This window comes from Thermomonas sp. (genome assembly GCF_025993755.1).
Classification (GTDB): Bacteria; Pseudomonadota; Gammaproteobacteria; order Xanthomonadales; family Xanthomonadaceae; genus Thermomonas.
In genome coordinates, this window is sequence record NZ_JAMQHN010000087.1 from 1 (window position 1) to 44,976 (window position 44,976).

38 protein-coding genes and 2 pseudogenes are annotated in these 44,976 nt (G+C 67.1%); 21 read left to right on the top strand and 19 right to left on the bottom strand.

Going from position 1 to position 44,976, the window contains the following annotated elements:
- A pseudogene (locus Q0X16_RS05680) lies at positions 1-431 on the bottom strand (heat-inducible transcriptional repressor HrcA); the annotation flags it as partial.
- 77 nt (positions 432-508) lie between these two features.
- Between Q0X16_RS05680 and recN the strand changes: the two are divergent.
- From recN to Q0X16_RS05705, 5 genes are all read left to right on the top strand, one after another.
- Positions 509-2,167: a DNA repair protein RecN gene (gene recN, locus Q0X16_RS05685; RefSeq protein ID WP_297831766.1), complete on the top strand. Its 1,659-nt coding sequence runs from the start codon at positions 509-511 to the stop codon at positions 2,165-2,167.
- 26 nt (positions 2,168-2,193) lie between these two features.
- A complete protein-coding gene (sbcB, locus tag Q0X16_RS05690) occupies positions 2,194-3,645 on the top strand; it encodes an exodeoxyribonuclease I (RefSeq protein ID WP_297831769.1) in 1,452 nt (483 codons plus the stop codon).
- A 306-nt stretch (positions 3,646-3,951) separates the two neighbouring features.
- Entirely contained in the window at positions 3,952-4,824 is an 873-nt protein-coding gene (locus Q0X16_RS05695; RefSeq protein WP_297831772.1) for a hypothetical protein, read from the top strand.
- A 10-nt stretch (positions 4,825-4,834) separates the two neighbouring features.
- Positions 4,835-6,013, top strand: coding sequence for a DUF4785 domain-containing protein (locus Q0X16_RS05700; RefSeq protein WP_297831774.1), 1,179 nt, complete (start codon positions 4,835-4,837; stop codon positions 6,011-6,013).
- Between the two features lie 96 nt (positions 6,014-6,109).
- Positions 6,110-6,667 carry a DUF2939 domain-containing protein gene (locus Q0X16_RS05705; RefSeq protein WP_297831778.1) on the top strand — a complete coding sequence of 186 codons (558 nt, stop codon included), beginning with the start codon at positions 6,110-6,112 and terminating at the stop codon, positions 6,665-6,667.
- Positions 6,668-6,695: 28 nt separating this feature from the next.
- On the opposite strand, the gene Q0X16_RS05710 is transcribed toward Q0X16_RS05705, so the two are convergent.
- Both Q0X16_RS05710 and Q0X16_RS05715 read right to left on the bottom strand, forming a co-directional pair.
- Entirely contained in the window at positions 6,696-7,598 is a 903-nt protein-coding gene (locus Q0X16_RS05710) for a 5'-nucleotidase (RefSeq protein WP_297831780.1), read from the bottom strand.
- Positions 7,599-7,650: 52 nt separating this feature from the next.
- Positions 7,651-8,421 (bottom strand): NAD kinase, encoded by a 771-nt coding sequence (locus Q0X16_RS05715; protein ID WP_297831783.1) that lies wholly within the window; start codon positions 8,419-8,421, stop codon positions 7,651-7,653.
- A 63-nt stretch (positions 8,422-8,484) separates the two neighbouring features.
- On the opposite strand from Q0X16_RS05715, the gene Q0X16_RS05720 reads away from it, so the two are divergent.
- On the top strand, positions 8,485-9,558 hold the full coding sequence (locus Q0X16_RS05720) for a hypothetical protein (protein WP_297831786.1): 1,074 nt from the start codon (positions 8,485-8,487) through the stop codon (positions 9,556-9,558).
- Between the two features lie 82 nt (positions 9,559-9,640).
- Here the strand turns inward: Q0X16_RS05720 and Q0X16_RS05725 are convergent, their stop codons facing one another.
- The 3 genes from Q0X16_RS05725 to Q0X16_RS05735 all read right to left on the bottom strand — a co-directional run bounded on the left by Q0X16_RS05725 (position 9,641) and on the right by Q0X16_RS05735 (position 16,247).
- On the bottom strand, positions 9,641-14,596 hold the full coding sequence (locus Q0X16_RS05725; protein ID WP_297831789.1) for an NAD-glutamate dehydrogenase domain-containing protein: 4,956 nt from the start codon (positions 14,594-14,596) through the stop codon (positions 9,641-9,643).
- Between the two features lie 66 nt (positions 14,597-14,662).
- Complete coding sequence (locus Q0X16_RS05730) at positions 14,663-15,811, bottom strand: acyl-CoA dehydrogenase family protein (protein ID WP_297831793.1); 1,149 nt, start codon at positions 15,809-15,811, stop codon at positions 14,663-14,665.
- A 151-nt stretch (positions 15,812-15,962) separates the two neighbouring features.
- On the bottom strand, positions 15,963-16,247 hold the full coding sequence (locus Q0X16_RS05735) for a hypothetical protein (RefSeq protein WP_297831796.1): 285 nt from the start codon (positions 16,245-16,247) through the stop codon (positions 15,963-15,965).
- A gap of 184 nt (positions 16,248-16,431) precedes the next feature.
- Between Q0X16_RS05735 and Q0X16_RS05740 the strand changes: the two genes are divergently transcribed.
- The 4 genes from Q0X16_RS05740 (at position 16,432) to Q0X16_RS05755 (ending at position 23,069) form a co-directional block, all read left to right on the top strand.
- Complete coding sequence (locus tag Q0X16_RS05740) at positions 16,432-17,361, top strand: metalloregulator ArsR/SmtB family transcription factor (protein WP_297831799.1); 930 nt, start codon at positions 16,432-16,434, stop codon at positions 17,359-17,361.
- 55 nt (positions 17,362-17,416) lie between these two features.
- Positions 17,417-18,517, top strand: coding sequence for a homocysteine S-methyltransferase family protein (locus Q0X16_RS05745; protein ID WP_297831801.1), 1,101 nt, complete (start codon positions 17,417-17,419; stop codon positions 18,515-18,517).
- Between the two features lie 166 nt (positions 18,518-18,683).
- Entirely contained in the window at positions 18,684-21,449 is a 2,766-nt protein-coding gene (metH, locus tag Q0X16_RS05750) for a methionine synthase (RefSeq protein WP_297831804.1), read from the top strand.
- A 243-nt stretch (positions 21,450-21,692) separates the two neighbouring features.
- Positions 21,693-23,069: a phospholipase D-like domain-containing protein gene (locus Q0X16_RS05755; protein WP_297831807.1), complete on the top strand. Its 1,377-nt coding sequence runs from the start codon at positions 21,693-21,695 to the stop codon at positions 23,067-23,069.
- 30 nt (positions 23,070-23,099) lie between these two features.
- On the opposite strand, the gene Q0X16_RS05760 is transcribed toward Q0X16_RS05755, so the two are convergent.
- The 5 genes from Q0X16_RS05760 to Q0X16_RS05780 all read right to left on the bottom strand — a co-directional run bounded on the left by Q0X16_RS05760 (position 23,100) and on the right by Q0X16_RS05780 (position 27,201).
- A complete protein-coding gene (locus tag Q0X16_RS05760; protein ID WP_297831810.1) occupies positions 23,100-23,699 on the bottom strand; it encodes a DUF2058 family protein in 600 nt (199 codons plus the stop codon).
- 13 nt (positions 23,700-23,712) lie between these two features.
- Positions 23,713-23,940: a SlyX family protein gene (locus tag Q0X16_RS05765; protein ID WP_297831813.1), complete on the bottom strand. Its 228-nt coding sequence runs from the start codon at positions 23,938-23,940 to the stop codon at positions 23,713-23,715.
- 3 nt (positions 23,941-23,943) lie between these two features.
- Positions 23,944-25,290 carry a UDP-glucose/GDP-mannose dehydrogenase family protein gene (locus tag Q0X16_RS05770; RefSeq protein WP_297831816.1) on the bottom strand — a complete coding sequence of 449 codons (1,347 nt, stop codon included), beginning with the start codon at positions 25,288-25,290 and terminating at the stop codon, positions 23,944-23,946.
- A gap of 104 nt (positions 25,291-25,394) precedes the next feature.
- Complete coding sequence (locus tag Q0X16_RS05775; protein ID WP_297831819.1) at positions 25,395-26,213, bottom strand: FKBP-type peptidyl-prolyl cis-trans isomerase; 819 nt, start codon at positions 26,211-26,213, stop codon at positions 25,395-25,397.
- 73 nt (positions 26,214-26,286) lie between these two features.
- Complete coding sequence (locus Q0X16_RS05780; protein ID WP_297831822.1) at positions 26,287-27,201, bottom strand: FKBP-type peptidyl-prolyl cis-trans isomerase; 915 nt, start codon at positions 27,199-27,201, stop codon at positions 26,287-26,289.
- 234 nt (positions 27,202-27,435) lie between these two features.
- Here Q0X16_RS05780 and Q0X16_RS05785 point away from each other — a divergent pair, with 234 nt between their 5' ends.
- Genes Q0X16_RS05785 through Q0X16_RS05805 form a run of 5 tightly spaced genes read left to right on the top strand, consistent with a single transcriptional unit; the run spans position 27,436 to position 30,675 of the window.
- The gene (locus Q0X16_RS05785; RefSeq protein ID WP_297831824.1) at positions 27,436-27,687 is read left to right on the top strand and encodes a hypothetical protein; all 252 of its coding nucleotides are present in this window, start codon (positions 27,436-27,438) and stop codon (positions 27,685-27,687) included.
- Between the two features lie 3 nt (positions 27,688-27,690).
- Positions 27,691-28,062 (top strand): GntR family transcriptional regulator, encoded by a 372-nt coding sequence (locus Q0X16_RS05790; RefSeq protein ID WP_297831827.1) that lies wholly within the window; start codon positions 27,691-27,693, stop codon positions 28,060-28,062.
- The gene (locus Q0X16_RS05795; protein WP_297831830.1) at positions 28,059-28,934 is read left to right on the top strand and encodes an ABC transporter ATP-binding protein; all 876 of its coding nucleotides are present in this window, start codon (positions 28,059-28,061) and stop codon (positions 28,932-28,934) included. Before Q0X16_RS05790 ends, Q0X16_RS05795 begins: the two co-directional genes overlap by 4 nt.
- Entirely contained in the window at positions 28,931-29,965 is a 1,035-nt protein-coding gene (locus Q0X16_RS05800) for an ABC-2 transporter permease (protein ID WP_297831832.1), read from the top strand. Before Q0X16_RS05795 ends, Q0X16_RS05800 begins: the two co-directional genes overlap by 4 nt.
- Positions 29,966-29,988: 23 nt before the next feature.
- Positions 29,989-30,675 (top strand): hypothetical protein, encoded by a 687-nt coding sequence (locus Q0X16_RS05805; RefSeq protein WP_297831835.1) that lies wholly within the window; start codon positions 29,989-29,991, stop codon positions 30,673-30,675.
- A gap of 37 nt (positions 30,676-30,712) precedes the next feature.
- Here Q0X16_RS05805 and aroA read toward each other — a convergent pair whose 3' ends face one another.
- The 5 genes and pseudogenes from aroA to Q0X16_RS05830 all read right to left on the bottom strand — a co-directional run bounded on the left by aroA (position 30,713) and on the right by Q0X16_RS05830 (position 35,840).
- On the bottom strand, positions 30,713-32,017 hold the full coding sequence (gene aroA, locus Q0X16_RS05810; RefSeq protein ID WP_297831837.1) for a 3-phosphoshikimate 1-carboxyvinyltransferase: 1,305 nt from the start codon (positions 32,015-32,017) through the stop codon (positions 30,713-30,715).
- The gene (hisC, locus tag Q0X16_RS05815) at positions 32,014-33,126 is read right to left on the bottom strand and encodes a histidinol-phosphate transaminase (protein WP_297831839.1); all 1,113 of its coding nucleotides are present in this window, start codon (positions 33,124-33,126) and stop codon (positions 32,014-32,016) included. Before hisC ends, aroA begins: the two co-directional genes overlap by 4 nt.
- Positions 33,123-34,190: pseudogene (gene pheA / locus Q0X16_RS05820) on the bottom strand (prephenate dehydratase); the annotation flags it as partial. The pseudogene pheA and the gene hisC, both read right to left, overlap by 4 nt.
- A gap of 124 nt (positions 34,191-34,314) precedes the next feature.
- Complete coding sequence (serC, locus tag Q0X16_RS05825; protein ID WP_297831844.1) at positions 34,315-35,400, bottom strand: 3-phosphoserine/phosphohydroxythreonine transaminase; 1,086 nt, start codon at positions 35,398-35,400, stop codon at positions 34,315-34,317.
- A gap of 167 nt (positions 35,401-35,567) precedes the next feature.
- A complete protein-coding gene (locus tag Q0X16_RS05830) occupies positions 35,568-35,840 on the bottom strand; it encodes a polyhydroxyalkanoic acid system family protein (protein WP_297831847.1) in 273 nt (90 codons plus the stop codon).
- A 158-nt stretch (positions 35,841-35,998) separates the two neighbouring features.
- On the opposite strand from Q0X16_RS05830, the gene Q0X16_RS05835 reads away from it, so the two are divergent.
- The 4 genes from Q0X16_RS05835 (at position 35,999) to Q0X16_RS05850 (ending at position 40,050) form a co-directional block, all read left to right on the top strand.
- Positions 35,999-36,793 (top strand): FHA domain-containing protein, encoded by a 795-nt coding sequence (locus Q0X16_RS05835; protein WP_297831849.1) that lies wholly within the window; start codon positions 35,999-36,001, stop codon positions 36,791-36,793.
- Between the two features lie 67 nt (positions 36,794-36,860).
- Complete coding sequence (locus Q0X16_RS05840) at positions 36,861-38,093, top strand: patatin-like phospholipase family protein (RefSeq protein ID WP_297831853.1); 1,233 nt, start codon at positions 36,861-36,863, stop codon at positions 38,091-38,093.
- A 78-nt stretch (positions 38,094-38,171) separates the two neighbouring features.
- A complete protein-coding gene (locus tag Q0X16_RS05845; protein ID WP_297831856.1) occupies positions 38,172-38,765 on the top strand; it encodes a phasin family protein in 594 nt (197 codons plus the stop codon).
- Between the two features lie 295 nt (positions 38,766-39,060).
- Complete coding sequence (locus tag Q0X16_RS05850; protein WP_297831859.1) at positions 39,061-40,050, top strand: restriction endonuclease; 990 nt, start codon at positions 39,061-39,063, stop codon at positions 40,048-40,050.
- Positions 40,051-40,116: 66 nt separating this feature from the next.
- Here the strand turns inward: Q0X16_RS05850 and Q0X16_RS05855 are convergent, their stop codons facing one another.
- Positions 40,117-40,974 (bottom strand): hypothetical protein, encoded by an 858-nt coding sequence (locus tag Q0X16_RS05855; RefSeq protein ID WP_297831861.1) that lies wholly within the window; start codon positions 40,972-40,974, stop codon positions 40,117-40,119.
- Positions 40,975-41,107: 133 nt separating this feature from the next.
- On the opposite strand from Q0X16_RS05855, the gene Q0X16_RS05860 reads away from it, so the two are divergent.
- Positions 41,108-41,533, top strand: coding sequence for a hypothetical protein (locus Q0X16_RS05860; protein ID WP_297831864.1), 426 nt, complete (start codon positions 41,108-41,110; stop codon positions 41,531-41,533).
- A gap of 185 nt (positions 41,534-41,718) precedes the next feature.
- On the opposite strand, the gene Q0X16_RS05865 is transcribed toward Q0X16_RS05860, so the two are convergent.
- Both Q0X16_RS05865 and Q0X16_RS05870 read right to left on the bottom strand, forming a co-directional pair.
- On the bottom strand, positions 41,719-42,345 hold the full coding sequence (locus tag Q0X16_RS05865) for a TetR/AcrR family transcriptional regulator (protein WP_297831866.1): 627 nt from the start codon (positions 42,343-42,345) through the stop codon (positions 41,719-41,721).
- Positions 42,346-42,356: 11 nt separating this feature from the next.
- Positions 42,357-42,614 carry an acyl-CoA-binding protein gene (locus tag Q0X16_RS05870; RefSeq protein WP_297831869.1) on the bottom strand — a complete coding sequence of 86 codons (258 nt, stop codon included), beginning with the start codon at positions 42,612-42,614 and terminating at the stop codon, positions 42,357-42,359.
- Between the two features lie 150 nt (positions 42,615-42,764).
- On the opposite strand from Q0X16_RS05870, the gene Q0X16_RS05875 reads away from it, so the two are divergent.
- Complete coding sequence (locus Q0X16_RS05875) at positions 42,765-44,756, top strand: SDR family oxidoreductase (protein ID WP_297831871.1); 1,992 nt, start codon at positions 42,765-42,767, stop codon at positions 44,754-44,756.
- Positions 44,757-44,976: the final 220 nt, after the last annotated feature.

Here is a 44,976-nt window from a genome sequence, read left to right on the forward strand (position 1 = left end):
TGGCGAAAGGCGAAACTTTCGCGCCTGGGGACGCTGACCATCCCCGCGAACCGGGTCATCGTCGTCAACAGCTCGCTGGCCGTGCCCAGCAGCGCCTGGGTACCGGCACCCGCCGGCAGCTCGTGACGCAGATGCTCGACCTCGTCGGCCGCGAGCGGCTTGATCTGCAGCAGCGAATCCACGAACAACCGATAGCCCTGCGCGGTCGGAACCCGCCCGGCTGAACTGTGCGGCGCCGCCAGCAGGCCGGCGTCCTCCATCGTGGCCAGGATGTTGCGGATGGTGGCGGGGCTGACGTCCAGCCCGGCGTGCCTGGCCAGCGTCTGCGAGCCCACCGGCTCGCCGCTGCGGATGTGGCGGGCCACCAGCGCGCGCAGCAGCTGGCGCGCGCGCGGGTCAAGGGCGATGTCTGCGGTGCGCCGGCGGGACATGCCCAAGGTTGTAAGCGCCAGCCGCCGCCGACGCAAGCGCTACCCTGCAACGGGCGTCGCGGGCAAAATGCGGCGCAATGCTCATCCGCCTGTCGATCCGCGATTTCGCCGTCGTCGCCCATGCCGAACTCGATTTCGGCGCGGGGCTGACCGTCATTTCCGGCGAGACCGGGGCGGGCAAGTCGCTGCTGGTCGATGCGCTGGGCTTTTTGTCCGGCGCGCGTGCCGACGCCGGCGCGGTGCGCCACGGCGCGCAGCGCGCCGAACTGAGCGCCGAATTCGCGCTGGGCGACAGCCCCGAGGCCGCGCACTGGCTGCGCGAGAACGCGCTCGACGACGGTGATGTCTGCCTGCTGCGCCGGGTGCTGCACGCCGACGGCGGCTCCAGGGCGTGGATCAACGGCCGCAGCGTGACTCTCGGCCAGCTTGCGGAATTTTCCGCCCTGCTGGTGGAAATCCACGGCCAGCACGCCCAGCAGGCGCTGCTCGAACGCCGCCAGCAGACCACCCTGCTGGACACCTTCGCCCGCCATCCGGCGCTGCAGGACGCCGCGCGCACCGCCGCCCAGGCTTGGAAAGCCCTGCGCGACGAACGCGCCGCCCTACTCGCCCGCGGCGACGTCGGCGAACGCCGCAGCTGGCTGCAGCACCAGCTGGACGAGCTCGACGCCCAGCCGCTGGACCCTGTCGCACTGGCCGCACTCGACGCCAGCCATCGCCGCCATGCCCACGCCGCCGCGCTGATGGCCGCCTGCGACGGCGCGCTGGACGCGCTGGCCGGCGACGACGCCCTGCCCACGCGCCTGCAACAAGTGCGCCATGGCCTGCAGCGCGAAGCCGCCCACGAGGCGCGCCTGTTCGAAGTCGATGCGATGCTCGATTCCGCCGCGATCCAGCTCGACGAAGCGCAAACCCTGCTGCAGCGCATCCGCGACGACCTCGACCTCGACCCCGAAGCGCTGGCGGACATCGAACGCCAGCTCACCCGCGTGCAGGACCTCGCCCGCAAGCATCGGCTGCGGCCCGACCAACTGGCCGCCCACCGCGACGCGCTGGCCCGGGAACTGGAATCGCTGGTCGATGCCGACGCCCGCCTGCAGCGCCTCGACGCCGACCTCGCCAGCGCGCAGGCGCAGTGGAACGCCGCTGCCGCCGCTCTTTCCGCCTCGCGCCGCAAGGCCGGCGACGCGCTGGCCGACGCCGTCAGCGCCCTGATCGACACCCTCGGCATGCAGGGCGGACGCTTCGAGGTGACGCTGGACGCCAACCCCGACGACACGCCCGACCCCAAAGGCCGCGAGCGCGCCGAATTCCTCGTCTCCGCCAACCCCGGCCAGCCGCCGCGCCCGCTGCGCAAGGTCGCCTCCGGCGGCGAACTGTCGCGCATCTCGCTGGCGGTGGAAGTGGCCACCCAGGCGCAAGGCGCCGTCTCCACCCTGGTGTTCGACGAAGTGGACGCCGGCATCGGCGGCGCGGTCGCCGCCGCCGTGGGCGCCCGGCTGCGCGCGCTCGGCGCATCAAGACAGGTGCTGTGCGTCACCCATCAGCCGCAGGTCGCCGCCGCCGGCCACGCCCAGTACCGCGTCAGCAAGACCGCGCAGGACGACGTCACCGAAACCGCGGTCGTCGCCCTGGACGCAACGGGCCGCATCGAGGAAATCGCCCGCATGCTCGGCGGCGCGAAGATCAGCGCGGAAGCCCGCGCGGCGGCCAAGCGGCTGCTGGAAAGCGCATAACGCCGGCGCGCGCATAGAATCGACCCATGCCCGCCTCTTTCCTCTTCTACGACCTCGAAACCTTCGGCGCCGATCCGCGGCGGACGCGGATCGCGCAGTTCGCGGGGATCCGCACCGACCTTGAACTGAACCCCGTCGAGGACCCGATCAGTTTCTTCGTCCAGCCGGCCGGCGACCTGCTGCCGGCGCCGATGGCCACGCTGATCACCGGGATCACGCCGCAGGACGCGCGCCGGGAGGGCGTGAACGAGGCCGAGGCCTTCGCACGCATCCTCGACGCCATGGGACGGCCGGGCACCTGCAGCGCCGGCTACAACTCGATCCGCTTCGACGACGAGTTCATCCGCTACGGGCTGTACCGCAATTTCTTCGATCCCTACGAGCGCGAGTGGCGGGACGGCAATTCGCGCTGGGACCTGCTCGATGCGCTGCGGCTGATGCACGCGCTGCGCCCGGACGGCATCGTCTGGCGGCAGCGCGAGGACGGCAAGGGCACCAGCTTCAAGCTCGAACACCTGGCCGAGGACAACGGCCTGCGCGAGGGCGACGCCCATGAGGCGCTGTCCGACGTGCGCGCCACGATCGCGGTGGCGCGGTTGTTCCGGCAGGCGCAGCCGCGGCTGTGGGACTACGCGCTACGCCTGCGCGACAAGCGCCACGTGCAGTCGCTGCTGCGCGTGACGGCACCGGAGCCGCTGCTGCACGTGTCGCAGAAATACCCGGCCACGCGGCTGTGCGCGGCACCGGTGCTGGCGCTGGCCGAGCACCCGAAATATCCCACGCGCGTCATCGCCTTCGACCTCGACACCGACCCCGAACCGCTGCTCGCGCTCGATGCCGACGCCATCGCCGCGCGTCTGTTCGTCCGCCGGGAAGACCTGCCGGAAGGCGAAACCCGCATCGCGCTGAAGGAAATCCACACCAACAAATGCCCCGCGCTGGTGCCGTGGGCCCACCTGCGCGCCGCTGATTTCAACCGCCTCGGGATCAACCCGGACGCCGTCGAGCGCAATGCCGCGCGCCTGCGTACCGCCGGTCCCGCGCTGGCGGAAAAGCTGCGCCGCGTGTTCGACCGCGAGCGCGAATTCGCGTCGGAGGACGTGGACGCGGCGCTCTACGGCAGCTTCATCCCCGATTCCGACAAGCGCCTGCTGGCCCAGGTGCGCGCAACCCCGCCGCAGCGGCTGGCCGACGCAGGCTTCCCGTTCCGCGACTCGCGCCTGCCGGAGCTGCTGTTCCGCTATCGCGCGCGCAACTGGCCGCAAACCCTGACGCTGGACGAACAGGCGCGGTGGACGGACTACCGCCGCCAGCGCCTGCTGGACGGCAACGGCGGCGCGGAACTGACGCTGGCGCAGTACCGCGCCGAGATCGACGAACTGCGCGTGCAGCGCGGCGACGACGCGCGCGCGCTGGCGTTGCTCGACCAACTGACCATCTGGGGCGACGCCCTCGCCAGCGAGATCGGCAGCGACTGATCCCACGCCTGCCACCCGCAGGCGATGCGCAGGTCGAACAGCTTTTTCTGGACGCGGATAGACGCGGATAGACGCGGATGAAAAGCTGACAAGAGATTGATCCGCGTTCATCTGCGTTGATCCGCGTCCAAATGCCTTTGCAGACTGCGCAGAACGCACAAAGACAGCTTGCTCCCGCCATGCCGCACTGCGACATGACAGGAGCCTGTACGCGTGCGTATGCTCTCCATACCGCACCGTGTGGGACGGTGGGGATCGTCGGCCGCAGGCGACCAGGCGGCATCGCAGAAACCCGGGGGGGATTCCATGCGTAGATTCGTGTTCGGCGCGCTGTTGGCGTGCGCCGCCTTGTTTGCAGCGACACCGGCGCTGGCCGCCGACGTCACCGGCGTCGCCTTCGTGCACGGTACCGGCCATCAGACCGATGCCTACAACGATTACTGGCAGCCGGCGATGGTCAACAACGTTCGCGGCGGCTTGGCCAATCCGGCCAACTACACGGTGATCAACTGCGATTTCGAACAGTACATGTGGGACAGCCGCGCGGCCGGCTGTCTGGCAACGCAGCTCACCAGCTTCATCAGCGCGAAGAAAATCACCCGGCTGATCGTCATCACCCACTCCAACGGCGGCAACGTGATCCGCTGGATCATGTCGAACCCGACCTACGACAGCCGCTATCCGAACATCATCAGCAAGATCGTGCGCGTGAACGCGCTGGCGCCGTCCTCGGCCGGCACCCCGCTCGCCGATGCGGTCATCAACGGCAACGTGTTCGAGACCTCGCTGGGCTGGCTGCTGGGCTACAAGTCCGATGCAGTGCGCCAACAGCAGGTCAGCTGGATGGCCTACTACAACGGCAACTACCTGTACGGCACCGCCGGTCGGCCGTCGCTGCCGAAGCTGTTCCGCAGCGTGGTCGGCACCGACGTCGAAACCGCGGTCTGGGATCCCGACAGCTACTGCGGCGGCTACGCTCTGAACGTCGGACTGGAAACCACCCAGTGGTGGCTGGACAGCTGCTCGGACGGCTTCCTCAACTGCAGCAGCCAGTCGGCCGCCGGGTCCGTGTGGTTCAAGGACAAGTCGAAAATGGCAGGCAGTGAACCGCTCAGCCACAACCAGAGCCGGCGCGCCTGCTTCGGCCTGGACACCATCCTGCGCAACGACATGAAGTGAGGCCACGACCATGCGAACCAAGATCCTGCATGCCGCGGCGCTGGCCGCACTGAGCACCCTGACAATGGGCTCCGCCCTCGCCGCACAATCCCTGCTTCCGGCCGGAAACGGAGACCAAGTGCCGACAAGGCTGGTGTCCCTGCCCGCTCCCTCCGGCGCGATCGAGCGCCAGCCGGTTTCATTTTCCTGGAAACTCGACCCCGCGCTCGCGCTGTCGCAGCCCGCGCCCTTCATGGCCGAGAGCCGTGAATACTGGCTGACCGTCGAAGGTGCGGAATTGCAGCGTGGCGTGGCGTTGCCGATGTCGGCCAGCGGCGCGCTGGTCCGGGTCAGCCCCGCACGCGGGGCCACACCTTTGCGCGCCAACGAATTTACCGTATCGAACCAGGGGCGGAACGTGACGGTGGACCGCAGCGCCGACGCCGAAGCCCTGCGTCGGGCCGGCATGGACGCCAGCGCCGGCACCCAGGTTCTGCGCCTCGGCGCCGGCAGCGGCGCCGGCAAGGTCACCTTGCGCGCAAGCCGTGCCAGCGGCCGCTACGTGGTCCACGTGTTCGAACCGGGCAGCACGCTGGTCATGTTCGCGCGACCCGACCGCGACCACGCCCTCGCCGGTCAGCAGATGCGGGTCGCCATCGCCGCCACGAACGCCGGGCGGGCCACCGCGGCGCGCTCCAGCGCACTGCTGGTCGCGCCGGACGGCAGCAGCCAGCCGATTGCGGTTCGCAATGCGGCGGGCGGCGGCCAGGAGGCGGTCTTCAAACTGCCGACGCAGGCGCACCGGGGCGGCGGGCTGTGGGAGCTGCAGGTGTTCTCGAATATCGGTGGCACGCCTCGGGATGCCCGAACCGCGTTCGCGGTGGCGCAGCCGACCGCGCGATTCGCCGGCAGCTTCGCACTCGACGCCAGCCACCTGCGGGTTTCGCTGCCAGTACAGGCTGGCTCGCCCGGGCGCTACGAGGCCCGCGGCACGCTGTACGCGACCGCGCCCGACCACAGCCTGCGGGCGGTGTCGGAAGCGCACTCCGCGGCCTGGATGAACGCCGGAAACGGGACTCTGGTCCTCGAATTCGAGCGTGCCCACATCCCGGCTGGGTACGGCGCGCCATACGAACTGCGCCAGCTGGAATTGAACGACCAGGGCCGGATGGCGCCTCTGGAATCGCGGGCGCGGGCAGCGCGGTTCTGACGCTTTCCTGACGCACGTGCGGTTTGCCGCGACGGCCGGGCTTGCCCGGCCGTTCGCTTTTGCGCAGTCTATTCGCCATTGCGGACGGAGCATGGAATGGGCAAGAAAGCCAAATGGGGTCTGGCGTTGGTCGTGGCCGCGCTGCTGGCCGTGCTGGGTTATGTCGCGGCAGGCCCCTGGCTTGCGATCAACGGCATCCGCAAAATCACCGCCAGCGGCAACGTTGCCGAACTGTGGCGATTCGTCGACTTCGATCAACTGCGCGCCAGCGTCGGCCCGCAGATCCGCGAACGCATCGCCCGCCAGCTGCTGGAACGGGTCGGTTCGAGCGAGCAGCCGCAGACCCTGGCCCAGGTGACCGAATTGATCGGCAAGCGACCGATCGATGCCCTTTCCTCACCCGAAGGCATCCAGCACCTGCTGCGCAACAACATTCTGACGCCCACGCCCGCACCCAGCGCTGCCGGCAGTGGCGCTGCCGCAAACGCTACCCGCCCGCCATCCGACCCGTTGAAGGACGCCGTCACCCACTTCGAATCGGCATCCCTGTTCACCGCGACGGTGCCGAACGCGGACGGCAAGCCGCTGGTCTTCGAATTCCGTCGCGACGGCTTGTCGTGGAAACTGACCGGGCTGCGCCTGCCGGAATCCTGATTCCAGCATTTCGACGCCTTCTGCCCCATCAATCGTTCGCCACCCCGTGCGGCACGTGTCCCGCCGCGACATGGCGACGGGCGGAGTCGATGTTGTGCGGCGAGTCGTCGAAAAAGATGTCGGCGCCGAAGGCCTCCAGGAACGGGCCCTTGTCGCGGCCGCCGAGAAACAGCGCCTCGTCCAGACGTACGTCCCATTCGCGCAGGGTGCGGATCACCCGTTCGTGCGCGGGCGCGGAACGCGCCGTCACCAGCGCGGTACGGATCGGCGCGTTCTCGCCCGCCGGGAACGCCGCCTGAAGGTCGTGCAGCGCCGACAGGAATCCCCGGAACGGGCCACCGGAAAGCGGTTCATGCGCCAGCTCGCGCTCGTGGCGGCCGAACGCCTCCACCCCCTGCTCGCGCGACACCCGCTCGCTTTCGTCGCCGAACAGCACCGCATCGCCGTCGAAGGCGATGCGCAGCTGCGGCTGGCGCGGTTCGTTGGCTTTCTCCGGAAGGATCGTCGCGGCTGCCACGCCCGCCGCCAGCGCAGCGCGCACGGATTCGGGATTGGCCGACAGGAACAATTGCGCGCCGAACGGACGGATGTAGGGCCACACCGGCGCACCTGCGGTGAACGTAGCGCGGCGGATGTCGAGCCGGTAGTGCTCGATGGAGTTGAACACCCGCAGCCCGGTGTCGGAGGAATTGCGCGACAGCAGGATCACCTCGACCCGCGGCGCCTCCCTGGCCGTTTCCGCATTCAAGGCAAGCAGCTTGCGCACCAGCGGAAACGCGATCCCCGGGGTCAGCACGTCGTCCTCGTGGAGGCGCTGGAAATCGGCGAACGCCGCGATGCCCTCGCGCTCGAACAGCGCATGGCTGTCCTCCATCATGAACAGCGCGCGAGCGGTGATTGCGACGGTGAGGGTGGCGACCGGTTCCTGCATGGGAGCATTGTCCGCGATCCGTGTCGCAGATGCTGCGACCGGCAAGCTGGCGTCAGACCGTGAACTGCTCGATCAGGATGCGTTCTTCCAGATTGTGCCCTTGGTCGAACAGCAGGTTCACGCCGCGCTTGTCCGATTCGTGCACCAGCACTTCGGTGACGTCGCGCACTTCGTGCGAATCGGCGGTGGCGCTGACCGGGCGCTTGTGCGGTTCGAGGATGCGGAACCGCACTTCGGTCCCCGATTTGAGCACCGCACCGCGCCAGCGCCGCGGGCGAAACGGCGCGATCGGCGTCAGCGCCATCACATTGGCGCCCAGCGGCAGGATCGGCCCGTGCGCGGAGAAGTTGTAGGCGGTGCTGCCCGCCGGGGTGGCCAGCATCACGCCGTCGCAGACCAGTTCGCCAAGCCGCACCTCGCCGTTCAACTCGATGCGGATATTGGCGGTTTGTCGGGTTTGCCTGAGCAGCGAGACCTCGTTGTAGGCCAGCGAGGTCACGCTGGCGCCGGATTCGGTGTACGCAACCATTTCCAGCGGATGCAGCAGATCCGGTTCGGCGGCCGCGATCCGCGCCGGCAGATCGTCGCCTTCGTGATATTGGTTCATCAGGAAGCCGACCGTTCCCAGCTTCATGCCGTAGACCGGCTTGCCGAGGCCGCCGTAGCGATGCAGGGTTTGCAGCATGAATCCGTCGCCGCCAAGCGCCACCAGCACGTCAGCGGATTCCGGGGCACACTGGCCGTGGCGCGCGACCAGCGCGGACAGCGCGGCCTGCGCCTCATCGGTCGGGCTGGCCAGAAGGGCAAGTCTGTGAGCGGACATGTGCGAAGGATAGCAAGCGTCCCCGCATTCGGAGATTTCCGGAATACGGCCTCTTTCGCGTTTATGGAAGATGGCGGCTCTCGGCACCACCCCCCCCAGCGTCGTCGAGCCCCCGGAAACATTGGCACATCACCCCAGGCGAAGAACATGAACACTCCATTCGATGCGGCCCGCGCATCCGCAGCCGGCATCGGCCGAAACCCGGCCCCGATCCGGCCCACGTTCGCGCCGCGCTCCCCGCGGCTCCGGGTGGCATGCTCGGTCCTGTCCTGCCTGCTGCTTGCCACCGTCGTGACCGCCTGTTCGAAACAGCCCTCCAGTGACGAAGCGCCCGCAGCCACGCCGCAGGCGGACGCGCCGTCAGCCCGACAGGCTCCGCAGCAGCCCGCAGCGGAGCCAACCATCACCGCATTTCCATCGGCCTCGGATCCCTGCCATCGCGCCGAGGACGAGGAGAACCTGGACGAAGCCTGGCCGCCCATCCCCAGTTGCACGAAAGTGCTCATGGAAAAGTACGGAGACTACATCCGGTACACCGCGCAGCCACCCACGATCCATGGATCCGGCGACGAAAGCGGGAAATCGGCGAAGGATTTCCTGACGATCAGGGCAGGAAACGGCAGCACCGCCACCTATCGGTACATGAGCGTGGAAGGTTCGGAAGACGGCGAGAACGATTACGCCCTCGATCCCGTGCCGTATGCCGTTTACGAGCACTTGAAGCTGCTGCTGGTCAGCGTGGTCTCCTATGGCGAGGAAGTGACTTACGACCTGATCAATCTGGACACCGGGAAGAAGACCGAACTTGGCTCGATCGGCCTGCCGCTCGAATTCTCGCCGGACGGCAAGAGGTTTTTCGTGCTCGATACCGAGTTTGGCTTCGCCCTTCCCCTGTCCATCACCATCTACCGGCTCGATTCCGGCGTCGTCGTCAAGGAAGGCACCATCAAGAACACAGCCTGGTCTCCGTTCGATGCCCGCTGGGACGGCGCGGGACGCATCGCCTTCACAGGCGCAACGGAAGACAACGTGCACTGGGACGACAGCGGCAAGGGAACCTCCACCGGCCCGCGCCTGAGCTACGCGCTCGAAGGCGGGAAGTGGCGGCCGGTGCCGGCGCCGGTCGGCAGGCGGTGAGGCAAAAACGGACGGCCCGGAATTCCGGGCCGTCGCGTGTCGCCCGATCGACTCGCGCAGCGTCGATCGGGCAGCGCCGGGATCAGACGCGCAGCGCCAGTTGCGCCACCCGCTGCACCGCCACCGAGACGGTCGGGTAATCCAGCGCCTTCTGGGCGGCCAGTTCCGTCAGCATTGCCAGGGTGTGGCGCAGGTTGGCATCGTCGCGCGCCAGCCAGGCGGCGACCCTGGCATCGGCGTCCTTGCCGGGCAGCGACAGCACCTGCGCGGTCAGACTGCGCAGCTGCGCGGACAGCTCGTCGCGCAACACGCCACGCGCGACCGCATGCCAGCGGCCTTCGACCTTGAGCGCATCGATCTGGGTCCGCAGCCACGGTGCGCGCAGCGCGTCGGAGAGGCGGAAATAGACCTTGGCCACGTCGACCGTGCGCAGCTTGCGCTCGCGCGCCAGCTCAATGATGTTCGGGCAGGATTCCAGGTACGGCAGCGCCGCGAGCTGGTCGGCCAGCGTCGCCGGCACGCCCTTGCCACGCCATTCCCTGCGCATGGCCTCATAGGCCGGACGCTGCGAGTCGGGCAGGATGTTCTCGCCGGCGCGGATGTCGCGGAAACCATCGTGGTAGCGTTCCACCGCCGCCGTGATTCCCGGCACCGCGCCCGGCCGCGCCAGCAGCCAGCGGGTGAAACCGCGCTGCAATTCCCAGATGACCATCAGCGCATCGACCTGCACGGAGTCCGTCACCTTGCCGTCGAGCGCGTCGATCTGCGTCCACAGTTCGCGCGCGTCCAGGGTTTCGCGGGTGATGGTGTAGGCCCGCGCGACCTCGCCGATGCTGCGGCCGCTGTCTTCCTGCATGCGCTGCAGGAAGGTCGCGCCCATCCGGTTGATGGTCGAGTTGGTGACCGCCGTGGCGATGATTTCGCGCTTCAGCCGATGGTTGCCCATCGCCTTGACGAAATCCTTATGCAGCGGGTGCGGGAAGTACTGGACCAGTTCCTTCGACAGATAGGGGTCTTCCGGGATGTCCGACGCCAGCAGTTCCGGGAACGCCACCAGCTTGGCGTAGGACAGCAATACGCACAGCTCCGGCCGGGTCAGGCCCTGGCCATGCAGCTTGCGCTCGGCGATCTGCGCATCGGTCGGCAGGAACTCGATCTGGCGGTCGAGCAGGCCCTTCGATTCCAGGGTGGTGATGAAGTGCATCTTCGAGCCCAGCCGGCTCGCGCTCATCCGCTCCATCAGGCTCAGGGTCTGGTTCTGGCGATAGTTGTCCTTGAGCACCAGCTTGCCGACCTCGTCGGTCATCGAGGCCAGCAGCTTGTTGCGGGCTTCGAGCGTGAGCTTCTTCTTGCGCACCTCGGCGTTGAGCAGGATCTTGATGTTGACCTCATGGTCCGAGGTGTCCACGCCGGCCGAGTTGTCGATGAAGTCGGTGTTGAGCAGCACGCCGGCCTGCGCCGCCTCGATGCGGCCGAGCTGGGTCATGCCGAGGTTGCCGCCTTCGCCGATGATCTTGCAGCGCAAGTCGCAGCCGTTGACGCGCAGGCCGTTGTTGGCGCGGTCGCCGACGTCGGCGTTGCTCTCGCTGGACGCCTTGATGTAGGTGCCGATGCCGCCGTTGTAGATCAGGTCCACCGGCGCCCGCAGCGCGGCGTGGATCAGGTCGGTCGGGGTCATGTGCTTGACGTCGTCGTCGAGCCCGAGCGCCGCGCGCACTTCCGGCGTGATCTCGATCGACTTGAGCGAACGCGCATGGATGCCGCCGCCCTTGCTGATCAGCTTGGCGTCGTAGTTGGCCCAGCTCGAGCGCGGCACCTTGAACAGGCGCTGGCGCTCCTTGAACGAAGTCGCCGCCACCGGATTCGGATCCAGGAAAATGTGGCGATGGTCGAAGGCGCACACCAGCCGGGTATGCTGGGACAGCAGCATGCCGTTGCCGAACACGTCGCCGGACATGTCGCCGATGCCGACGCAGGTGAAGTCCTGCTTCTGGCAGTCGATGCCCAGCGCGCGGAAATGGCGCTTGACCGATTCCCACGCGCCGCGCGCGGTGATGCCCATGCCCTTGTGGCTGTAGCCGGCCGAGCCGCCCGAGGCGAACGCGTCGTCCAGCCAGTAGCCATGCGCCTGGGCGATGCCGTTGGCGATGTCGGAGAAGCTGGCGGTGCCCTTGTCGGCCGCGACCACCAGATACGGATCATCGCCGTCGTGGCGCACCACGCCGGCTGGCGGCAACACCTTGCCATCCACGCCCAGGTTGTCGGTGATGTCCAGCAGCCCGTTGATGAAGCGCTTGTAGCAGGCCACGCCCTCGGCGAACCAGGCATCGCGGTCGACCGCCGGGTTCGGCAGCTGCTTGGGATAGAAACCGCCCTTGCTGCCGACCGGCACGATGACGGTGTTCTTGACCATCTGCGCCTTGACCAGGCCCAGCACCTCGGTACGGAAATCCTCGCGCCGGTCCGACCAGCGCAATCCACCGCGTGCCACCGCGCCGAAGCGCAGGTGGGTGCCTTCCACCCGCGGGCCGCACACCCAGATTTCGCGGAACGGGCGCGGTTTGGGGAGATCCGGAACCTTGGCGGTGTCGAGCTTGAAGGCGAGGTAATCGGCCGGGCCGCCGTCCTTGCGCAGGCCATTCCCGTTTTCATCCCGCTGATAGTCGATGTAGTAGTTGGTGCGCAGGGTCGCCTCGATCACGCCGATGAAACTGCGCAGGATGCGGTCCTCGTCGAGGCTGGCAACGCGGTCGAGCAGTCCGAACAAGGCATCGCGCGCGGCCGTCGCCTGGGCATCGCGACTGTCGGCGCGCGCCTTCACCAAGGCCGCCAGCGCCTTCATCGCATTTTCGTCGTCGGCCACGAGCATCCGCAGCTGCGTTCCGAAGCGCTCCATGCCGCGCTTGATCTCGCTGGCGCTCTCGTGCCCGGTGGCAGGGTCGAAACGCGCTTCGAACAGCTCGACCAGCAACCGCGCCAGCAGCGGATAGCGCGCCAGGGTGGTTTCCATGTAGCTCTGCGAATAGGCGATGCCGGTCTGCAGCAGGTACTTGCAGTAGGCGCGCAGCATCGCGACCTGCCTCCACGACAGGCCGGCGGCAAGCACCAGACGGTTGAAACCGTCGTTCTCGGCATCCCCGCGGAAGATGTGGGCGAAGGCGTCCTCGAAATTCTCGTCCAGCGCATCGACGTCCAGGTCGCCCAGCAACGACTCGACCTCGAAATCCTGGATGTAGAGCACGCCGTCTTCGGCATCGAGCCGGTAGGGATGCTCGGTGATGACCCGCAGCCCCATGTTTTCCATCATCGGCAGCGCGTCCGACAGCGGGATGTCCTGCAGCGGGCGATACAGCTTGAAACGCATCGCACCCTGTTTGCCCGGCGCAGCGCCGAGTGCAAGCCGGAGATCGTCCGGGCCGGTCAGGGCGGCGAGATGCTCGACGTCGTCGGCCGCCACGTCCGGGCTAACGTCCTCGATGTATCCGGCCGGCAACGCGCTGCCGAAACGCGCCAGCAGCCTGAGCCCGGCTTCCTCGCCGTGGCGAGCCACCAGCCGCTCGCGCAGCTCGTCGCCCCAATCGCGGACGATTTCTCCGAGCTTGCGCTCGAGTTCGGGCAGATCGACGTCCTTGCGGTCGGCGTCGGCCGAGGGGCGGACGAGGATGTGCAGCTGGGCCAGCGGCGAATCGTCGATCTGTACGTTGGTATCGACGCGCTCGCCGCCCAGGGCGCGGGACAGCATCGCCTCGATCCGCTCGCGCACGCGATTGCTGATCCGGTCGCGCGGCACGTAGGCCAGCGCGGAGTAGTAGCGGCCGTAGCGGTCGCGGCGCAGGAACAGTTTGCTGCGCACGCGTTCCTGCAGCGAGAGGATGCCCAGGCAGGTCTTGAGCAGTTCCTCTTCGCCCGACTGGAACAGCTCGTCGCGCGGCAGGGTTTCCAGGATGTGGCGCAGGGCCTTGCCGCTGTGGCTGTCCGGATCCAGCCCGGACTGGTTCATGACGTAGTTGTGGCGCTCGCGCACCAGCGGGATGTCCCACGGCCGGCGGGTGTAGGCGCTGGAGGTGTACAGGCCGAGGAAACGCTGCTCGCGGACCGCGCGCCCCCTGGCATCGAATTCGAGGACGCCGATGTAATCCATGTAGCCTGGACGATGCACGGTGGCGCGGGCATTGGTCTTGGTCAGGATCAGCGCATCGACCGAGCCCGAGTGGCGCAAGGCATGGGCGGCCAGCGACTTGACCGGCCGCGGCTTGCTGTCCGCATCGGCGCGCAGCAGCCCAAGACCGGTACCCGGGACTGCGCCCAGCACGTCCTCCTTGCCCTCGCGTTGCACCTGGTATTCCCGATAGCCGAAGAACGTGAAGTGGTTGTCCGCCGCCCATTCGAGGAATGCCTTCGCCTCGCGTTTCTCGTTGTCGCTGATCGGCAGCTTGCGCGACTCGAGAGCCTCGGCCACCTCCCGCATGCGGTCGCGCATCGGCTGCCAGTCGGCAACGATCGTCCGCACGTCGGCAAGAACGCGCACGATGCGCGCCTTGATCTCGGCCAATGCCTCCTTCGGCTGGCGGTTGAACTCGAGGTGCATCATCGACTCGCGCTCGCCCTGCCCGATCGCGGTCAGCTTGCCGGTGCGATCGCGCGTGACGCGGATTACCGGATGCCCGAGCACGTGCACGCTGATTCCCATTTCGGCCAGCGCCATCGCCACGGAATCGACCAGAAACGGCATGTCGTCGTTGACGATCTGCAGCGTCGTGTGCGAAGTGCCGGCCCTGTCCGCCTTCAGCGGCGGATTGAAGACCTGCACGTTGGCCTTGCCCGGCTTGCGCGAACGCGCGAAGTCCAGCATCGCCACGGCCAGCTCGGCCCAGGCCTCCGTTCCGCGACTGGCGAATTCCTCCGCGTCCATGCGCTGGAACAGCGCCGTCGCGAACGCCACGGCTTCCGCCTGGCCGGCCTTGCCGACGAGCTTTTGCACCGCCTCGCGGATCGGTTTCAGGTTGTCCGCCCCGCTGCTTTCGACTGACTTGCTCATGTGGATCACTGCCTCCAAAGGAAGACGGCCGCACCTTCTGGCGCGGCCGGTTGGATGATTCTGGCCTCAGCGCAGGCCGGTTTCGTTGCGGGCAATCACCAGCCGCTGGATTTCGCTGGTGCCCTCGTAAATCTCGGTGATCTTGGCGTCGCGGAAATAGCGCTCGACCGGAAGTTCCTTCGAATAGCCCATCCCGCCGTGAATCTGCAGGGCCTGATGGGTGATCCACATCGCCGCTTCGGAAGCGGTGAGCTTGGCCACCGACGCTTCGGTCGAGAACCGCTGCCCCTGGCTCTTCAACCATGCCGCCCGCAGCGTGAGCAGCAGCGCGGCATCGAGCTTGCACTTCATGTCGGCGATCTTGGCCTGGGTCATCTGGAACGCGCCGATCGGCTGGCCGAAGGCCTTGCGTTCCTTGACGTAGGCGATCGTGGCCTCGTAGGCGGCGCGGGCGATGCCGATGGCCTGGCTGGCGATGCCGATCCGGCCGGCGTCGAGCACGCCCATGGCGATCTTGAAGCCCTGACCTTCCGCGCCCAGCACCTCATCGGGCCGGACGCGGTAGTCGGTGAACTCGATCTCGCAGGTGGCCGAGGCGCGGATGCCCATCTTCGGCTCGGTCTTGCCGCGATGGAAACCCTCGCGGGCGGTGTCGATCAGGAATGCGGTGATCCCGCGTGCGCCCTGCCCGGGATCGGTGACGGCGAACAGGACGATGTACCTGGCGACCGGGCCGGAGGTGATCCAGCTCTTCTTGCCGTTGACCAGGAAACTGCCGTCGTCCTGCCGGATCGCGCGGCAGCGCATCGCGGTGGCATCCGAGCCGGACTGCGATTCGGTCAGCGCGAAGGCGCCGATCTCGCGGCCTTCGGCGATGTCGCGCACGTATTTCTGTTTCTGCGCCTCGGTTCCGAAGCTCAGGATGCCGTTGCAGAACAGCGAGTTGTTCACGGAAAGAATCGTGCTGTGGGCGGCATCGGCGGCGGCGATCTCGATCATCGCCAGCACGTAGGCCACGGTATCCATCGCGGCACCGCCGTACTCGGCCGGCACCTCGATCCCCATCAGCCCGTTTTCACCGAGGGCGCGGATGTTCTCTAGCGGAAACTCGCCGGTCCGGTCGTGGTATTCCGCGCTGGGCGCGATTTTTTCGCGCGCGATCCGGCGAGCCACGTCCTGCAGCATCCGCTGCTCTTCACTGAAGCCGAACTCCACGACTGCCTCATGGCGCAACAGGAAAGCGCCATTGTAGCTCGCCGCGCGGGGGAACCCCAGACCCACCGGTACTGAAGGATCCGGGAGCGCCCGCCTGTCCAAGGCTCCGATGAGGCCCGACGCCGCCAGAATGGCGCCGCCCGAACCGGACTCAATCGAGTTCCTTGAGCCTCTGCGCCGCCAGGGTCGCCGCCGATTTGAGCGTCCCGGCATACACCCTGTGCCCCGGCCCCACGTCCCTGGCAGTCGATTCCAGTCCTTCGATGTAGGCCGAGATCAAATCACGGGCGTTGTACAGATGGCCGAGCTCCGCATAGGCCTTGGCGACGGCATCGCGCACATGCCAGTCCACGTTGGCCCCGGTCTCCGACAGTTTCGCGAGGTCGACGACGGTCAGGACGTGTGGCGTGACCAGGCTGATGACGGTCTGTTTCATCGGGATGGCTTGCTGTGCACCAAGGGCGAAAGATATCGCATGATCGCGGGGTCGTGGCACGTCGGGAGCGCTGGAGGCGCCATGATCCTGCGGCCACCACCGTCCGCCCGGCTGGATCGGACATCGTCTTGATCCTTTCGCCGCTGCGCGTATAATTCATCGCTAAATCGCGATGGAAAGATATATGGATCTCGAAGGCTGGTCGGCGCATCTGAAAGTGTTTGCCGACGCGACCCGGGTGCGGTTGCTGGCGCTGCTGGAACGCGAGGAACTGACCGTGGCCGAACTGTCGGCGATCACCCAACTGGCGCAGCCGCGCGTCTCCACCCACCTGGCCAAGCTCAAGGACGCCGGCCTGGTGCGCGATCGCCGCGCCGGGGTCTCCGCCTATTATCGCTTCGACGAGGCCGGTCTGGACGCCGCCCAGCGCGCCCTGTGGCATTCGATCCGCAGCGGCAGCGTCGATCCGCTGCTGGATCAGGACGCCGCCCGTGTCGCCGGGGTGCTGGCCAGCCGCGCCGCCGACCAGAACTGGGCCGACAGCGTGGCCGGCGACATGGAGCGCCACTATTCCCCCGGCCGCACCTGGGAGGCGATGGCGCGCACGGTCATCCCCCTGCTGTGGCCGGGCGACGTGCTCGACATCGCCTCCGGCGACGGCGTGCTGGCCGAACTGCTGGCACCGCATTCCGGCCGCTATGTCTGCATCGATTCCAACCAGCGCGTGGTCGCGGCCGCCGGCGAACGGCTGCGGCGGTTCGACAACGTCGAGGTACGCGCGGGCGACATGCACGCGCTGCCGTTCGAGGACGAGAGTTTCGATCTGGTCGTGCTGATGCAGGCGCTGACCTATGCCGCTAGGCCGGCGCAGGCGGTGGCTGAGGCCGCGCGGGCGCTGCGCCACGGCGGACGCCTGCTGCTGTCCAGCCTAGACCGCCACGGCCATCGCAACGTCGCCGAGGCCTACGGGCACGTCAATCTCGGGTTCACCGCGCGCGAATTGCGCAAATTCGCGGAGAAGGCCGGCCTGCAGGTGGCCAGTCTCGAAACCGTCACCCGCGAACGCAGGCCGCCGCACTTCGAGGTCATCTCGCTGACCGGCGTGAAGCCTTGATTCGAAGCCCTCCCCTTCAAGAGGAGGGAAACACGCAATGACGCCACGGAGCACCATGAACACCCTTCCCTGGAAACACCCCGAACGCGTCGCCGCGCTGCACGCGGCGCTGGCCCGGCGCATCCTGGTCCTCGACGGCGCGATGGGCACGATGATCCAGCGCGAAGGGCTGGAAGAAGCGGACTACCGCGGCGAACGGTTCGCCCAGGGGTTCGATGCGCTGTTCGCGGCCGATGGCCACGTGCATGGCGTCGGCTGCGGCTGCGAGGCCGTCGATCAGCGCGGCAACAACGATCTGCTCAGCCTGACCCGGCCGGACCTGATCCGTGCCATCCATCGGCACTATCTGGAAGCCGGAGCGGATCTGATCGAGACCAACACCTTCAACTCCACCGCGATCTCGCTGGCAGACTACCGCCTGTCGCACCTCGTGCGTGAACTCAATCGCGAAAGCGCGCGCCTGGCGCGCGCGGAATGCGACGCCGCCGAAGTCGCGACGCCCGGGAAACCACGCTTCGCCGTCGGCATTCTCGGCCCGACCAGCCGGACCGCCTCGCTTTCGCCCGACGTCAACCGGCCGGGCTTCCGCGCGGTCACCTTCGACCAGCTGGCCGACGCCTACCGCGAAGCGGCCCGCGGGTTGATCGAAGGCGGTGCCGACATCCTGATGGTCGAGACCGTGTTCGACACCCTCAACGCCAAGGCCGCCCTGTTCGCCATCGACGACGTGTTCGCCGAAATCGGCGGGCGGCTGCCGGTGATGGTTTCGGGCACGATCACCGACGCCTCCGGACGCACGCTTTCGGGCCAGACTGCGGAAGCGTTCTGGTATTCGCTGCGGCACGCACCGCTGCTGTCGATCGGCCTGAACTGCGCGCTCGGCGCCCGTGAGCTGCGCCAGCACGTCACGGTGCTCGCCCAGGTCGCCGATGCGCCGGTCAGTTGCCATCCCAACGCCGGCCTGCCCAACGCCTTCGGCGGTTACGACGAGACGCCGGACAGCATGGCCGAGACGCTGGGCGAGTTCGCCCGCAGCGGCCTGCTCAACATCGTCGGCGGCTGCTGCGGCACCACGCCCGATCACATCGCCGCGATCGCTGCCGCCGTGCGCAACCTGCCGCCGCGCATCGCTCCTGCGCTGGCCGAGGTGGCCTGATTCTTGACGCGGATCGCGCGGATGACACGGATAAAGACACTCAAGATGTTCTGCCTGCGTTTCGTCACTCATGTCTTTTCGGGAATGCCCGGCGCGGTGGGCATCCGTACCAAGACCGCTCTATCCGTGTCATCCGCGTAATCCGCGTCCAAAAGGATTCAAACGAATGCCCCATTACCTCCCCCGCCAAACGCGTCTAAGCGGACTCGAACCACTGATCCTCAGTCCGGAGGCGAACTTCATCAACGTCGGCGAGCGCACCAACGTCACCGGCAGCGCGCAGTTCAAGAAACTCATCGTCGAGAACCGCTACGACGAAGCGGTTGCCGTTGCGCGCCAGCAGGTCGAAAGCGGCGCGCGGGTGATCGACGTCAACATGGACGACGGCCTGCTCGATGCCGAGAAAGCCATGGTCGAGTTCCTCAACCTGATCGCCGCCGAGCCGGACATCGCCAAGGTGCCGGTGATGATCGATTCGTCCAAGTGGACGGTGATCGAGGCCGGCCTGAAGTGCCTGCAGGGCAAGGGCATCGTCAATTCGATCTCGATGAAGGAAGGCGAAGGCGAATTCCTGCGCCAGGCGCGGCTGGTGCGCCGCTACGGCGCGGCCGTGGTGGTGATGGCCTTCGACGAAACCGGTCAGGCCGACAGCGCGCAGCGCAAGGTCGAGATCTGCGCCCGCGCGTATCGCCTGCTGACCGAAGAGGTCGGCTTCCCGCCCGAGGACATCATCTTCGACCCCAACTGCTTCGCGATCGCCACCGGCATCGAGGAGCACGACAATTACGCGGTGGCTTTCATCGAAGCCGCCCGCGAACTGCGCCGAAGCTTCCCGTACAGCCACATCTCCGGCGGCGTTTCCAACATCAGTTTTTCGTTCCGCGGCAACGAAGCGGTGCGCCAGGCGATCCACGTGGTCTTCCTCTACCACGCGATCCAGGCCGGCATGGACATGGGCATCGTCAACGCCGGCGCATTGCCGATCTACGACAGTCTCGACCCGGAACTGCGCGAGCGGGTCGAGGACGTGGTGCTCAACCGGCGCGCGGACTCCACCGAACGCCTGCTGGAAATCGCCGAGAACTACCGCCGCAAGAAGGGCGAGAAGAAGGTCGAGGACCTGGCTTGGCGCCAGTTGCCGGTCGCGCAGCGCCTCTCGCATGCCCTGGTGAACGGCATCGACGCCTACGTCAACGACGACACCGAGGAGGCGCGGCTTCAGGCGACCCGTCCGCTGGACGTGATCGAAGGCCCGCTGATGGACGGCATGAACGTGGTCGGCGACCTGTTCGGCGCCGGCAAGATGTTCCTGCCGCAGGTGGTCAAATCCGCTCGGGTGATGAAGAAGGCGGTCGCCTGGCTGCTGCCGTTCATCGAGGCGGAAAAAGCCCGCACCGGCGATGCGCCCAAGAGCAACGGCAAGATCGTGATGGCCACGGTCAAAGGCGACGTGCACGACATCGGCAAGAACATCGTCGGCGTGGTGCTGGCCTGCAACAACTTCGAGGTGATCGATCTGGGCGTGATGGTGCCGGCACAGAAGATCCTCGACACCGCCCGCGCCGAGAACGCCGACATGATCGGCGTGTCCGGGCTGATCACGCCGTCGCTGGAAGAGATGACCCACGTCGCCCGCGAGATGCGGGTGCAGGGTTTCGACACCCCGCTGCTGATCGGCGGCGCGACCACCTCGCGCGCGCATACCGCCCTGAAGATTTCACCGAACTATGAAGCGCACACAATCTGGATCAAGGATGCCTCGCGCGCGGTGGGCGTGGCGCAGTCGCTGATGTCGCCGGAGCAGCGCGAAGCCGTCCTCAAGGCCGCCAACGACGACTACATCGAGATTCGCGAACGCCACCGGGTTCGCGGCAATCCGCAAAAGCTGGTGACGCTGGAACAGGCGCGCTCGCGCCGTTTCGGCTGCGACTGGGCCGGCTACGCGCCGCCCGCGCCGCTGCAACCCGGCCTGCACGTGTTCGACGACTATCCGCTGGACGAACTGGTGGCCTGCATCGACTGGACGCCGTTCTTCAACGCCTGGGAACTGGCCGGGAAGTATCCGGCGATCCTGACCGATCCCATCGTCGGCGCGCAGGCCAGCGAGCTGTACGCCGACGCGCGCGCCATGCTCGACCGCATCCTCAGTGAAAAATGGCTGCGCGCCAAGGCGGTATGCGGCTTCTGGCCGGCCCATTCAATGGGTGACGACGTGGAGTTGACGCTGTCAGCGCCGTGGGGCGCGGGCGTGGAAGGCTCGGGCACCGGCGAACACCGGTATTTCGAAGGACGCTACGACGATTCCGACGCCACCCGGATGTTGCGCTTCCTGCGCCAGCAGGCCGACAAACCGATCGAACGCCCGAACCTGTGCCTGGCCGATTTCATCGCACCGAAGGATTCGGGCCGGCAGGACTGGATCGGCGCCTTCACCGTCACGGCCGGACTGGGCATCGAGCCGCATCTGGAACGCCTGCGCGGCGAGAACGACGACTACAGCGTGATCCTGCTCAAGGCGCTGGCCGACCGCCTGGCCGAAGCCTTCGCCGAACGGCTGCACCAGCGCGTGCGCAAGGAACTGTGGGGCTATGCGGCGGACGAGACACTGGACAACGAGGCGCTGATCGCCGAGGCCTACCGTGGCATCCGCCCCGCTCCCGGCTATCCCGCCTGCCCCGAGCACAGCGAAAAGCGCGTTGTCTTCGACCTGCTGGGCTCCACCGAACGCACCGGTGTCACCCTGACCGACCACTTCGCCATGTACCCAGCGTCCAGCGTCTCCGGCCTGTATTTCAGCCACCCCGACAGCAAATATTTCGTGGTCGGCCGTGTCACCAAGGACCAAGTGGCCAATTACGCCAAGCGCAAGGGCGTCGACATGAAGCAGGCCGAACGCTGGCTGTCGTTCAATCTGGACTACGACCCGGAGTGAACCTGGCGAATCCTGGATGGCACCACGCCGTGAGCTGCACCGAGGCCAATGGCGACGCCACCACCGAATATCGACTTGCCGACCGGCTGGAAAATGGTCAAGGTGGTGCCGCACGCGTGGCGTCACCTATTGCGTTTACGATCACAGCGTGGTGAATGGGTGCGACGCACGCAACGGCCCGCTGGCCAGCTTCAACTTCAAGCGGTTTGGCTGATAACTCCTCGCGATGCACAACTTCTAGGCATGCTGCACCTGCAACCCTGGCATGGGCTGGCCCTTTTGCACGCGGCTGCAGTGGCCGGCGGCCTCCTGCTTTACGTGGGACTGACGCACTCCGGGCGCCAGCGCCGCCCGCCGTCCGCGGCGATGGCCTGGGTGCTGGCCCTGCTGGCCTTTCCCTACCTTGCGCTGCCCACCTACCTGCTGTTGGGCACGCGCAAACTCGCCCACACCGCCACGTCTGGGGAAGGCGCACAGCCGCCGTCCCGCTTGGCCGACGACCCCGCCACCCGCGGCCTCGACCTGCCGCCGCCCCGGCGCTGCGCATCTGTGCGCATCCACGGCCGCGGTGACGAGGCGCTGCAAGCGCTCCTCGACTTGCTGGCAGGCGCGCAGCGGCGCATCGATGTGGAGATTTTCATTTTCCGCGACGACGAGGTCGGGCGCCGGATCGTGGAGGCCTTGGCGAGCGCCTCCCGACGCGGCGTGATGGTGCGTGCTCTGATCGACGGCCTCGGCACGCTGGAGAACCACCGCCGCATCCGCGCCGACCTGCACGCGGCCGGGGTGAGGACGCGCTGGTTCTCGCCGATACGCCTGCGCCTGCGGCCCCAGTTCGGTCGCGGCAACCTGCGCAACCACCGCAAGCTGGTTCTGGTCGACGGCCGGACACTGTGGAGCGGCGGGCGCAATTTCGCCGCCGAATATTTCCTCGGCACGTCCGGCACGCCGGCATGGCACGACCTGAGCTTCTGTATCGAGAGCGGGATCGTCGCCGATGCGGCGGAGGGCTTCGCACGCGACTGGGCGCTGGCAGGCGGCACGCCGGACGTCACGCCGCCCGACCCCGACATCCTTCCCACGGGCCCGGTCGCGCAGCTGCTGCCCGGCGGCCCGGACCGTCGCGAGGATACCGCCTACGCGCTCTACCTCAACGCGATCCACCGCGCCGACGCACGGGTCTGGCTTGCTACGCCCTACTTCGTCCCCGACGACGCGCTGCAGCTTTCCCTGCTGCTGGCAGCCCGGCGCGGGGCGGACGTCCGGCTGCTGCTGCCGGCGCGCAGCAATCACCGCCTGGCCGACATCGCCCGCGAGCGCAGCCTGCGCGAACTGGCCGCCGCCGGAGTTCGCATCGCACTGCTGCCGTTGATGCTGCATGCCAAGCTGGCACTGGTGGACCGGCGCTTCGCCAGCTGCGGCTCGATCAACCTCGATAGCCGCAGCCTGTTCCTCAACTACGAACTCAACGTCCTGTTCCACGACCCTGCGCAGATCGACACGTTCGACGACTGGTTCCGCGGGCTGTTCGCACTGGCAGATGCCTATACGCCACGCACGTCGGGCTGGCTGCGCGACCTCGGCGAAGGCGCGGTACGCGCGATCGGCTTCCAACTGTAATGACTGCCGCTGGCGCCACTGTTCCACGCCTCACCAGACCAGATCGTCGGGCACCTGGTACTGCGGGTCGGAATACGGATCCTCGGTGGCCGGCGCATCCGGATCGATCTTCAGCGCGACGGCCTGGGCGAAGAGGGTTTCGACCTGCGCCAGCGTGGCGACATCGACCAGCAGGTAGCGGCCGTTGAGCTGCACCACGCCCAGCAGGCCGGCATTGAGCGCCTTGAGCTGTTCGGCATTGACGTGGACGCGCTTGATCTTGCCGCCGTATTCGAAATGACGGACATGCTCGGCGTCCGCGGCATTCAGCGCCTTGTCCTTGAGGAACGCCTCAAGTCTGGCACGCGCTTCGCGGCGCTGTCGCGCTTCTACCTGCTTGATGCGTTCGGCCTCGATGCGCTCGTCCTTTTCCTTCTGCGCCCGGATCGCGTAGGCCTTGGCCAGATCGATATCCTCGCGCGGTGTCCTTTTCTGCTGCGGTCGCGGCTGCGGGCGACCCTGCTGCGCCTGCTTGCCTCCGGGCTGGGCGGAGTCCGGGCCGTCCCGGTGTTCCTTCTTGTCGCGTGGCGCCGGCTTCGGGGCAGCCTTGAAGCCCAGGCCCAGCAATTGGTCGCGCAGGGAATTGCTCATCGCGTCTTGCGTTTCAGTAGTGCGGGGGTGGCGGTTCGCTGGCGGCATCGCCGGTGATCGGAGTGGCTGCCAGCGCGCTGCGCAATTGCCGCAGGTCTTCCAGCGCGCGATGCAGCAGCAGCGCATTGCGCGACTCGCTGTCGCGGGCCGCGGCCAGGGCGTCGCTCAGCTCCTGCAGCGCCTGCTCCTGGAAAGCCAGGCGGGTTTCAAGATCGATCAACCGTTGCTCTAGATCGGCCATGCCCTACGCCTTGCGAACCGAGCGCCCACGACCGATGCCGTAATACGCCAGCCCGGCCGCCTCGATCTCGGCGGGCTCGTACAGATTGCGCCCGTCAAAGACCACGGCGTCGGCCAGCGCCTGCTTCAAGCCGGAAAAATCGGGGCTGCGGAACTGTTTCCATTCGGTGATCACCACCAGCGCGTCGGCGTCTTCAAGCGCCCCGTGGGCCGTGGCGCACAGAACCAGGTCCTTGCGCTCGCCAAAGATCCGCCGCGTCTCCGCCATCGCTTCCGGATCGAACGCCCGCACCGTCGCGCCTGCAGCCCACAGCTGTTCCAGCAGGCGGCGACTGGACGCCTCACGCATGTCGTCGGTGTTCGGCTTGAAGGCCAGGCCCCAGAGCGCGACGGTCTTGCCCCGCAACGCACCGACTCCGCCGTAGTGGCGCACCATCAGCTCGAACAGATGCCCCTTCTGGGCAGTGTTGACGGCCTCGACCGCATCCAGCAGCCGCGTGGCCACGCCATGCTGCTGCGCGGTCTTCGCCAGCGCCTGCACGTCCTTGGGGAAACACGACCCGCCGTAGCCCGCGCCGGGATAGATGAATTGCCAGCCGATGCGCGGATCGGAACCGATGCCCTTGCGCACGTGCTCCACGTCGGCGCCGACCTGTTCGGCGATGTTGGCGATTTCGTTCATGAAGCTGATCTTGGTCGCCAGCATGGCGTTGGCGGCGTACTTGGTCAGCTCTGCGGAACGGACGTCCATCGTGACGATCCGGTCGTGGTTGCGGTTGAACGGCGCGTACAGCCGCTTCATCGTCTCCAGCGCCCCCTGGCTGGTCGTACCGATCACGATCCGGTCCGGACGCATGCAGTCCTCGACCGCCGCGCCCTCCTTCAGGAATTCGGGATTGGACACCACGTCGAAGGCGATCTTCGCGTCACGCGCGGCCAACACCTCGGCGATTTTCGCGCCCACCTTGTCGGCGGTGCCGACCGGTACGGTCGACTTGTCGACCACCACCGCCGGCCTTTCCAAGTGTCGTCCAATGGTCTCGGCAACCGCCAGCACGTACTGCAGGTCGGCGCTGCCGTCCTCATCCGGCGGCGTGCCGACCGCGATGAAAACCACTTCCCCGTGCGCGATCCCGGCCGCCGCATCAGTGGAAAAGCGCAAGCGGCCTTCGGCGCGGTTGCCGGCCACCATTGGTGCCAGTCCAGGCTCGAAAATCGGCACGACGCCGCGATTGAGGGCATCGACCTTGGCGGCATCCACGTCGATGCACAGCACCTCGTGACCAACTTCGGCAAGACAGGTTCCCGTCACCAGACCGACGTAGCCGGTGCCGAAAATACAGACGCGCATGGGTTTCGAATCCTTTCGGTTGGGGCATGGGCGACGGGATCAGCCCGGATGCATGAACCGGATCCGTCGCGCATCGCCCGGATGCGCGACGGTCATAGCGACGCTTAGTGCGCCGGTGCAGGTGCCGCGGTCGGCGCGGGAGCTGCCGCCGCGCCCGGCGGACGCTTGACGACTTCCAGCAGTTCCACTTCGAACACCAGCACCTGGTTCGGGCCGATCGGCGGGCCGGCCTCTTCGCCATAGGCCAACCGCGACGGAATCCAGAACCGGAACTTGCTGCCGACCGGCATCAGCTGCAGGCCTTCGGCCCAGCCCGGAATCACGCCCTGCAGCGGCATCACCGCCGGCTCGCCGCGATCATAGGAGCTGTCGAACTTGGTGCCATCCAGCAGGGTGCCGACGTAGTTGACCTTGACGCCATCGGTCGCGCCCGGCTTGGGGCCGGTGCCCGGGGTCATGATCTGGTACTGCAGGCCCGAAGCCGTCGTCACCACGCCCGGCTTCTTGCCGTTTTCGGCCAGGAACTTCTCGCCCTTTTCCTGATTGGCGCGCGCCTGTTCCATCATCTGCGCCATCTGCTTGGCCTGCATCTTCTGGCCGAAAGCCTGCATGATCTGCTGCGCCTGCGCTTCGGTCAGCTGCGACTGGCCGCCGCTGATCTGGGTCTTGAGCGCGCGGATCAGGGTGTCGACGTCGATTTCATCCTTGATTTCGGTGAGCTGCTTGCCCATCGCCATGCCGATCGTGTAGCTGATCTGGTCCTTTTCCGTCGGCAGGCCCGGATACTGGTTCGAAGCGGCGGCATTGGCGCCGGCCTGGGCGCCGTTTGCGCCGGTATCGACGGGTTTGTTCGCGGCCTTGCAGGCGGAGAGCGCCAGCAGCAGGGAGGCGGTCAGCGCAGCGGTGCGGAAAATCGGGTTCATCGGTCAGTGGCTCCGGGTACGGGATGGGCCCGGCAGCGTATGCCGGAAGGGAAACAACGAAAAAGGCTTTGACTCATTCGACGCCAAGCAGTTCCACGTCGAACACCAGCGTCGCGTCGGGCGGAATCCTGGGCGGCGATCCTTCCGGGCCATAGCCAAGCCCCGAGGGAATCCAGAACCGGTATTTTGCACCAACCGGCATCAGGCCCAGGCCTTCGCTCCAGCCGGGAATGACCTGGTCGAGGCTGAAGGTCGCCGGTGCGCCGCGGGCAATGGAACTGTCGAAGGTCGTGCCGTCCAGCAGGCTGCCGACATAGTGGACGCGCACCTGCTGGCCGGGCCGCGGGCGCATGCCGCTGCCCTGCTGCAGCACCTTGTACTGCAGCCCGCTGGGCGTGGCGAAGACGCCGGCCTGCTTCCGGTTTTCGACCAGGAACGCCTGCTCGCGCTCCAGCGCCGCCGCATGTGCGTCCTGGCGGGCGGAAGCAGCCTGCGCCGTCACCCGTGCCGCAACCGCTGCACGTATCCGCGCAAGTTCCGCCGCATCCATCGCCGGCGCGATGGACGCATCGGCGCCATCGTGCAAGCCGCGCAGGAACATCGGCATGTCGAATTCACCGCGCAGCCCCGCCACCTGGCGTCCGACGTCGGCACCCACGACAAGACCCGCCTTGACGCGATCCACGGCGACCGGCGGCTTGCCGGCGGCGCGCGCGCCGATGCTGGCCATCAACACGCGCAACACCGCCCGCGCCTCGTTTTCCGGCACCAGCGGCGCGCCATTGGCCATCGCGTTTTCCATTCCGCGCACGAATGCCGCCTGATCCAGATCCTGCAGACCCAGCCCGACGCCACGCCCGGCGTCCAGCCCCGCCATGTAGCCGACCTTGTCGCGCTCGCTCACCGGTGCGGCGCTCTGGGCCCAGGCCGTGCCCGCAAACAGCACGACCGCGAGCAGCGCACCCAGCGCGCGCGGAAACAGGTTCATCCAATGGTCTCCACAGACGAATCGGGCGGTTGGCCCATCCCGCCCATTGTCCTTGCTGTCGCTGCCGTGGGCAATCCTTCCTTGCCTGCTCTGGCTGGTTTTCACGCAGCTTGGCGTCGCCTTGCATCGCTCACGTCGGCCTATGCCATCAGTTGGGTCAAAAGGGGTTGACGTCCTCAAACATAGTGTTATACTTGCCTACAACACCAGATTTAGCCACCTGGAGCGAAGCAAATGAAGATCAAGCAATTCTTCCGAGCGACGTGGATAGCCGCCACCGCCACCGGTCTGCTGCTGGCCGCGCTGAATGCCCTGGGGTCGATCCCGACGGCGCAATCCGACGCCCAGTCCAACTTTCCAGCGGCGAGCAGCGCCTCCCTGTCCGACATCGACACCGACGGCAGCCAGCGGCACCGGCGGCTGTCCTCGCACCGGCTGCGGCATTCCCTGCGGATGCCGTTTTTCTCCTTCCAGCCCCTGGGGTGAGCCATGACCAGCGTTGAATGGAGCGATGGCGCTCCGATCTACCGACAGTTGAAGGAACGGGTGGTTGCCATGATGCTCGATGGACTGCTCAAACCCGGCGACGCCCTGCCTTCTGTGCGCCAGGTTGCGGCCGAATACCAGCTCAACCCGATCACCGTCTCGCGCGCCTACCAGGAACTGGTCGACGAAAGCCTCGTCGAAAAACGCCGCGGACTGGGCATGTACGTCACCGAGGGCGCCACCAAGCGCCTGCGGTCGAGCGAACGCGAGCGCTTCCTGAACGAGGAATGGCCGCAGATCCTGGAACGCATCCAGCGTCTGGGCCTGAACACCGAAGAACTCCTTGATCCCAACGGCAAGTGGGGGCCGAAATGAGCACCGATACGGACACCAGCGTCATCTCCGCCCGCGGGCTGCGCAAGACGTACAAGAACACGTGCGCTCTCGACGGCGCCGACTTCTCGATCCCCTCCGGCCGCATCGTCGGCCTGATCGGCCCCAACGGCGCCGGCAAGACCACGGCGCTCAAGGCCATCCTCGGATTGATCCCGTTCGAGGGCGACCTGCGGGTGCTGGGCAAGGACCCGCGCACCCAACGCGACGCCCTGATGAACGACGTCAGCTTCATCGCCGACGTCGCGGTGCTGCCGCGCTGGATCAGCGTCGAACAGGTCATCGAGTTCGTCGCCGGCGTCCACCCGCGCTTCGATGCCGGCAAGTGCCGCCGCTTCCTGGAAGGCACCAAGCTGCAGATGAAAACCAGGGTGCGCGAAATGTCCAAGGGCATGATCGTGCAGTTGCACCTGGCGCTGGTGATGGCCATCGACGCCCGCCTGCTGGTGCTCGACGAGCCCACCCTGGGCCTGGACATCCTCTACCGCAAGCAGTTCTACCAGCGCCTGCTGGAAGACTACTTCGACGACGACAAGACCATCCTGGTCACCACCCACCAGGTCGAGGAAATCGAGCACATCCTTACCGACGTGATGTTCATCCAGGGCGGCAAGGTGGTGCTGAACGCGGCGATGGACACGCTGGGCGAACGCTACGTCGAAGTGCTGGTCGCCGCCGACAAGCTGGACGCCGCGCGCGCGCTCGATCCGATCGACGAACGCAGCCTGCCGTTCGGCAAGACCGTGATGCTGTTCGACGGCGCCGACCCCGCCCGCCTCGCCGAACTCGGTGAAACCCGCACGCCGGGTCTGGCCGACCTGTTCGTGGCCACCATGAAAGGAACCTACGCATGAACGCCATCGTTGACTCCACGCCGACCCCCAGGGCCGCGCCCCACCCCACCCACAGGTTCAAGCTGCTGCTCAAGCGCGAATACTGGGAGCATCGCGGCGGGTTCTTCTGGGCGCCGATCTGGGCCGGCGCGATCTCGCTGCTGTTCACCCTGATGGGGCTGATCCTGGGCGAAGTCGCGCTCAACAGCAGCAACGGGGGCATCCACGTCAATGGCGACAAGGTCGTCATGAACAACCTCGACCTGAGCGTCATCACCGCCAACATGGATCCGGAAACCGCCCGCCACTGGACGGACACCGTGCGCTTCACGACCGCCTCGGCGATGCTCTGGCCGCTGCTGGTGCTGGGCTTCGTGATGTTCTTCTACTGCCTGGGCGCCCTGTACGACGACCGCAAGGACCGCAGCGTGCTGTTCTGGAAATCGTTGCCGATTTCGGATCGCGACACCGTACTGTCGAAGGTTGCCAGTGCGCTGGTGATCGCACCCGTCATGGCCACGCTCATCGGCATCGTCTGCATGGTGGCCTACCTGCTCGTGCTCAGCGTGTTCGTGCTGATCCACCACGGCAACCCGATCACCCTGCTCTGGAGCCCGACCAACCTGCTGGCCAATGCCGGCCTCGGCCTGGCGGTCCTCCCGGTGTACGCCCTGTGGGCGTTGCCCAGTGCGGGTTGGCTTTTGCTGTGCTCGGCCTGGGCCCGGACCAAGCCGTTCCTGTGGGCGGTCATGATCCCGGTGTTCGCCGGCGTGCTCACCAGTTGGTTCAACCTGATGCAGTCGTTCAATCTCGGCGACGGCTGGTTCTGGAAGAACGTGGTGGCGCATCTGCTGGGTGGCGTATTCCCGGGAAGCTTCTTTGCCGCTGCCGATGTAAGGTCGTTCGACGGCAGTGGCATCCCGAGCTTCTCGACCCTGCTGCACGTTGTGGCCTCTCCGCTGTCCACGCCGCAGCTGTGGGTCGGCGCCATCGCCGGCATCGCGATGATCGTCATTGCCATCCGCCTGCGCCGCTGGCGCGACGAGGGCTGAGGCCCGACACCGAGGACACACACATGACCATCAAGCACGCACTTGCCCTGATCCTGCTCGCCTCCGTGCCGCTGTCGGGCTGCAACCAGGCGCCCACTCCGCCCGCAGCTGCACCCGCCGCGTCCGGGCAGACCGCCCCGAACGACGCCGGGCAAAAGGGCTTCATCGCACGTCAGGTCGACCGCGCCTTCGACGAAGCGCGCCGCGACCTGCACAGCAAGAACCTGCCGATCAGCGGCAATCGCATCCAGATCGGCGACCACCGGATCGGTGACAACGACGACACCCTGCCGAAGGCCGAGATCACGCCGCAAGGAGATCTTCTGATCGAGGGAAAGCCGGTGGCGATCAATGCGCAGCAGCGCCGCGACCTGCTGACCTACCGCGAACAGGTCATCGCCATTGCCGAAGCCGGCATGGCGATCGGTTCACAGGGCGTCGGCATCGCCGGCATGGCGGTCGGCGGCATTCCCGGCCTGATCCTCGGTGGCGAAAAGGCGCAGAAGGAGTACGAGGCGCGGATCGAGGCCGAGAGCAAGAAGATCGAAGCCGCAGCCCGCCAGATCTGTACCCAGCTGACTCCGCTGCTGGCGGCCCAGCAGCGACTGGCCGAGTCGCTGCCCGCCTTCAAGCCTTACGCGACGATGACCCAGGCGGATATCGACGATTGCGGCAAGGACAGCCACGACGACGTAGTCGTCAGGCAATAACGCGACCGGACTCGCGCCCGCGGCATCGCTGCAGGCGCTATTCCAGGAAGCACCCGGCGCTGCGCGCCAGCGCGTCAAAGCCCGGGAACGAAGTCGCGACGTTGGCCACGTCGCGGATGTGGACTTCGCCGCTCGCCCGCTGGGCGGCCACCGCGAACGCCATCGCGATGCGGTGGTCGTCGCGGCTTTCGACCGTGCCGCCGCCGAGCGGGCCGGGGTGGATCACGGCACCGTCCGGCGCTTCGTCCACCCGCACGCCCAAGGTGCGCAGACCTTCAGCCATCGCCGCGATCCGGTCGGATTCCTTGACCCGAAGTTCCGAAGCGCCTTGCACCACGGTGGGGCCGTCGGCGCAGGTTGCGGCAACGAACAGCGCCGGGAACTCGTCGATCATGTCCGGCACCAGCGCAACCGGTACCTCGATCCCGTGCAGCGGCGCGTAACGCACACGCAGATCGGCCACCGGCTCGCCATCGCAGTCGGAAGCGTTCTCCTCGACGATGTCCGCCCCCATGTGGCGCAGCACGTGCAGCAGCCCGGTGCGGCGTGGATTCAGCCCAACCTGGCGCAAGGTGAGATCGGAACCGGGCACGATGCTGGCGGCCACCAGGAAGAACGCCGCCGAGGAGAAATCGGCGGGCACGTGGATATCTTTCGCCCGCAGCCGCTGCCCACCGCGCAAGCGCGCGAAGCCGGGTGAAAACGCGACCTCGACGCCGAACGCCGAGAGCATCCGTTCGGTGTAATCGCGGGTCGGGCGCGGCTCGACTACCGACGTCTCGCCGCGCGCGTACAGCCCGGCCAGAAGCAGCGCGGACTTGACCTGTGCGCTGGCGACTTCGAGAACATGCGCGCAGCCGGCCAGCGTCTGCCCGCCATGAATCCGCAATGGCGGCGTGCCTCCGCTGCCGGTTTCGACGCGCGCGCCCATGCGCGCCAGCGGCTCGGTGACGCGCCGCATCGGGCGTTTGCCCAACGAAGCATCGCCGGTGAGGATCGAATCGAAGGCCTGACCCGCCAGCAAGCCGGCCAGCAGCCGCATTCCGGTACCGGAATTGCCGCAGTCCAGCGCACCATCCGGGGCTTTCAGCCCATCCACGCCGACGCCATGCACGATGCGTGTTGATGGCGATGGCGTTTCGATGCGCACGTCCATCTGCCCGAAAATCTTCGCGGTGGCGCGGGTGTCCTCGCCTTCAAGAAAGCCGTCAATCCGCGACATGCCATCCGCAAGCGCCGCCAGCATCACCGCGCGGTGCGAGATCGACTTGTCGCCGGGCATTTCCAGCACTCCGCGCAGCGCCCGACCCGGCCCGGCATACCAATTCTGCCCTGATCTCATGCGAAGACCGCCCCCAGCGCCACCAGCAGGCGCGCATTTTCCTCGGCCGTTCCTACCGTGATTCGCAGGCAATCCCCCAGTCCGTAGCCGCCCACTGGACGCACCACGATCCCGCGCTGGCGCAGCGCCGCTTCGACGCGGTCGGTCTCGGGGCCGAACTCGACCAGCAGGAAATTGGTCTGCGACGGCGCGACCACCAGTCCCCACACGCGCAGGGCGGAGGCCAGTGCTTCGCGCTGCACCCTGTTGCCATCCACTGCCGCCTGCAGATGCTCGACATCGCCCAGCGCGGCCTCGGCTGCGGCCAGCCCCGGTGCGTTGACGTTGAAGCTTTCGCGCACGCGCTCCATCACCGCGATGCAGTCGGGATGCGCGATCGCATAACCCACCCGAACGCCGGCCAGCGCATAGGCCTTGCTGAAGGTGCGGGTGACGACAAGGTTGGGATACTCCGGCAACAACGAAAGCGCGCTGGCGCACTCGGGCGCGTCGACGAATTCGGCGTAGGCCTCGTCGATGACGACGATGACGTCCTCCGGCACCCGCGCCATGAACGCGGCGAAGGAATCGTGGCTGAACCAGGTGCCGGTGGGATTGTTCGGATTGGCCAGGAACACCAGCCGGGTCTTCGGTCCAACCGCGGCAAGCAGCGCCTCCAGATCGTGCCCGCGCGGCATCGCATGCCCGGACGAATGGGCCGGGGCCACCATCAGCGCCGCACCTGCGGCCTGCGCGGCCAGCGCGTACACGGCAAATCCGAATTGCGATGCGACAACTTCATCGCCTGGGCCCGCGAACACCTGCGCGAACTGCATCAACAGCTCGTGCGAGCCGTTGCCCAGCACGATGCTGGCACTTTCGACCCGGTGGTGCCACGCCAACGCACGCTTGAGATCCCCACCCCGGGGATCGGGATACACGTGCATGCGCTCCAACGCGGCGCCGGCCGCCTGCACCGCGCGCGGGCTGGCGCCATACGGATTCTCGTTCGATCCCAGTTCCACCAGGGGCTGCTCGAACTGCCGCCGCAGCGCGACCAGATCGTGCCCCGGGTCGTACGCGCGCAGGCCGCGCACGCCCGGCAGCGCCCGCTGGCCGAAATCGATCACGTGATCGCCACCGGATAGGAGCCGAGCACGCGCACTTCGCTGCCGTGCTCCGCGATCTCGTCCAGCGCGTCCTTGAGCGGCGCCACCTGGCAATGGCCGGCGACGTCGATGAAAAACGCGTATTGCCACTTGTAGCCGTGCTCCGGGCGAGACTCGATGCGGTTCATGCTGATGCCGCGCCGCGCCAGCGGCTCCAGCACGCCGTACAGCGCGCCCGGACGATCGCGGATGAACACCAGCAGCGAAGTGCGGTCGTTGCCGGACGGCGGGAACATCTCGCGACCGATCACGAGGAAACGGGTGGTGTTGTCGGCGCGGTCCTCGATCGGCCCTGCGATCTTCTTCAGTCCGTACACCACCGCCGCGGATTCTCCGGCGATCGCCGCCGCGTCATCGGCGCCACGCGCGCGGCGGGCGCCTTCGGCATTGCTCGACACCGGGATCCGCTCGGCCTTCGGAAGGTTCTTGCGCAGCCAGCCGCTGCACTGCCCCAGCGTCTGCGGATGCGCGAAGACGCGCTCGATGTCCTCGATGTGCCCACTGCGCGATTGCAGGTACTGGTGGATCTGCAGTTCGACCTCGCCGCAGATCCGCAGCGGCGAACTCAGGAACATGTCCAGCGTCACCTGGATCGTGCCTTGTCCGGAGTTCTCGACCGGCACCACGCCGAAATCGGCGCTGCCCGATGCCACCTCGGCGAATACTTCCTCGATGCTGCCCATCGGCAGGCCGTGCGCGGAATGGCCGAAGTGCTTGTACACCGCCTGCTGGCTGAAGGTGCCCTCGGGCCCGAGATAACCGATCTTCAGCGGTTCCTGCTGGGCGAGGCAGGCCGACATGATCTCGCGGAACAGGCGCACAAGTTCCTCATCCGACAGCGGGCCGTCGTTTCGATCGACCACCTGGCGCAGCACCTGCGCCTCGCGTTCGGGCCGGTAGTAGTCGACTGCCGCAGCCAGCTTGCCCTTGGCCTTGCCGACCTGATGCGCCCAGTGCGCGCGTTCGGCGATCAGCTGCTGGATCTGGCGGTCGATGCCGTCGATCTGGACGCGCACCGCCGCCAGGTCGGGCTTCTTCGGCTCGTCGCTCCCGCGTGGGCGGGAGTCCGTGGACGCCTGACCGGCATCCTCCGCGTTCCTGCCCCTTCGCACGCGCGCGTTCGACGGCTTGGGCGTCTTGTCGGTCTTCTTAGCCATGGGATTTCTGGAACTCCTGCATGAAATCGATCAATGCCCGCACGCCATCCTCGGGCAGCGCGTTGTAGAGCGATACCCGCATCCCGCCCAGCACGCGATGGCCCTTCAGGCCGATCAGGCCCGCCTCGCGCGCCTGCGCGATGAAGGTCGCATCCAGCGCGGGATCGTGCAGGAAGAACGGCACGTTCATCCTCGAGCGTGCGCGCGGCGCGACTTCATTGCGGTAATAGCCGCCGGAGCCGTCGATGGCGGCGTACAGCGACGCGGCCTTGCGCGCGTTGCGGCGGGCGAATTCGTCCACCCCACCCTGGTCCAGCGTCCAGCGCAGGCACAGCCCGAGCAGGTACCAGTTCCAGGTCGGCGGCGTGTTGAGCATCGAGCCGGCCTTGGCCTGGGCACGGTAGTCGAGGACCGGCGCCCGCGGCTGGCCCTCGCGTTCCAGCAGATCGGGGCGCACGATCAGGACCGTGATGCCGGCCGGGCCGAGATTCTTCTGGGCCCCGGCGTAGATCGCGCCGAATTTCGCCACATCGAGCGGTTCGGAAGCAATCGACGAACTGAAATCCGCGATCACCGGCGCCTGGCCGAATTCCGGCAACTGCCGCCACTCGACGCCGTGGATGGTCTCGTTGGCGGTCAGGTGGAGGTAGGCCGCATCCGGCGAAAGCATCCAGCCCTGGCGCTCGGGCAGGTCGCGGAAACCGCCACCTTCGCTGCTGGCCGCGACCCGCGCATCCACGGCCGTTGCCGCCTGTCGCAGCGCGGTCTTGCCCCAATGGCCGCTCACCACATAGTCCGCCGCCTGCCCCGGGGCCGCGAAATTGAGCGGCAGCAGGGCCTGCACCGTGGTCGCTCCGCCGCTGGTGAACAGCACCGCATAATCGTCCGGAATCGACAGCAGGGCGCGCAGATCGGCTTCGGCGCGCTGCGCCAGTTCCATGAAATCGGCGCCACGGTGGCTGATCTCCAGCACCGAGGCGCCGCAGTCGCGGTATTCCAGCAATTCCGCCTGTGCCCGCAGCAGCACGGCTTCGGGCAGGGTGGCCGGGCCCGGGCTGAAGTTGAACGCGCGCGCCATCGCAGCGAATTCCGAGGGTGGGAAGGATCAAGTATGCCGCAGCGCAGCACGCTCGCATGGGCCGAAGGCCATGCCCGCGCAATGACCAGCGGTTATCGGCCTAGAAACACGCCGAAAATCCGACATGGAAACTTGAGCGCCGCAAGACCGGGGTTGCCGGCGTTGCCCTAGAATTTTTCCTTCAGCACCCGCCGAATCTCGCTTTCGATCGGTTCCTTGAACATCGCCGCGAAGAATCCGAGCTTGGCGTGCACGTGCAATTCGCCCTCGCCCAGCGCGATTTCGCCGTCCACGCCCGGTCGCGAGAACTGCAGCGCATCGCCTTCCCATGCGTAGTCGATCCCGAACCGCTCGGCGAGTTTGACCGCCACCTCGTCGATGGCCTTTTTCGCCTTTGCACGGGTCAGGGAATGGGCGTGCCGGATTTCGATGCGCGACATGCGGGGACGGGGCTCCATGACGGGTTGCGGGTTGCCGACGGCTGGCGCCGGCCGGGACTGGCCCATGCTAGCAGCCCATGACGTTGTTGATGTCAGAGGCTTGACCCTGCCATGAGTTCACTCCGCAGCACCATTCCGACCTGCTAGATTGCGCGACGATGAAGCATCCGTTCCTGAGATTCTGCGACGACGGCCAGCCCGGCCCGGCCCAGCCCGACTTGGCGCTGGGCGACGGCGTGCTGACCTTCGGGCGCGGAGCCGCCGGCCAGCTGGCGCCGGTCGATGCCCAGTCGCCGTGGCTGCTGCAGCTGAGCAACGATCGTCGCGGCATCTGGCTGACGGTCGCCGACCAGTTGCGCGGCGTCCACGTCAACGGCCGCCCGATCCAGCAGGTCGCCATGCTGCGGGCCGGCGACTGCATCCACGTGGCCGGCCGCAAGCTGCTGCTGCTGTCCGACGTCGATACCAAGCCCACGACCGAAATCGCCCCGCCGCAGGATCCCGCGGCCAGCGTGCGCGTGGTCCTGCGCGGCGTCGGCGGTCGCCACCATGGCCGCAGCATCAGCCTCGACCGACCCTGCCGGGTTGGCAGCACCGCAGATGCCGACCTGCGGATCGAAGGCCACGGCATCCTGCCGCAGCACGCCATGATCGAAGAGAGCAACGGGCAGTTTCTGCTGCACGCAATGAGCGATGCGGTGCAGGTGAACGGCCGGGCGGTGCGCGAGGCCGTGCTGCACGGCGGCGACCAGATCGCATTCAGTCCGCAGCACCGTTTCCTGCTCGAAGCCCCGCCCGCGCCAGTGCCCCTGCCCCGGAGGATCGATCCCGAGCTGGACGCCGCGCCCATCCCCCCGCAACACGGCTGGGCCAGCCGGATCCCGTGGCTGCTGGTGGCCGCCGTGCTGCTGGCAGCCGGTCTGTCGGCGTTGCTCGTGTTCGGGCCGCGCTGACGCGCCGGTCGGGCGCGGACGCATCCGCTCGACTACACTCGGCAAGATCAGCACACGAGGCAAGCGCATGCTTTCGATTCACGCGGCGCGCGATCCGGGGCCGAAAAAGCGCCATCCGCGCATCGGTCTGGCGATCGCCGGCGGCGGCCCGGTCGGGGCGATGTACGAACTGGGCGTGCTGCGCGCGCTCGAAGAGGCCTGCGAGGGACTCGATCTCACCCGCATGGACGGCTACGTCGGGGTCAGCTCGGGCGCCTTCTTCGCCGCCGGCCTGGCCAATCGCATGGACACTGCGGAGCTGTGCCGGATTTTCCTCAAGGGCGAATGCGCGGACGTTCCGTTTTCACCGGAAATTTTCCTGCAGCCGGCCTTTCGGGAATACCTCAAGCGCGCCGCGGCAGCGCCCAAACAGGGCATGCGCCTGCTCCACGACCTGGTCTCCCCGGACACCGGGTCGCGCTGGTCGGAACTGCTCAACCGCCTCGGCGGCCTGATCCCGACCGGCCTGTTCGACAACGCCCCGGTCGAGCGATTCCTGGGCGAGCTTTTTTCGCACAAGGGCCGCAGCAACGATTTCCGCAAGCTCAAGCGCCCGCTGTTCGTGATCGCGGTCGATCTGGACAGCAGCGAAACCACCTGTTTCGGCGGCCCGGGCTGGGACGACGTTCCGATCTCGCGCGCAGTTCAGGCCAGCTCGGCCCTGCCCGGCCTGTACCCGCCGGTCGAGTTGCGCGGTCGCAACTTCGTCGATGGCGCCCTGCGGCGCACCATGCATGCCTCGATCCTGCTCGACCGCGACGTCGATCTGCTGATCGGCATCAATCCGCTGGTGCCGTTCAATCCGACCCGCGAGGCGGGCCACGCCCGCTTCGGCGATCGCCAGATCGCCCAAGCCGGATTGCCGGGCGTGCTGTCCCAGACCCTGCGCACCATGCTGCAATCGCGCATGCAGGTGGGACTGGCGCGCTACCCGCAGCGCTACCCGCACATCAACCAGATCGTGTTCGAACCGAATGCGATCGACCGCGACCTGTTCTACACCAACATCTTCAGTTTCTCGGCACGGCAGCGGATCTCGCAGCTGGGCTACCGCAACACCCTCGACGACCTTCGCAACCGGCGCGAGTTGCTGGAGCCGCTGCTGGCACGGCACGGCATCGGCCTGCGCGAACAGGTACTGGCCGATTCCCACCGCGTTCTGCTCGACGCACTGCCCGCCGGCGTGCATCGAACCGAAACGACGGCCCGGCTTGCACGCAATCTGGACGACATCGAGCACCTTCTTCAGCGCGTGGTGTGAATGCTCTAGACGAAGTGCGGATCCTGTGCCGCAATCCTTCCAACCAACTACGCGTCGCCGCGACGCAGGGAAACCGCTATGGCCAAGCTCAAGAAATCCGCCAGCAAGAAGCCGACCGGCACCAGCAAGCCCGGGGCGCAGTCCGATGCCCCGCGCATGAACCGGTCGATCACCGAATCCGCACAGCAGATCTGGCTGGCCGGCATGGGCGCCTTCAATCGCGCGCAGGCCGAAGGCGGACGCCTGTTCGAAAGTCTGGTTCGCGACGGCCTGTCGCTGGAACAGACCGCGCGCCGCTTTGCCGGCAGCCGCGTCACCGGCGTGAAGGGCGTGGTCGAAGGCCGCGTCGGACAGGCCAAGGAACGTGCCGTCGACACCTGGGACAAGCTGGAAAAGGTGTTCGAGGAACGCGTCCAGCGGGCGCTGGTCAAGCTCGGCGTCCCCGGTCGCGACGACCTCAATGCCCTGACCGAGCGCGTCGAGCGCCTGACCGCCGCCCTGCACAAGCTTGGCGCCAAGCCGAGTGCGGGCACTGCGAAGAAGACATCCAAGACAGATCGTCCCGCCACCGCCAAAAAAGCCACGAGCAAGCCTGCCAAGGCTGCCAGGGCGGCCAAGGCCCGGAAGCCTGCCGCCGGAAAGTCGGCCAAGTCGGGCGCCGCTGCCGAGTAAGCGTCAGCCCATCCAACCGGGACGCGTTGAACGACCGCGTCACGGAACGGGAAATCCAGAATGACGGCACGGTCGCTTTCCCGTTCGACGCAGTGCTGACCGGATCAGTGTTGCCCTGCTCCGCTGACCCATTCGTGGCTGTTTCGTTGCGCATCGGTAAAGTCCCGCCAGTCCGCCCCTGTGGCACCCCCTCCCTTGCCATACGGACTGGCGGGCATCGTTTCGCCGGGCGATCCGCCCAACGGTGGATGCCACGCGGTATAGTTGCGCTCGGCTCACAGCAACCGTTCAGCGCATGATCCCTTTCTTGATCGCCCTGCTCGTCTTTGTCGGCGTCGGTGCCGGCTTGACCGTCTGGCTCCGTGGTGGCAAGAACGCTGCGCCGCAGTCCGAGCCCGTGCGCCGCGGCGCTGAGCAACTCGCCCAGCTGCGCTGGCGCGATTTTGCCCGTCTGGTGCTGCAGGCCATGCACGGCCGCGGCTACAACCCGGTGATCGGGCCGGAAGATCCGCCCGACGGGATTCCCAGCGATGGCAGCGACATCCTGCTCAAGCGCGCGGACGAACTCGCGCTGCTGTCCTGCCAGTACGGCACCGGGGCGACGGTCGCGCCGCAGGTTGTCGCCTCCGCTGCAACCAAGGCCTCCTTGCACGGCGCCAGCCGTGTGATCGTGGTGACGCCGGGGCGTTTCGAAGGCGACATCGCGGATATCGTGGCCAATCATCAGGTCGAACTGATCGATGGCGAAACCCTGTGGCCGGAAGTGCGTCCCTACGTTGCGCGCCCGGAAGAACCTGTGCCGGTCACATCACCTTCGGCAGCCATTCCAGCCAAGACCCAGGCCTTCGTCTGGCTCGGCGCAGCGCTGGCCGGCACCCTGGCCTTCGTGGCTGTGGACGGCCTCACGCAAAGCCCCGACAGCCTTCCTTCCGAGGCCGTTGCACCGCAAGCGAACACGGCCCCGCCGGCAGCCCAGCGACCTGCCGCCGCACCCTCCGCCGACGAACGTCCGGCCCAGCCGGGCGTGCCGGCCGACACCCGCGAACTCGACCAGCGCCGAAAGGAAGCCGCCAACGCGGTTGCCACCCTGTTCGGCGTCAGCCGTGCGCTGTGGTCCAGCCAATCGACCCTGATGGTCTATCTCTCGTCGGAAAACGCGGATCCGTTCAACGACATCTGCCCGCTGCTCGAACAGTATCCGGAACTGGCCGCCTCGCGCATCCAGCTGCAGCCGCCGGAGGGCAGCGACAAACAGGTCCGCTTCAAGCAGTGCCGCGCCTACTGACGGCCGTTCCGGTCCGCCGGCCGTACAGCGGTTGATCGGAGCATCATCTTCCGACGGGCAGGCGCGTCATTCGATCTGCGCGCGCGCCCAGGCCGCGTCCAGCGTCTCCATCGCGTCCAGCGGCTTGCACTTGCCAGCCTTTTCGTAGGCTTCCGCAGCCGCGTCCTCGTTGCGCCGGGCATCGAGCAGCAACAGCAGGTTGCCGTGTTCGACATGGGCAATCGGTGAGGCCGGCGTGAGTTTGAGCGCTTCGCGGATGTGTTTGTCGGCTTCTGACGCCTTCGCGCCATAGGTCAGCCCGCCGATCATCGCGCCAATCTTGCCGACGATTTCGGCGTGATAGAGCGCCAGCGCCATGTGCGCCTCGGCGTGCTTGGGCGCCAGTTCCAGCGCGGCATCCAGCGAGGCGCGCACCTTGCCGGCGATCCCCAGCTTGAGCGCCTTGGCGATCGAAATTCCCTGGCTGTAACGGCCCAGCGCGAAGGCATGCCGGTAATGGCTGTTGGCTTCCTCCGGAAGCGCCTTGATCGCCGCTTCCGCAAGCTTTCCTCCCAGCTCGTGGCGGCGCAGGCGCTCGGCTTCATCCTCGACCAGATAGGTCGCGTGGATTCCAAGCGCCTTGACCGCCACCGACGCGCCCACCGGCCCCAGCGCCTCGCCAGACTCGAACGCCTGCTGGAAATCCCCGCGATGGAAGGCACGCCAGGCATCCTGCAATGTAGCGGCCAGCGCTTCGGCATCCAGTTTCGGTGCGGATTTTCCGGCAGCCTTGAGCAGCGCGGCGGCACGCTTGGCGTCCGGGTACGGTTCGCAATCGCCGGCATGCAGCTTTGGCCAGGCCTTCTTCAAGGCATCGCCGGCGAACTGGAAGGCTTTGGCATCGTGGGGGAAAGGCGCCCAGGCGGACGATTTCTTCGCGGCCATGTCGTGGAACTCCGGGGTCAGGTGTGGGTGTGAGCATCGGGCCAGTCGGGTGCAATGGCAAGTGCAGGGGTAGTGTGATTGCTCGACATCCGGGCGGCATGCTGGCCCCAATTTCCCGACCCCGGAGTCCGTCATGGCCGCCCGCAAGAACACGAAGACCCGCACTCCTCGCGCTGAAGCCCTCGATCTCAATCCGCGCCATCTGTGGCTGGCCGCGCTTGGCGCCGTCGTTGCCGCACGCCGCAGCGCGGCGGGCGCGATCCACGAAGCCGGCCTGCGCACCCGGCTCGCGTCAGCCGACGCCCGGGACGCCGTGCGCAAGCTCAACGCCGAGGCCCGCGCCGGGATCGAGACCCTGAGCGATCGCGTCCAGCCCCTCCTGTGCCCGGTTGGCCGCACGGTACAGGCCGGCATCGCACCGATCGCGCAACGTGTCGGGATCCAGCTCGGCCCGCAGCACACCGCGCGCCGCAAGGCGGCACCCAAGGCGACGCCGAAGGCGGCGCGGCGCACGGTTCGCAAGTCAGCCCCGGCACGCCGCAGCAAGCGCGCGGGTTGAGTCGCCCCGTAGCAATCACAACGGCTTGTCGTCCTGTCAGTGTGGCGGGCGACCATAGGCGGCATGGATGCCGCCTATGAGCCTACATGGACGTATTCACGGCGTGTCGCCCGCCATGCTGGCAGGGCGACAAGCCCCGATCGCTCATCGATCGACCCCCTCCAGAGCAGATACCCAGCCCGGTTTCAGTCGAGATAGGCGCCGGTCAGCGTGTTCAGATGCAGGCGTTCGGCGTCGCGCAGGAACGGCGCGATCGACAGCATCACCTGCACGATGCCATCGCGGATCGACTTGCGCTCGTCGTGTTCGCCGCGCGCAGCCGCATAGTTCAGCCAGAAGGTCGCGATCACCAGGATATTGGTGGCCGCGGCATCCAGCTCGGCCCGGGAAGCGCGCATGATGCCGGCCTGCAGCAGGCCGCGCATGACGTCGCGCGAACGTTCGTCGGCACGCTTGAGGATGCGCGCAAAGCGCATCCGCAGCCGGCGGTTGCGGGTCAGGATGTCGACCAGATCGCGGTACAGGAAGCGATAGTCCCAGATGCACTCGAACACCAGGTGCAGCTGCAGCCAGACGTCCTCCAGCCCCGGCAGCCGCCCCTCCGGCGCGGCCAGCGCCGCGTCCATGCGCACCTCGTAGCCGGCGAACAGCTGTTCGATGATGTCGTCCTTGTTGCGGAAGTGGTAGTACAGGTTGCCCGGGCTGATCTCCAGCTCGTCGGCAATGTGGTTGGTGGTGACGTTCGGCTCGCCCTGCGCATTGAACATCGACAGCGAAGCGTCGAGGATGCGCTGGCGGGTCTGTCTGGCCACGTCCGATCCGCTCAGGCCGTCAGTTTCTTCACCAGATCGATGTATTTCTGCATCGCCTGATCCTGCGCGGTGCCCTTGAGCTTGCCCCAGGCTTCGTACTTGGCGGTCGCCACGAAATCGAAGAAACCCGGCTTCGGGCCGCTGACGTCGCCCTCGCTGCCCTGCTTGTAGAGTGCGTACAGGCGCAGCAAGGTGTCGTTGTCCGGCCGCTCCTTGAGCCCCTTGATGGCTTCCGACGCTTGTTCGAACGCTGCCTTGAGATCGGCCATGACCCAACTCCGTGCCTGGATGCGGCCATGACACCACGCGCCGCGGCAGGGGTCAATACGCCACGGCATTGTCGCGAAGCCTGCGCTCTGGCAACGTATGCAACACGACCACGGGTCGGATTCAACTCAATCGGGGGGCAGGGACAGGTCATGAGCTATTTCGTCACCGGCGGCACCGGATTCATCGGTCGGCATCTGATCGATCTCCTCCTCAAGCGCAAGGGCACCATCCACGTGCTGGTGCGCAAGGCGTCGATGAAGAAATTCACCGCGCTGGCGAAGAAGCATGGTTGGGATCCCAAACGCGTGCTGGCGGTGGCCGGCGACATGACCGCACCGCGCTGCGGCCTGAGCGCCGCGCAGGTGCGCAGCCTCGGCGGCGGCAAGATCAAGCATTTCTTCCATCTGGCCGCGATCTACGACATGGCCGCCGATGCCGAATCGCAGCGCGTGGCCAATGTCGACGGCACCCAGCACGCGCTCGACCTCGCCGCCGCGCTCAAGGCCGGTTGCTTCCACCACGCCAGTTCGATCGCCGCTGCCGGCATGTATCCGGGCGTGTTCCGCGAGGACATGTTCGAGGAGGCCGAGGGGCTGAACAATCCCTACCTGCGCACCAAGCACGATTCAGAAGGGCTGGTGCGCGCCGAGAAGCGCGTCAAGTGGCGGATCTACCGCCCCGGCATGGTGGTCGGCCACTCGCAGACCGGCGAAATCGACAAGATCGACGGCCCGTACTACTTCTTCACCTTCCTCAAGAAACTGCGCGCGACGCTGCCGCAGTGGATGCCGACGCTGGGCATCGAGGGCGGCCGCATCAACCTGGTTCCGGTCGATTTCGTCGCCGCCGCGATGGATCACATCGCCCACAAGCCGCGCCTCGACGGCCGCTGCTTCCATCTCACCGACCCGGAGCCGATGCGCGCCGGAGAGGTGCTCAACACCTTTGCCCGGGCCGGCCACGCCCCGGAAATGACCATGCGCATCGACGCGCGCATGTTCGCCTTCCTGCCCGGCAGCGTGCGCGCCGCGGTCGGCAGCCTGCCGCCGGTACGCCGTTTCGTCGGCATGCTGCTGCGCGACTTCCGGATCCCGAAGGACGTTCTCGGCTTCATCACCTACCCGACCCGCTTCGACAACCGCGAGGCCGAGCGCGCGCTTAAGGGCAGCGGGATTTCCGTGCCGCCGCTGGAGTCCTACGCATGGCGGCTGTGGGATTACTGGGAGCGCCATCTCGACCCGGACCTGTTCGTCGACCACTCGCTCAAGGGCAAGGTGCGCGGCAAGGTGGTGGTCATCACCGGCGGTTCCTCCGGCATCGGCCTGTCCACCGCGCAGAAAGTCGCGGCGGCGGGCGCGACCACCATCATCGTGGCGCGCCGCGAGGACGAACTGTTCGCCGCGCGCGATGCCATGATCGCCGCCGGCGGCAAGGTGTTCGCCTACACCGCCGATCTCGCCGACCTAGCCGATTGCGACCGGTTGGTGGCGACCGTGCTGGAAAAGCACGGACACGTCGATGTTCTGGTCAACAACGCCGGCCGCTCGATCAGGCGTTCGATCGCGCTCAGCTTCGATCGCTTCCACGATTTCGAGCGCACCATGCAGCTCAACTACTTCGGCAGCCTGCGCCTGATCATGGGCTTCATGCCGAAGATGATCGAACGCCGCAAAGGCCACATCATCAACATCAGTTCGATCGGCGTGCTGGCGAACTCGCCGCGCTTCTCCGCCTACGTGGCGTCGAAGGCCGCGCTGGACGCCTTCAGCCGTTGCGCACAGGGCGAACTGTCCGGCAAGCACATTGCCTTCACCACCATCAACATGCCGCTGGTGAAGACGCCGATGATCGCGCCGACCAAGATGTACGACAGCGTGCCGACGCTCACCCCCGACGAGGCCGCCGACCTGGTGGTCAAGGGCATCATCGAGCGTCCGAGCCGGATCGCCACCCGCCTCGGCGTTTTCGCCGCGCTGGTCAACGCGGTCGCGCCGAAAGCCTACGAAGTGGTGATGAGCACCGCGTTCGAACTGTTCCCCGATTCCTCGGCGGCCAAGGGCGAAGGCAAGTCGGGCAAGGACGAAATCCCCAGCCAGGAACAGATCGCCTTCGCGGCGCTGATGCGCGGGGTGCACTGGTAGGCACGGGCGTCGCGCGCCTTGCTCGCCGGCATCTCGGGAGGCAAGAAGGAGCTTCAAGGGCCGCCAGCCGAGGAGCGCGGCCTTGCGGGCGACACGCCGTGAATACGTCCATGTAGGCTCGCAGGCGGCATCCATGCCGCCGATGGTCGCGTATGGGGCCGCCCATCCGCTGGCATCGCATTGGGCATCTTCCGAAAGGCAAAAGCAGACAGGCAGTCAA

What these genes read in the sequence shown, in the direction of transcription:
- recN (WP_297831766.1), top strand. Translation starts at nt 509, where the DNA reads ATGCTCATCCGCCTGTCGATCCGCGATTTCGCCGTCGTCGCCCATGCC.
- sbcB (WP_297831769.1), top strand. Translation starts at nt 2,194, where the DNA reads ATGCCCGCCTCTTTCCTCTTCTACGACCTCGAAACCTTCGGCGCCGAT.
- Q0X16_RS05695 (WP_297831772.1), top strand. Translation starts at nt 3,952, where the DNA reads ATGCGTAGATTCGTGTTCGGCGCGCTGTTGGCGTGCGCCGCCTTGTTT.
- Q0X16_RS05700 (WP_297831774.1), top strand. Translation starts at nt 4,835, where the DNA reads ATGCGAACCAAGATCCTGCATGCCGCGGCGCTGGCCGCACTGAGCACC.
- Q0X16_RS05705 (WP_297831778.1), top strand. Translation starts at nt 6,110, where the DNA reads ATGGGCAAGAAAGCCAAATGGGGTCTGGCGTTGGTCGTGGCCGCGCTG.
- Q0X16_RS05710 (WP_297831780.1), bottom strand. Translation starts at nt 7,598, where the DNA reads ATGCAGGAACCGGTCGCCACCCTCACCGTCGCAATCACCGCTCGCGCG.
- Q0X16_RS05715 (WP_297831783.1), bottom strand. Translation starts at nt 8,421, where the DNA reads ATGTCCGCTCACAGACTTGCCCTTCTGGCCAGCCCGACCGATGAGGCG.
- Q0X16_RS05720 (WP_297831786.1), top strand. Translation starts at nt 8,485, where the DNA reads ATGGAAGATGGCGGCTCTCGGCACCACCCCCCCCAGCGTCGTCGAGCC.
- Q0X16_RS05725 (WP_297831789.1), bottom strand. Translation starts at nt 14,596, where the DNA reads ATGAGCAAGTCAGTCGAAAGCAGCGGGGCGGACAACCTGAAACCGATC.
- Q0X16_RS05735 (WP_297831796.1), bottom strand. Translation starts at nt 16,247, where the DNA reads ATGAAACAGACCGTCATCAGCCTGGTCACGCCACACGTCCTGACCGTC.
- Q0X16_RS05740 (WP_297831799.1), top strand. Translation starts at nt 16,432, where the DNA reads ATGGATCTCGAAGGCTGGTCGGCGCATCTGAAAGTGTTTGCCGACGCG.
- Q0X16_RS05745 (WP_297831801.1), top strand. Translation starts at nt 17,417, where the DNA reads ATGAACACCCTTCCCTGGAAACACCCCGAACGCGTCGCCGCGCTGCAC.
- metH (WP_297831804.1), top strand. Translation starts at nt 18,684, where the DNA reads ATGCCCCATTACCTCCCCCGCCAAACGCGTCTAAGCGGACTCGAACCA.
- Q0X16_RS05755 (WP_297831807.1), top strand. Translation starts at nt 21,693, where the DNA reads ATGCTGCACCTGCAACCCTGGCATGGGCTGGCCCTTTTGCACGCGGCT.
- Q0X16_RS05760 (WP_297831810.1), bottom strand. Translation starts at nt 23,699, where the DNA reads ATGAGCAATTCCCTGCGCGACCAATTGCTGGGCCTGGGCTTCAAGGCT.
- Q0X16_RS05765 (WP_297831813.1), bottom strand. Translation starts at nt 23,940, where the DNA reads ATGGCCGATCTAGAGCAACGGTTGATCGATCTTGAAACCCGCCTGGCT.
- Q0X16_RS05770 (WP_297831816.1), bottom strand. Translation starts at nt 25,290, where the DNA reads ATGCGCGTCTGTATTTTCGGCACCGGCTACGTCGGTCTGGTGACGGGA.
- Q0X16_RS05775 (WP_297831819.1), bottom strand. Translation starts at nt 26,213, where the DNA reads ATGAACCCGATTTTCCGCACCGCTGCGCTGACCGCCTCCCTGCTGCTG.
- Q0X16_RS05780 (WP_297831822.1), bottom strand. Translation starts at nt 27,201, where the DNA reads ATGAACCTGTTTCCGCGCGCGCTGGGTGCGCTGCTCGCGGTCGTGCTG.
- Q0X16_RS05785 (WP_297831824.1), top strand. Translation starts at nt 27,436, where the DNA reads ATGAAGATCAAGCAATTCTTCCGAGCGACGTGGATAGCCGCCACCGCC.
- Q0X16_RS05790 (WP_297831827.1), top strand. Translation starts at nt 27,691, where the DNA reads ATGACCAGCGTTGAATGGAGCGATGGCGCTCCGATCTACCGACAGTTG.
- Q0X16_RS05795 (WP_297831830.1), top strand. Translation starts at nt 28,059, where the DNA reads ATGAGCACCGATACGGACACCAGCGTCATCTCCGCCCGCGGGCTGCGC.
- Q0X16_RS05800 (WP_297831832.1), top strand. Translation starts at nt 28,931, where the DNA reads ATGAACGCCATCGTTGACTCCACGCCGACCCCCAGGGCCGCGCCCCAC.
- Q0X16_RS05805 (WP_297831835.1), top strand. Translation starts at nt 29,989, where the DNA reads ATGACCATCAAGCACGCACTTGCCCTGATCCTGCTCGCCTCCGTGCCG.
- aroA (WP_297831837.1), bottom strand. Translation starts at nt 32,017, where the DNA reads ATGAGATCAGGGCAGAATTGGTATGCCGGGCCGGGTCGGGCGCTGCGC.
- serC (WP_297831844.1), bottom strand. Translation starts at nt 35,400, where the DNA reads ATGGCGCGCGCGTTCAACTTCAGCCCGGGCCCGGCCACCCTGCCCGAA.
- Q0X16_RS05830 (WP_297831847.1), bottom strand. Translation starts at nt 35,840, where the DNA reads ATGTCGCGCATCGAAATCCGGCACGCCCATTCCCTGACCCGTGCAAAG.
- Q0X16_RS05835 (WP_297831849.1), top strand. Translation starts at nt 35,999, where the DNA reads ATGAAGCATCCGTTCCTGAGATTCTGCGACGACGGCCAGCCCGGCCCG.
- Q0X16_RS05840 (WP_297831853.1), top strand. Translation starts at nt 36,861, where the DNA reads ATGCTTTCGATTCACGCGGCGCGCGATCCGGGGCCGAAAAAGCGCCAT.
- Q0X16_RS05845 (WP_297831856.1), top strand. Translation starts at nt 38,172, where the DNA reads ATGGCCAAGCTCAAGAAATCCGCCAGCAAGAAGCCGACCGGCACCAGC.
- Q0X16_RS05850 (WP_297831859.1), top strand. Translation starts at nt 39,061, where the DNA reads ATGATCCCTTTCTTGATCGCCCTGCTCGTCTTTGTCGGCGTCGGTGCC.
- Q0X16_RS05855 (WP_297831861.1), bottom strand. Translation starts at nt 40,974, where the DNA reads ATGGCCGCGAAGAAATCGTCCGCCTGGGCGCCTTTCCCCCACGATGCC.
- Q0X16_RS05860 (WP_297831864.1), top strand. Translation starts at nt 41,108, where the DNA reads ATGGCCGCCCGCAAGAACACGAAGACCCGCACTCCTCGCGCTGAAGCC.
- Q0X16_RS05870 (WP_297831869.1), bottom strand. Translation starts at nt 42,614, where the DNA reads ATGGCCGATCTCAAGGCAGCGTTCGAACAAGCGTCGGAAGCCATCAAG.
- Q0X16_RS05875 (WP_297831871.1), top strand. Translation starts at nt 42,765, where the DNA reads ATGAGCTATTTCGTCACCGGCGGCACCGGATTCATCGGTCGGCATCTG.